Here is a 55482-nt window from a genome sequence, read left to right on the forward strand (position 1 = left end):
CCGCACGTCGAAGTACACGTCGCCCGAGCCGTCGGGCGCCGGGTATGCATGGCCGCGCTCGATGAGCGTCGCGATGAGCTCCTGCATCTGCGGCACGGATGCCGTGGCCCGCGGTTCATACGTCGGGGGCAGGATGCCGATCGCCGAGTACGCCCGCGTGAACTCCTGCTCCATGCGGTAGGCCAGCGCCCACCAGGGCTCAGCATCCGTCGCGTTCGCGAGCACCTTGTCGTCGATGTCGGTGACGTTGCGCACGAACGTCACCCGCTCGTACCGATACGCGAGCCACCGTCGCAGCAGGTCGAAGCTCAGCGCCGCGCGCACGTGCCCGATGTGGGGGCCGGACTGCACGGTGGGTCCGCACACGTACATCGTGATGTTCTCGGGGTCGAGAGGCACGAAGTCGCGCAGCCGCTGTTCGCGGGTGTCATAGAGGCGGAGGGTCACCGGTCAAGCCTACCCGGCGCGGGATTCCGGAGTCGGGGCCGGGCTCAGCGGATCGCTCAGTCGACCGCGAAGACCTGACCGGTCTGCACGCCGAGCACGCTCTTCGCGAAGGCCTGCCCGACGCGATACGAGGAGACGGGCACGAACCCGGGGAACGAGGAGTGGTACGCGGGGGCATCCTCGAGCACCGAGGGGCTCACGGCGTTGATGCGGATGCCACGGGGCAGCTCGGTCGCGGCCGCGAGCGTGAACGACTCGATCGCGCCGTTCACGAGCGAGGCTGCGGCTCCGGTCGCGATCGGCTCACGCGCGAGCACACCCGAGGTCAGCGTGAACGAGCCCCCGTCACGCACGAACGGCGTTCCCAGGCGCACGATGTCGACCTGCGAGAGCACCTTGCTGCGGAACGCGGCGTCGTAGTCCTCCCGGGTGAGCTCGCCGAGCGGGCGGAACGCCACGCTCCCGAGCGCGACGACCACGGCATCCACCTCTCCGATCGTGGCGAACAGACGGGCGACGGATGCAGGGTCGGTGGCGTCGACCGCGGGGTCCCCGCTGCGGGAGGCGGCGATGACCTCGTGCCCCTGCAGCGCCTCGACCGCGGCACGACCGACGGTTCCGTTCGCTCCGATGACGACTGCTCTCATGACTGCTCCCTCTCTGCGGTGGCCTGCGTGGAGACACCGTGCCCCGCGCCGGGGGGCAGGCCGGTATCGAAGACGATGGCGACCGCGGTCACCGCGATGCCTTCGGCACGACCGGGGAACCCCAGGCCGTCGGTCGTCGTGGCCGCCACCGAGACGGGTGCGCCCCCCAGTGCGGCCGACAGCACTCCCTCGGCCTCGATGCGCCGAGCACTGAACCGCGGCCTGTTGCCCTGGAACTGCACCGAGACGTTGCCGATCCGGAAACCGCGCTCGACGAGCATCTCCCGTGTGCGGGCGAGGAAGACCTCGGCGTGCGCTCCCGCGTATTCGGGATGCGCCGTGCCGAAGTGCTCGCCGATATCGCCGAGTCCGGCGGCGCCGAGCAGCGCATCGACCATCGCGTGCGCGACCGCGTCGCCGTCGGAGTGCCCGGACAACGGCTGCTCTCCGGGCCACTCGAGACCCGCGAGCCAGAGGTTGCCGGTGCCGCCGAACGCATGCACGTCGGTGCCGACGCCGACGCGGGGGGCCGCGGTCAGCGCCCACGTGTCGGGACGGGAGGAGGGCGCGAGCAGCTGTCGCGCGCGATCGAGGTCGTCGGGGGTCGTGATCTTGAAACCCCGGGCCGACCCGTCGATGCGCTGCACCGGGTGCCCGGCCGCCGCGAACAGTGCCGCGTCATCCGTGTACTCGACACCGTCGCGAGCCGCCTGCGCGTACGCGGCCTCCAGCAGCGCACGGGGGAACCCCTGGGGCGTCTGTGCCGCCGCGAGCGCCGAGCGGTCGACCGGGCCGACCACGGTGTGGCCGTCGACATGCTTGAGGGTGTCGACGACCGGAAGCGTCGGCAGGACGCCGGTGCGCTCGTCGACGGCGGCGACGACCGCGTCGATCAGGGAGGGCGGGGTGAGCGCGCGCGCCGCGTCGTGCACGAGCACGGTCGAGACGTCGCCCCACAGCGCTGCGAGGCCCGCCGCGACGGACTCCTGACGGGTGCCCCCGCCGGTTACGACGCGCGCGAGGTCGATGCGATCACCCGCCGCGGCGCGCAGTTCGGTCTCCGCGTCGCCCTCGAACCCCGCGGGTGCGACCACCACGACCTGGGCGGGGGCGGCGGCGAACACGCCGTCGAGCGCATGACGGAGGATCGAGTGCGTGTCGATGCCCACGAACGCCTTGGGCGCCCCGGCATCCAATCGTGTGCCCGATCCGGCGGCGACGACGATGATCGCGGCGGTCGGGACGGGAAGCATGCTCACGCCTTCACGTTACCCGCGCAGACGAAGAAGGCGGATGCCGAAGCACCCGCCTTCTCTCGGAATCCGCTCAGGACGCGAGGACCTCGTCGAGCAGTGCGCCCGCCTTGTCCTCGTCGATCTTCTCGGCGAGCGCCAGCTCGGAGATGAGGATCTGGCGCGCCTTGGCGAGCATCCGCTTCTCCCCCGCGGAGAGCCCGCGGTCCTGGTCGCGGCGCCACAGGTCGCGCACGACCTCGCTCACCTTGATGACGTCACCGGAGGCGAGCTTCTCGAGGTTCGCCTTGTAGCGACGCGACCAGTTGGTCGGCTCCTCGGTGAACGGCGCACGCAGCACCTCGAACACGTGGTCGAGGCCCTCCTTGCCGATCACATCGCGAACGCCCACGAGATCGACGTTCTCAGCGGGGACCTCGATGATGAGGTCACCCTGAGTGACGTTGAGCTTCAGGTATTTCTTCGCCTCGCCCTTGATGATGCGCTCCTTGACCTCGATGATGGTCGCAGCGCCATGGTGCGGATAGACGACGGTCTCGCCAACCTCAAAAAGCATAAAAACGTGTCCTTTCGGCAACCTCAAGGATACCACAGGGGACATACGCTAAGGTTCGCGCCCCGGCGTCCACGGGCGCCCGGCCTCATGCGCATAGAATGGGATGCGGATATCCCGTCGGACCTCAGGAGGACCCGTGAAATCGCGCCTTGTCGCGTCTGCCGCCATCAGCGCCCTCGTTCTGCTCGGCGCGACGGGCTGCACGTTCATCACGCCGCAGTCGACGAAGATCGAGTACTCGGCATCGGACGGCGTGAACGTCTCCGACTCCGACGGACCGCTCGACGTCCGCAACGCGTTCATCGTCGCGAACGAGGACGGCACGGTCGGCAACTTCATCGGCGCGGTCGTCAACCCGACCTCCGAGAAGGCCACCCTCACGATCACCCTCGCCGGCATCGAGCCGTTCACGGTGACGGTGCCCGCCGGCAGGACCATCAGCTTCGGCGCCGACGAGGAGCCGCTGCGCATCGTCGACCTCGACTCCAAGCCGGGCTCCACGGTCGAGATCCATTTCCAGTCGGGCGACGGCGCCGGCACCAAGACGCAGGTGCCCGTGCTCGACGGCACGCTCCCCTACTACAAGGATCTCGTGCCCACCACGGCCGAGAGCACTCCCGAGCCGATGCCGACCGACACGGCGGCTCCCGCTCCCGAGAACTGATCCGACTCGTCCTCACAGACGCGAAGAGGCCGGCACCCCTGTGGTGCCGGCCTCTTCCGTCGTTCCGGGCTCAGCCTTCGAAGCGGTATCCGAGTCCGCGCACCGTGACGAGCATGACGGGTTCGCTCGGGTTCTCCTCGATGCGCGATCGGATGCGCTTGATGTGCACGTCGAGCGTCTTGGTGTCGCCGAAGTAGTCGCTGCCCCACACCCGGTCGATCAGCTGCCCGCGGGTCAGCACGCGCCCCGAGTTGCGCATGAGCACCTCGAGCAGCTCGAACTCCTTGAGCGGCATGTTGATCTGCTGACCCGCGACCGAGACTGTGTGGCGGTCGATGTCGAGGCTCACGCGGCCGCCGTCGAGCACCCGCTCGTCGAGCTCGCTCTCGGCCTGCACCACGCGCCTCAGGACGGCGCGCATGCGGGCGAGGAGTTCGCGCGACGAGTACGGCTTGGTGATGTAGTCGTCGGCGCCGAGCTCCAGCCCCACCACGATGTCGACCTCCGAGTCCTTCGCGGTCAGCATGATGATGGGCACCGCCGAGGTCGAGCGGATCTGTCGGCAGACCTCGGTACCCGGCATCCCGGGAAGCATGAGGTCGAGCAGCACCACGTCGGCACCGCGCTCGCGGAACGCCGTCAGGGCGCCGGGGCCGTCTTCGGCGATCTCCACCTCGTAACCCTCGCGTCGCAGGAGGTACGCCAGCGGGTCGGCGAGATCGGGTTCGTCTTCGACGAGAAGGATGCGGGTCATGCGTTCTCTCCGTTTCGGACGCGGGCCGCGGCCTTGGCGGCCTTGCGCTCGCGCTTCTTCTTGCTCTTCTTGTCCTTGCCGAGGTGCGCGGGCTCCTCGATCCGGGGAAGTCTGATCGTGAACGTCGACCCGCGGCCCGGCCGTGACCACAGCAGCACCTCGCCGCCGTGCCGCTGCGTGGCGTGCTTGACGATCGACAGGCCGAGTCCGGTGCCGCCGGTGCGGCGGGACCGTGCTTCGTCGGCCCGGTAGAACCGTTCGAAGATGCGCTCGCGGTCGGCCTCGGAGATGCCGATCCCCTGGTCGGAGACCGCGATCTCGACGATCTCGCCGTCGGCCTTCACACCGACGCCGACGCGCGACCCCTTGGGCGAGTACACGATCGCGTTCGCGATGAGGTTGCCGAACGCCTCGATGAGGATCTGCGAGTCGCCGTGCACCCAGACCCCGCGGTCGCCGCCGCGCGCGATCTCGACTCCTGCGGAGCCCGCCTGCACGGCGTGCGCCTCGATCGCCGAGGCGATGACCTCGTCGATCGAAACCGCCCGCGCAGAGGAGAGCGCGTCGTCGGTCTGCAGACGCGACAGGCTCATGATGCGCCCCGTCAGCTGCCCCAGTCGCACGGCCTCCGCCGAGATGCGGGTCGCGAAGTGCCGCACCTGCTGGGCGTCGTCGGCCGCCGACTCGATGGCCTCGGCGAGAAGCGTGATCGCCCCCACCGGCGTCTTGAGCTCGTGGCTGGTGTTCGCCACGAAGTCGCGGCGCATCTGGTCGAGCCGCTCCTGCTCGGTGACGTCGCGGATGACGAGGAGCGACATGCGAGGACTGATCGTGCTGGCGCGTGCCGAGACGAGGCGCGGATCGAGGCTGAGACCCCCACGTGTGATGCGCAGCGACTCGGTCACCGAGGCAGCGTCGGTGCGGAGGCTCCGTACGAGCTGCCGCAGTTCGGGGTTCTCCAGCGGGGCCCCCGTCACGATGTCGAAGCGCGCCGCCGCCTTGGACACGGCCAGGACGAGTCCGGACGGATCGACCACGCACGCGGCGTCGTCCATGCTCGAGAGCACGGCGGTCACGCCGTCGGGCACCGCGAGGGACGTCTCGTCGGCGATCCTGGCCCTCGTGCGGTACGCCCATGCCACCACGAGCGACAGCCCCACGCCGATCGCGACGCCGACGAACAGCGCGAACAGCGCGATCTGCGGCAGGGTCATGTCACCAGCGTAGAGTGCGTTCACCGACCGCACGGCGGGTTCGCCCGACAGCGCCCCCAGTGGAGAAGTACTATTCACGTGCTGGGCACCGTTCGTTAACCTTCGGGGTCGAGAATCGCTCTCGGACCTGCGCGGGAGCGAGGTCCTCTCTCGTGCGGGACGACCCAGCCGTCTCGCGCCGGCACCCCGCCGAGACCCGAATGAAAGGTTGCGCCCTCATGCGCGAAGTCTTCCACCAGTCCCTCGAGGATCTGCAGGCACGCCTCGTGGAGATCGCCGACCTCGTCACGGTCTCGATCGACAAGGCCACGCGGGCGTTCGCGACCAGCGACGTCGCCCTGGCCGAAGAGGTCATCGCCGACGACGCCAAGATCGACGAGCTGGCCGTGGCCCTCGACGAGCAGGCCATCGAGATCCTCGCCCGTCAGCAGCCCGTCGCCCGCGACCTGCGCATCGTCGTGTTCGCGCTGCGCGTCAGCGCGTCGCTCGAGCGCATGGGCGACATGTCCGAGCACATCGCCCAGCTCGCGCGTCTCCGCTTCCCCGAGCGCGCCATCCCGAAGGGCCTCAAGGGCACCTTCGTGAAGATGGGCGAGCTGGACGTCGAGATCGCCCGCACGCTCACCGAGCTGCTGCGCACCCAGGACATGAAGTTCGCCGACGAGATCCGCAACGCGGACGACGACGTCGACGAGCTGCACGCCAGCGTCTTCGAGAAGGTGCTCAGCGACAACTGGAAGGGCGAGACGACCGCGACGGTCGACGCGACCCTCGCGAGCCGCTACCACGAGCGCTTCGCCGACCACGCGGTCGCCGTCGCGAAGAAGGTCGTCTACCTGGCGACCGGCGACTGGCAGGCCGGCGAGGACGACATCGCCCTCGCCGCCGAGCAGCAGACCCTCGGGCACGCCTGACCTCTGCATCCCGGTACGACGAAGGGGCGGATGCCGACCGGCATCCGCCCCTTCGTCGTCTGCGTTACTTCTTGCCCTGGGCGGCGACGGCTGCGGCGCCTGCCGCCGCGGCCTCGGGGTCGAGGTACCGACCGGGTCCGGTCGGCACGTTGTTCTCGTCGAGCTCGTACACGAGCGGGATGCCGGTGGGGATGTTGAGCTCGGCGATGGCCTCGTCGCTGATGCCCTCGAGGTGCTTCACGAGACCGCGCAGCGAGTTGCCGTGCGCCGTGACGAGCACGGTCTTGCCGGCCTCGAGGTCGGGCACGATCGCGCTCTCCCAGTACGGCAGCAGCCGGTCGATCACGAGCTTGAGCGACTCCGTGCGCGGCACCTCGCCGTCGATGCCCGCGTACCGCGGGTCGTTCACCTGGCTGAACTCGCTCTCGTCGTCGAGCACGGGCGGCGGCACGTCGAACGAGCGACGCCACAGCTGGAACTGCTCGGGACCGAACTCCTCGAGCGTCTGGGCCTTGTCCTTGCCCTGCAGGGCGCCGTAGTGGCGCTCGTTGAGACGCCACGAGCGGGTCACCGGGATCCACAGGCGATCCGCCGCGTCGAGCGCGATGTTCGCGGTCTGGATCGCGCGGCTCAGCAGCGAGGTGTGCAGCACATCGGGGAGGATGCCGGTCTCGGCGAGCAGCTCGCCGCCCCGCTTCGCCTCGGCCTTGCCCTGCTCGTTCAGGCGGACGTCCACCCAGCCGGTGAAGAGGTTCAGTTCGTTCCACTCGCTCCGGCCGTGACGGAGCAGGATCAGGGTGCGCTTCGCAGTCATGCCGTCAGTTTATCGGCGGACCGTCTCGGGAGGCACTCGGTGACGGCCGGTGACTGGGAGGATGGGTGCATGGCGTCTTCTCCCCTCGGCAGGCCCACCCGCGGCACCACGGGGACCAACCGCCTGCGCCGCAACGACCGCTGGATCGCGGCCTCGCGGGCGTTTCTGCGCGCCGAGGACGCCCTCGTGATCGACCTGGGCTTCGGCGCGAGCGGCGTCACCGCGTTCGAGCTGGCGACCCGCCTGCGGCGCGTGCGCGACGACGCCGAGGTGCGCGGCCTCGAGATCGATCCGACCAGGGTCGCGACGGCCGATGCGCAGCTCGCCGAGGTGCAGGCGGGGCGCACGCCGTTCGCGTCCGACCTCCCGGTCTCCTTCGCACGCGGCGGGTTCGAGGTGCCGCTCCCTGCCGGACGCCGCCCCGCCGTCATCCGTGCCATGAACGTGCTGCGGCAGTACGACGAGCGCGACGTCCCCGACGCGTGGCGCACCATGGCCGCGCGCCTGGCCCCCGGGGGCCTGCTCGTGGAGGGTACCTGCGACGAGATCGGACGGATCGCGAGCTGGGTCGACGTGGATGCCGCGGGCGAGCCCGTGCGCTTCACGATCTCGCTGCGGCTGGCCGACCTCGAGCATCCCGGCATCGTGGCCGAGCGGCTGCCGAAGGCGCTCATCCATCGGAACGTCCCCGGCGAGCGCGTGCACGCCCTGCTCGCGGATCTCGACCGGGAGTGGGAGCGAGCGGCGGCCCTGTCGACGTTCGGCGCGACGCAGCGGTTCCTCGCGGCGGTGACCGCGCTGCGGGCTCAGGGGTGGCCGGTCGAGGGCGGCCGCACGCGATGGCGCCTGGGTGAGCTCACGCTGCCGTGGGCCGCGGTGGCGCCGCTGCCCGGCCGGTGAGGACGGAACGCGCTCAGTCCGCGTGACGCGGATCCGGGGCGCTGGGGCGGCGCGACAGGCGCGTCAGACGAGGGATGTCGGCCACCGATCCGGCATCCGCGGGCACGATGACCTGCTGAGCCGCGGCGATGTCCCCGCCGTCGGCACGCACGATCAGGTCGCCCACGGGTGCGCGCCGCGACAGGATCGCGAGGGCAATGGGCCCGTCTTCGTGATGCCGCGCCACCGAGGTGACATGACCCACCTCGTCGTCGCCCGCGAACACCGGGTCGCCGGGCGACGGGAGCACCGCGTCGCTGCCGTCGAGGTGCAGGGCGGCGAGCCGACGCGGAGGGTGCCCGAGGTTGTGCACCTTCGCGACGGTCTCCTGCCCGCGGTAGCAGCCCTTGTTCAGGTGCACGGCCGTGCGCAGCCAGTCGGATTCGTGCGGCAGCGAACGCTCGTCGACCTCGGCCGACCAGCGCGGGCGCCAGGCGGCGACGCGCAGCGCCTCAGCGGCCAGGAGGCCGGCGAGGTCATCGGCGGAGAGGGATGCCGCGAGGTCATCGGCTGTCTCGCGCGGGACGATCGCCACCCGCCAGGCGAGATCGGCGCCGGGATGCGCGGTGATCTCGGCGTACTGATGCCCGCCCGCGCTGACGCGCTGCCACGGATCGGTCCATACGAGGGGCGTGCCGGCGGGACGCGCCGCCGCGTCGGTCGCCCGCGCGGCTGCGGAGCCCGCGTCCACGAATCCGAGCAGCGTCAGGTCGACGCGCAGCTCGACCGTGGCCTGCGTGCGGAACTTCATGCGCTGCAGCCAGGTGGCGAGCCCCTCGGCGTCAGCCGCATCCGCGATCAGCCAGGTGGAGGCTCCGTCGTCGACGACACCTGCCGCGTGCTCGACGCGACCCTGAGGATCGAGCACGAGCAGCTCCGTGCTCTCACCCGGTGCGAGGCGTCCGAGGGCCTGGGAGGTGATGGAGTCGAGCCAGCCGAGGCGCTCGGGTCCGGCGACCTCGATCACGGCGCGGTCGTCGAGCGGCACCAGCGCCTCGCCCGCGGCCAGTCGCCGCTGCTCGCGGAAGACGTCGCCGAAGTGGTCGACACCGCTCTCGCCCGTCACGGCTCCGACGACGTCGCGGAAGCCGGCCATGTCAGATCTTCGCCAGCCGCGCCGAGGCGTGCGAGCGCAGCGGGGTGCCCAGGGCCGCGATGTCCCACGCCCACAGGAGGTGGTTGTCGACCAGACCGTACATGCGCGTGGCGGAGCCGTACTCCTTCGCGCCGGCGGCGCGCACCACGGCATCCGTGGCGATGTCGATGCGGGGGCCGTTGATCTCGCCGAGGTACAGCTCCAGCATCCCGTCGGCGTGCGCGATCGACACCTCGAGGGGGAAGCCGCCGGATGCCGCGCGCAACTGCTCGACGTCGTCGACGCCACGCGCTGCGGCCTCGGCGAGCGCGGGGAGCAGGCCGGGACCGGCATCCGCATCCGTCGCGGGTCGGCTCAACCGCCAGAAGCCGGTCTCGGCGACCAGTGGAGACGAGGTCGCACCCTCGTCACGCGTGAACGTCGCGGTCGCGGAGTAGTTCAGGAACGGCCCGCCGTCATGGCTGAAGCTCACCCGGTGCGTGAACTCGCCCTGCAGACGCTCGTCGCCGACCGGGTAGTCGATCACGCCGGTTCCCTCCCAGACGCCGATCAGCCAGGAGAGCGGCGCGAGATCGGCCGGGAGATCCGTGGGGAGCTCGAGCACGATCGACTCAGCGCTGGCCGCGGAACAGGTTGCGCAGCACGACGACCGAGACGAAGACGATCGCGAGGCTCGCCAGGCCCAGCAGGCCGATGAAGAAGAGTTCGAGCGCCATGAGGTCCATGACCTCCACATTACCCTCCACGCGCGCGGCTGTCGCGCGATCAGGCCACGAGGGCTGCCAGGCCGAAGCCGACCGAGATGACGCCCATCACCAGGAGCGCGCCGAGAGCGCCGCCGCCGACGCGGAGGATGAACCCCTGGGTGCGCCCGTACCAGAGCTGTACGGCGAACGACAGCAGGATGATCGCCCCGAAGGCCACGAGCAGCCACGGGACACGCCACTCCTCGGGCACGAAGACGCCGACGGCGATGGACGCGACGAACGCGACGGCCCACACCGCGAGCACGCCCACGAACGCGTTGCGCGGCGCGAGTGCTGGTTCGGTCATGAGTCCATTGTCACCCATCGGCGCGATCGGCACCTCCCGAGGCCCGGTATCATGGCCCCACGGCGTCCCCCGCCGTCCGGAAGGAGTGCGCGTGGCCCAGGTGCTGGTGTTGACCAATGCTCCGATCGCGGATCAGGTCCTCCCCGCTCTCGAACTCCTCAGCCACCGCGTCCGGCAGATCCCGGCCGAGCCGGCGCAGCTCGTCAGCGCTCCCGACTACGACATCGTGATCGTCGACGGCCGTCAGGACCTCGTCGGCGCGAAGTCGCTGTGCCGACTGCTGCGCGCCGCCGGCCAGGAGGCGCCGCTGCTCCTCGTCGTCACGGAGGGCGGGATGAGCGCGCTGTCCGGCGACTGGGGCATCGACGACGTGCTGCTCGCCACGGCGGGCCCCGCCGAGACCGACGCCCGCGTGCGCCTCGCGATCGCGCGGCGCGATGAGGTGGCCGAGCCGACCCGGGTGCAGGCGTCCGGCGTGACGATCGACGAGCAGTCCTATTCCGCCAAGCTGCACGGGCGCCCGCTCGACCTCACCTACAAGGAGTTCCAGCTCCTGCACTTCCTCGCGACGCATCCCTCGCGGGTGTTCACCCGCGAGCAGCTGCTCAGCGAGGTCTGGGGCTACGACTACTTCGGCGGCACCCGCACGGTCGACGTGCACGTGCGTCGCCTGCGCGCGAAGCTCGGCGACCAGGAGCAGATCATCGGCACCGTGCGCAACGTCGGCTACCGGTTCAACGTGTACGACGACGAGACGGTCCCGGCACCGGCCACCTGACCGCGGTCTCGTTCACACGCACGTCACCTCACGGTGCTTAGATGTACCCCATGATCGATCCCGCTCTCGCCGACGCAGGTCTCGGCGATGCCGAAGACGACGACTTCGACGCCATCGAGGCCCCCGACTCGTTGCTGCCCGACCACCGGTACATCGACCGCGAGCTGAGCTGGCTCGCGTTCAACCAGCGCGTGCTCGAGCTCGCCGAGGATCCGTCGCTGCCCGAACTCGAGCGGGCGAACTTCCTGGCGATCTTCGCGAGCAACCTCGACGAGTTCTTCATGGTCCGCGTCGCGGGGCTCAAGCGCCGCATCGTGACCGGACTCGCCGTTCCCACGAACATCGGGCGCTCGCCCGTCGACGCGCTCGCCGACATCTCCCGCGAGGCGCACGAGCTGCAGCTGCGGCACGCCGACGCCTGGACCACGCTCGTGCGCCCGGCCCTCGCCGACGCCGGCATCGAGATCACCGACTGGTCCGACCTCACCGACGACGAGCGCGCCGGGCTCACCGAGTACTTCCAGGCGCAGGTGTTCCCCGTGCTGATGCCGCTCGCGGTCGACCCGGCCCACCCGTTCCCGTACATCTCCGGCCTCTCGCTCAACCTCGCGATCCGCATCCGCAACGCCCGCACCGGTCGCCAGGAGTTCGCGCGACTCAAGGTGCCGCCGATGCTCCCCCGCTTCGTCGAGGTGCCGGGTGCCGGCGAGATCAAGCGCTTCCTGAGCCTCGAGGAACTGATCGCGAACCACCTCGGCGACCTGTTCCCCGGTATGGAGGTGCTCGACCACCACGCCTTCCGTCTCACGCGCAACGAGGATGTCGTGATCGAGGAGGACGAGAGCGAGAACCTCATCCAGGCCCTCGAGGCCGAGCTGCGGCTGCGGAGGTTCGGCCCGCCCATCCGTCTGGAGATCACCGACGACATGGACGAGGTCACGATGGATCTCCTGGTGCGCGAGCTCGACATCACCGATCAGGAGGTCTACCGCCTCCCCGGGCCGCTCGACCTGCGAGGGCTGTTCGGCCTGTCGCGCATCGACCGTCCCGACCTGCGCTACCCGCCGCATCTGCCGACCACGCCCGTGGCGTTCCAGCCGGGCGGCAACGAGACCCGCGCCGACATCTTCAAGGCGATCCGCAAGGCCGACGTCCTCGTGCACCACCCCTACGAGTCGTTCACGACGAGCGTGGTGGCCTTCCTCGAGCAGGCCGCGCGGGATCCGCACGTGCTCGCCATCAAGCAGACGCTGTACCGTACCTCGGGCGACAGCCCCATCGTGCAGGCGCTGATCGACGCGGCCGAGGCGGGCAAGCAGGTGCTGGCCCTCGTCGAGGTCAAGGCCCGCTTCGACGAGGCCAACAACATCGTGTGGGCGCGCAAGCTCGAGAAGGCCGGGGTGCACGTCGTCTACGGTCTCGTCGGACTCAAGACGCACTGCAAGCTCGCGCTCGTGATCCGCGAGGAGGAGGGCGTGCTGCGCCACTACTCGCACATCGGCACGGGAAACTACAACCCGAAGACGAGTCGCATCTACGAGGACTTCGGCCTGTTCACGGCCGACCCGCAGGTCGGCAAGGACCTCACGCGCCTGTTCAACGAGCTGAGCGGCTACGCGATCGAGAAGAAGTTCAAGCGTCTGCTCGTCGCGCCGCTGCACCTGCGCAAGGGGCTGGTGCGCCAGATCGACCACGAGCGCCGCAACGCCGAGGCCGGCAAGCCCGCCAGCATCCGCATCAAGGTGAACTCGATGGTCGACGAGGAGATCATCGATGCGCTGTACCGCGCGAGCGCCGCCGGTGTGACGGTCGACGTCTGGGTGCGCGGCATCTGCAGCCTGCGCACCGACCTCGAGGGCATCAGCGAGAACATCACGGTGCGCAGCATCCTCGGCCGGTACCTCGAGCACTCTCGGATCTTCGCGTTCCACAACGACGGCGACCCGCAGATCTACATCGGCAGCGCCGACATGATGCACCGCAACCTCGACCGCCGCGTCGAGGCGCTCGTGCGGGTGACCGATCCGAACCACATGAAGGAGCTGACCGCGTTCTTCGACCTCGCCATGGACCCGGGGACCACCTCGTGGCACCTCGGCGAGGAGGGCGTGTGGACGCGCCACGCCGAGGATGCCGAGGGCAACCCCCTGGTCGACCTGCAGGATAAGACCATGGGGTTGATCCAGCGGCGGCGCCGCGCGCGGGCGGTGCGATGACCGCTCGCCAGACGCAGACGGCGGGACCCACCCGCGCGAAGTGGACGGACAAGGCCGTGTACGCGGCCGGTGCGGTCGTCTGGCGGATCGTCGACGACAAGCTGCGCATCCTGCTGATCCACCGCACCAAGTACCGCGACATCACGCTGCCCAAGGGCAAGGTCGATCCGGGCGAGATGCTCGCCGAGACCGCGGTGCGCGAGGTGCACGAGGAGACCGGCATCCGCGTCTCGCTCGGGGTGCCGGTGGGCGTGAGCCGCTACCACCTGCCCTCGAACAAGCAGAAGGTGGTGCACTACTGGGCCGCCGAGGCGACCGACGACGCCATCCGCGAATCCACGTTCGTGCCGAACCGCGAGATCGCGGCCCTCGAGTGGGTGAGCGTCAAGAAGGCACGGGCACGTCTCAGCTACCCGGTCGACCTCGAGATCCTCGACTTCTTCGCGAAGCTCGTCGACGACGGCGTGCTGCGCACCTTCCCCGTCGTCGCGCTGCGGCACGCCAAGGCGCTCCCCCGCTCGGAGTGGGACGGTGCGGATGCCGCACGCCCCCTGACCGGACGAGGACGCCGCCAGGCCGAGTCGATCGTCGGCCCCCTGCGGGCCTTCGGCGTGCGCAAGATCGTCACGAGTGACGCGGTGCGCTGCGTGCAGACCGTGAAGCCGCTCGCGAAGGCCCTCGACCGCAAGCCCGTCAAGACCGAGCGCATCAGCCAGGATGCGTGGGAGGACGGCGTCTCCGACCTCCGCACGGTGGTCGGGCGCCGGGTGCGTTCCGGAACGCCCGCGGTCGTCTGCAGCCACGGACCGGTGCTGCCCGGCATCCTCTCCGAGATCGCACTCGCGACGGGCACCATGCACGGCTCGTACATCGGCAGCGCGGCCGACCTCGAGCCCGGCGCCTTCTCGGTCGTGCACCTGTCGGCATCGAACCCGGGGTCGGGGATCATCGCGATCGAGACCCACGTCCCCCAGGTCTGAGGGTCCCGTCGATCCCGCTCCTCCAGCGGGATCGGTCCTCCTGTGTGCCCGCACGCGCACCCGAGAGAGTCGCCGGTCGTTCACCTTCCGTTCACCTGCGCGGTCGAGTCTCGTTAACCGCCGCACCTAGCGTCACTGTGTGCCCTGCACCGGGCCCCACCCATCCATGATCGAAGGATCCACAGTGAAGATCTCCCGAATCGCACGTATCGGCGCCATCGGCGCCGTCGCCGCTCTCGCTCTCGCCGGCTGTGCCGCGAACGAAGGCGGCAGCGGGTCGTCCGACGCCCCCGCCGACTCCACCCTGTCCGGCAGCCTCGACGCGACCGGCGCCTCGTCGCAGGAGGCCGCCCAGCAGTCCTGGGTCGCCGCCTTCCAGACCGCCAACCCCGACGTCACCGTGAACTACACGGCGACCGGCTCGGGCACCGGGCGCGAGAACTTCATCGCCGGCTCCTCGAACTTCATCGGCTCCGACCGCGCGTTCAACGCCGACGAGCTCGCCGCGGGCGGCTTCGGCTCCTGCGCCTCCGACGAGATCGTCGAGATCCCCGTCTACATCTCCCCGGTCGCCGTCGCCTTCAACCTCGAGGGCATCGACGAGCTCAACCTCGACGGCGCGACGCTCGCCGGCATCTTCTCGGGCACCATCACCAAGTGGAACGACCCGGCGATCGCCGACCAGAACGAGGGCGTCGACCTGCCCGACCAGGCCATCGTGCCGGTGCACCGCGCCGACGCCTCGGGCACGCAGGAGACCTTCACCAAGTACCTGAGCGCCGTCGCCCCCGACGTCTGGACCTACGAGGCCAGCGACGAGTGGCCGCTCTCGACCGGTGAGGCCGGCGACGGCACCTCGGGTGTCGTCGACGCGATCTCCAACGGCTCGGGCTACATCGGCTTCGCCGACGCCTCGCGCACGGCCGACCTGGGTCAGGTCGCGGTCGAGGTCGAGGGCGAGTACGTCGCGTACTCCGCCGAGGCCGCCGCCGCGCTCGTCGAGGCCTCGCCGCTCGAGGAGGGTCGCTCCGACCACGACCTCGCGTTCGCCGTCGACCCGGCCGCCGCGCCCGCCGGTTCGTACCCGATCGCGCTCGTCTCCTACCTCATCGGCTGCGTCGAGTACGACGACGCCGAGACCGCCGGCCTCGTGAAGGCGTACTTCGAGTACGTCGCCTCGGCCGAGGGCCAGGATGCCGCAGCCGAGGCCGCGGGCAGCGCCCCGATCTCGGACAGCCTGCGCGACCAGATCAACACCGCGATCGACGCGATCGTCACCGAGTGATCGGACGCTCAGCGATCCGCTGAGCTCCGGTCCCGGCGCCCCCGGGTGTCGGTCGACAGGACCTCGACCGACACCCGGGGGCACCCGCATGAGAACACCCGACACCCGCTCAGAGCACACCGTGGAGCCGCTCAGATGACCACCACCCAGACGGGACCCGATACCCGTTCCCCCCGGTCGCGCACCTCGCTGCGCCGACGGGGCGACCTCGTCTTCTCCGGTACCGCGCTCGGCGCCGGCATCGTCATCCTCATCACCCTCGCCGCCGTCGCGATCTTCCTCATCGTGCAGGCGATCCCGGCTCTCTCGCCGGACACCTCCGGCAACCACATCCTCCAGGGGCAGTCGTTCCTCTCCTGGGTGTGGCCCTTCGTCTTCGGCACGCTGTGGTCGAGCCTGATCGCCCTGGTCATCGCGGCCCCGATCGCGATCGGCATCGCCCTCTTCATCTCGCACTACGCCCCGCGCCGCCTCGCCGGTGTGCTGGGCTACGTGATCGACCTCCTCGCCGCCGTCCCCTCGGTCGTGTTCGGCCTGTGGGGCGCGCTCACGTTCGCCCCGATGCTCGTGCCCTTCTACAAGTGGTTGAACGAGAACCTCGGCTGGATCCCGATCTTCAGCGGTACGCCCTCCGGCACCGGCAAGACGATCCTCACGGCATCCCTCGTGCTCGCGGTCATGATCCTCCCGATCATGACCGCCATCTGCCGCGAGGTGTTCCTGCAGACGCCGAAGCTGCACGAGGAGGCCGCGCTCGCCCTCGGCGCGACCCGCTGGGAGATGGTCCGCATGGCGGTCCTGCCCTTCGCCCGCAGCGGCATGGTGTCGGGCGCCATGCTCGGCCTCGGTCGTGCGCTCGGCGAGACGATGGCCGTGACGCTCGTGCTCTCCCCTCTCGGGATCATCACGTTCAACCTGATCAACCCGGAGAACCCGACCACGATCCCGGCGATCATCGCCCTGCGCTTCCCCGAGGCTCACGACGAGGGCGTCAACACGCTCATCGCCGCGGGTCTGATCCTGTTCATCGTGACCTTCGTCGTCAACTTCATCGCCCGCTGGATCGTCTCGCGCCGCGCCGAGTTCTCGGGAGCCAACTGACATGACCGCCACACTGACCCCCACCCCGGTCGCCGCGACCACGCACACGACCTCCGCCGGCCATCTTCCCAAGTGGGGCCCGTGGGCACTGCTCCTCGTGGCCTTCGCGGTGTCCGCCTCGATCTTCGCGTTCATGAACGCGGGGGGCGACCCGGCCGACTTCAACATCGCTCTCACGCTCGTCGTGGGTCTGCTGTTCTACATGGCGCTGATCTTCGTGATCTCCTCCGTGGTCGAGAGCCGCCGCCACGCGGTCGACCGCCTCATGACCGCCCTGGTCTCGGGCGCCTTCGTCGTGGCGCTCCTGCCCCTCGTCTCGCTGCTCTACACCGTGGTCGTGAACGGCCTCATGCGGTTCGACGGCGAGTTCTTCAGCTTCTCGATGCGCAACATCGTCGGCGAGGGCGGCGGCGCCGTGCACGCCATCTGGGGCACGCTGCTCATCACCCTCGGCGCGACGATCATCTCGGTGCCGATCGGCCTCATGACCTCGATCTACCTGGTCGAGTACGGCGAGGGCCGCAAGCTCGCCCGGGGCATCACCTTCCTGGTGGACGTCATGACCGGCATCCCGTCGATCGTGGCCGGTCTGTTCATCTACTCGGTGTTCGCCCTGATCGTCGGCCCGGGAACGAGGATGGGCATCATGGGCTCACTCGCCCTGTCGGTGCTCATGATCCCGGTCGTGGTGCGCGGCTCCGAGGAGCTGTTGCGCATCGTGCCGAACGAGCTCCGCGAGGCCGCGTACGCGCTCGGCGTGCCGAAGTGGCTCACGATCCTCAAGGTCGTGCTGCCGACGGCGATCGCCGGCATCACGACGTCGATCATGCTCGCGATCTCCCGCGTGATCGGCGAGACGGCCCCGCTGCTGCTCACGGTCGGCATCGTGCAGGGCATGAACACCAACATGTTCAGCGGGCAGATGGCGACATTGCCGGTGTTCTCGTACATGCAAGCGAAGTATCCCGGCATCCCGGTGGACGCGTACCTCGAGCGCGCCTGGGCCGCCGCCCTCACCCTCATCGTCATCGTGATGGTGCTGAACCTCCTGGCGAGGATCATCGCCAAGGTGTTCGCCCCCAAGACTGCCGGCCGCTGAGCCGTTCACACCCGACTGAACAAGAAGGATCACTCGTGTCCAAGAGCATCGAAGTCAACGACCTCAACGTCTACTACGGCGACTTCCTCGCCGTCGAGGGCGTCAGCATCGACATCAAGCCCAACACCGTCACCGCGTTCATCGGGCCGTCGGGATGCGGCAAGTCGACGTTCCTCCGCACCCTGAACCGCATGCACGAGGTCATCCCCGGCGCCCGCGTCGAGGGCGAGGTGCTGATCGACGGCAAGAACCTCTACGGCCCCAGCGTCGACCCCGTGCTCGTGCGTCGCCAGGTCGGCATGGTCTTCCAGCGTCCGAACCCGTTCCCCACGATGTCGATCAAGGAGAACGTGCTCGCGGGTGTGAAGCTGAACAACACGCGCATGTCGAAGAGCGACCAGGACGCCCTGGTCGAGAAGTCGCTGAGCGGCGCGAACCTCTGGAACGAGGTCAAGGACCGTCTCGACAAGCCGGGCTCGGGCCTCTCCGGCGGTCAGCAGCAGCGTCTGTGCATCGCCCGCGCGATCGCCGTGTCCCCCGACGTGATCCTCATGGACGAGCCCTGCTCGGCCCTCGACCCGATCTCGACCTTCGCGATCGAGGAGCTCATCGCCGAGATCAAGTCGCAGTACACGGTCGTGATCGTGACGCACAACATGCAGCAGGCGAGCCGTGTCTCCGACAAGACCGCGTTCTTCAACATCTCCGGCACCGGCAAGCCGGGCAACCTGATCGAGTACGACGACACGTCGACGATCTTCACGACCCCGTCCGTGCAGGCGACCGAGGACTACGTCTCGGGCCGCTTCGGGTAAGCATCCGCGCCGGTCGGGATTCCCCGGGAACCCCGACCTCGCACCTCTCGGCCGGCGTGTCCACTGTGGACACGCCGGCCGCGGCGTTCGCGGCCTGCGATACCTCCGGGCTCCGCGTGACGCGGCGCCCGGGTCAGTCCCTCGGAGACAGGAGGTACTCGTTCAGTTCGCGCGTGAGAGCGTGGTCGACCGGGATCTCGACGCCGTCCACGGCCGTGATCGGCGCCGCGAGCCGCACGCTCGACACGAGCCAGGCCGCATCGACGGACGTCAGCTCGGATGCCGGGATCCGGGCGTACTCGGCGGCGAAGCCCCGCGCGGCGAGATGCTCGTACACGCTCAACTGCGTCGTGCCATGCAGGATGCCGCCGTTCGGCGCCGGGGTCAGGAAGCGGTCCCCGACACGGATGATGAGGGATGCCGTCGGCGCCTCGAGCACGAATCCGTCGCGCGACAGGAAGACGGCGTCGTCGGCCCCGCGGCGGTGCGCCTCGCGCAGCGCGGCCATGTTGACGGCGTACGACAGGGTCTTGGCCCCGAGGAGCAGCCAGGGCGCGTTCTGCGCGACGTCGAGGTCGTAGCCGCGGTCGAGCGTGACGACCCGCACGCCGCTCTCGCGTGCGTGGGTGAAGTCGGCCGCGGGCGCCACCGTGACCCACGCGGTCGGCGTCGGCCCGTGCTCGACGCCGCGGCTGAGGATGAGCTTGATCACGTACTCGCCGTCGCCGCAGCCCGCAGCGGCCGTGTCGATCGCATGATGCCACTGCGTCTGATTGGGCGCCGGCAGATCGCAGAGTCGCGCCGAGTGGGCGAGACGCTCGAGGTGCGGCACGACCTCCTGCGCGTGCCGGTCGACCACGCCGATCGACTCGAACACGCCGTCGCCGCGTTGCGTGCTCAGTTCCCCCACGCTGAGCGCCGGGGCGGCGGCATCCACCGTCGTGAACGTGTCGACGAAGTCGGCGCGGTCGCTGTCGGCGTCGGCGGGGTCGATCATGAGGGCGAATCGCTGGGCCATGCCCCGAGCCTACGCCGCGGGGAATACCCGCCGCCGCATCGCGTTACACTGGAACAGGCCGGGCCGCATAACCCCGGGCTCCATTTTTCGCCGCTGCGAGCGGCCTTCCGCCGAGAGGCGTTCTTGCGGCCCGGTCTTCTCCTGTCCGGACGCGGCCACGCGGTTCAGGCCAGTGCTCCCGTGCGCCACAGGACGGCGGCGGCAGAGAGGTCCTGCGCGTAGCTGCTGAGCCGCAGAGCCCGGGTCGTGAGCTCGCTCGCCCGCGCGGGCTCCGTCGCCTCATAGTCGTCGGCCGTGTGCGTGGCACCCGACGCCTGCACCCGGCAGAACGCCGCCGCCCGGTCGAGAGCGACCGCGAAGTCTCCCCGGAACGCCCCGCGCAGGATCGTGTCGATCAGCACCACGAGCTCGTCGGGGTTCGCCGGCACGGGAGCGCCGGCGATCACGACATCCGCCGACGGCAGCTCGACACGCCCGCGCTCGTACAGCAGCGCCGCGGTCTGCGGGTCCGCGTGGATCGCGAGCTGCAGCAGATACAGCCGCCAGAGCGCGCCGGGCAGCGTCCGCGAGGGCGCCTTCGACCACAGCTCCGCGATCTCGTCGATCCCGTGCTCCGCGGTGAAGGCTACGAGCCGGTCGGCGCTCACGCCGCTCTCGTCGGCGCGCACGCGGGTGAGCAGAGCGGATGCCGTCGCGTGCGCGATCCGCGTCTCCTCGGCCGGATCGTGGGTCCCGACGATGTTGTCGAAGGCACTGGTCGGACGACGCACGGGGCGGGAGAACTGCTCGGGCATCACTCCAGGGTACGCGCGTCCCGCGACCTCAGGCGGTCGGGATGACGACGATCGGCTCGGAGGTCGGCGTGCCGGTGGGCGACCCTCCGGCCTGCTCCACCGTGACGGCGATCGCGTCGCCCTCGTGCATCTCGCCGTCGAGCAGTGCGGTCGCCCCGCCGTCGTGCGCATCGAACACGCCTGCGGAGACCGGTTCGTCGCCACGCACGAACCAGAGCTCGTACGACTCGTCGTCGGGCAGCGTGGCGATGCCGTCGGCCACGAGCACCGCAGTGCCGAGAGACGCCGACCAGTGCGCGGTCGCCGATCCGCCGTCCGCGAGCTGCACGGTCGCCTGCTGGGCGTCGCTCGCGCCCCGGATGTCATCGAGGGCGACGACGCTCGCCGGGCGGTTCATGTAGTCGTTGATCGCGGCCGTGCCGACGCCTACTCCGACGAGGAGCGCGAGGCAGGCGGCGAGTGCGAACAGGATGCGCAGCGGTCGCCGTTCACGGCGGGCGTGAGCGGCAGGGACATGGCGCTCGTCGACGTTCTCCGCAGCGGTCGTCTCCGGCGCCCGGACCGGCTCGACGTGCGAGTCGCCGTTCTGCGGTGTCGACGCGATGCGCTCCATCAGCGCGGCCCGGATCGACGCGGGCGGAGTCACGGGCGTCGCCGCGTATGCGAGGAGGGCTGCCGTCTCGGCATCTGCATCCACGTCGTCCCCCCATCCTGCGTTCGCCGCGAGAGCAGCGTGATAGCGCTGCTGGTCGTCGGGAGACAGCGCTCCGAGCGCCGCTCCTGCCGCGAGTTCTCTGAATTCGCTCTCGTTCATGCTGCCGTCACCCCCAGGGCGATGCGCAGACGGCTCAGGCCGTCTCGCATCCGTGTCTTGATGGTCCCCAACGGCGCTCCCAGGAGCACCGCCACCTCGTTCTGACTGTAACCGCCGTAGTAGGCGAGCACGAGGGCTTCGCGCTGCGCCTCGGGAAGTCCTGCGAGAGCGTTCACGACCTTCTCGCCCTCGATGCCCAGCTCCACCCGCTCCGCGACACTGTCGTGCGCGACGCCGATGTCCCTGTACCCGGCCTTCACATCCCGGTCCGCGCTGGACTGGGATGCTCTGACCCGGTCGACCGCACGGCGGTGCGCGATCGTCATGATCCAGGTTCTTCCCTGCCCCTTGTTCGGAGCGAACTTGGAAGCGGATTGCCAGATCTCCAGGAAGACCTCCTGCAGCACCTCTTCGCTCTGCGAGCGGTTCACGAGGACGCGGAGGATGAGGCCGAACACGCGACTGGACAGCATGTCGTAGAGATCGGCGAACGCCCGCTCATCGCCGTCGCGCACACGGAGGAGCAGGTCGGCGACAGCATCCCGTGCCGTACCGTCCTCGGGTACGTCCATACCGTCGATGACCATCTCTACAAGCATGCCGTATCCACCTCCCTTCTCTACGCAACCGTCACCGGAACGTGAGAGAAAGTGCCGTCCGTCTCAGACTCTTCGCTGCACACGCGTCGAACGGATTGGATCCCGGCGCGGAGAACGTCCTCGAATTTTTTCCCATCCGATCTCCGAGGGGTTCCGAACACCTGTCAACGCCGCGGAGAGGCCGCGGCACAGTTCTGAAGGAGCTCGAGATGTTCAGCACCAAGAAGAAGATCACCGCAGCGATCACCCTCGGTCTGGCAAGCGCGTTCGTGCTCGCCGGATGTTCCATGGGCGGATCGTCCGATGAGCCGATGGAGTCCTCGGCGCCCGAGACGTCGGAGTCGACGGCTCCCGAGACGATGGATCCTGCAGCGGACCTCGTCGGCTCCGGTTGCGCGGCATACGCCGAGGCTGTGCCGGACGGCGCAGGATCGGTCGAGGGCATGTCCAAGGACCCGGTCGCCGTCGCGGCCTCCAACAACCCGCTCCTCACCACGCTGGTGTCGGCGGTGAGCGGCCAGCTCAACCCTGACGTCAACCTCGTCGACACGCTGAACGGCAGCGAGTTCACGGTGTTCGCCCCGGTCGACGACGCGTTCGCGAAGATCGACCCGGCGACCATCGAGTCGCTCAAGACCGACAGCGCGACGCTGACCTCGATCCTCACGTACCACGTGGTCCCCGGCCAGATCGCTCCGTCTGACATCGACGGCACGCACACGACGGTCCAGGGCGCTGACCTGACGGTCACCGGCAGCGGCGACGACATCATGGTCAACGACTCCGCCAAGGTCATCTGCGGTGGCGTCCAGACCGCCAACGCGACCGTGTACCTCATCGACTCGGTGCTGATGCCCCCGATGTGATGACGCTGCGCCGAGTCTGATCTCGGTGCACTCATCCCGCTGCCAGGGGAGGACGGCGGGATGAACCCGGAGGGGCCGTCGACGACGGGAGTTCGTCGGCGGCCCCTTCTTCGCGCCTTCGGACGCCATCGTCCCGATGGGCATCGGGTTAGGATGAGACGGTCGGCCTCGCGGCCGATGAACGGGCCTTTAGCTCAATTGGCAGAGCAGCGGACTTCAACGAAATAGGAGCGCCCCGGGGGAAACGCCGGGGATGACACCACTCAAAGTCGGGGAACCCTTCCTGGAGACAGATGGCGATCCCGAGCCAAGCCGGACACCGTCCGGAAGGTGTAGAGACTGGACGGGTGGCACCTTCGGCGAGAGCCATGGTGAAGGGACAGTCCAGACCACGAACATCCGCAGGGATGGCGGCGAAAGCCGAAGTGGCAGGTTAATCCGCGGGTTGTGGGTTCGATCCCCACAGGGCCCACCAGTACGACTCCTACGTCGGCGCCACTCACTATCCTCGGCGCAGACGAGCGAGGAGCGCCATGTCCGACACGAGCCGAGATGCGCGACGATGCAGCTCGTGCGGCACTGTGAAGACCCGCGCCGATTTCAACCGGAAGAGGTCACGTGCCGACGGGCTGCAGGAGGTCTGCCGCGACTGCAACCGCAAGTCCTCCCGCGACTACTACCGCCGCAATCGTGAGCACCACCTCGCCGTGGTCCGCGCTCGGACGGCCGCGCAGCGCGCCGCTGCCACGGATCTCGTGGCGACCCACCTTCGTGAGCACCCGTGCACGGACTGCGGAAATGACGACCTCAGGGTCCTCGACTTCGACCACCGTCCGGGCGAGGGCAAGCGGGATGCCGTGATGGCGATGGTGCGCAACGGCTTCTCCCGGGCGGTTCTCCTGGCCGAGATCGCGAAGTGCGACGTCCGGTGCCGCAACTGCCACGCGATCGCGACCTACGAGCGGATGGGCACGACCTGGCGTTCTCGGGCGATGGCCGAGCATTCCCCTGATCACACGTTAGGCGCATCCCAGGAGAGCAGGTAGCGGTAGTACAGGCCCCGAGGGATGCGGGCTCCCGGGAGGAACTCGGCGGCGACCGTACGGATGTCGGCGAGCGACTCGTGTGCCGGAGCCGTCGGCACGCCGATGTCCCGCGTCTCACCGTGCGCGAGTGAGCCCAGCCGGACGATCGGCAGCGTGACCGCGGAGAACGTCCAGTCGGCGATGGATCGGTTCGCAGAGAGGCCCACGACCAGCAGTGTTCCGCCGGGACGCAGGAGATCGACCGCTCGTGCGAGGGCCGTACGCGCATCCATGTGGTGGAGCGTCGCGACCATGCAGACCAGGTCGAACGATCGCCGCGGTTCGTCGAGCGACGCGAGATCCACCTGACGGATGCTCGCCCGCGGGGTCTCGGCGACCCGCGCGTGAGCCCGCGCCGCGGCACTCGGATCGGGTTCGATGCCGACGACCTCGAGTCCGGCGTCGGCCAGCCGGCGCACGAGGAGCCCGTCGCCGCATCCGATGTCGAGGGCGCGCCCCCTGGGGTGTCGGGCGGCGTGACGGAGGATCCACGGGTGATACGCCGCATTGTGGTTCCAGTACTCGCTCACCCGAGCAGTCTGTCAGCAGCGCCGTAGCAGCGAGGCCGCGTCGTGGCCACCCCCTTCCCGGCGTCTGCCGTTCGCGAGAGGGTCGAATCGTCTCCGAGAACCGGGACGACTCCCCCACGAAAGGACGCATCATGGCGACTCTGACCGACAGCCGCGTGGCATTCCTCGCGACCGATGGATTCGAGGACAGCGAGCTGACCAGCCCGTGGGAGGCCGTGCAGGCCGAGGGCGCGAGCGCGACGCTGATCGCCCCCGACGGGCAGCAGATCACGGGCAAGAACGGCCACGTGCAGCACGTCGACCTCACGTCCGACTCCGCGAGCGCCGACGAGTTCGATGCTCTCGTGCTCCCTGGCGGCGTCGTGAACGCCGATCACCTGCGGATGGACGGGGCCTCGGTCGCGCTCGCTCGGACGTTCTTCGAACAGCACAAGCCGGTCGCCGTCATCTGCCATGGAGCCTGGATCCTCATCGAGGCCGGCGTCGTCGACGGCCGCCGGCTCACGAGCTACCCGAGCCTGAAGACCGATCTCCGCAATGCCGGCGCGGACTGGGTCGACGAGGAGGTCGTGGTCGACGCGGGCCTCGTCTCGAGCCGCACCCCGGATGACCTCCCCGCGTTCAACGCGAAGCTCGTCGAGGAGATCGCCGAAGGGAAGCACGCCGGGCAGACGGCCTGATCTCCGACCTCCGGCGGTCCGTCGTCATCCGCTCGCACGCGCGCGGTGCCGACGGACCGCCGCTCTGTTGGCGCAGCGCACCGAGCAGAACCTCTGGCGACCGTTGCGAGTGACATCGACGACCACGTTCGTGCACGGCGACGCCGCGCAGCGCGCCAGGCGGTCCATCCCGCGCGTGACGAGATGCAGCGACGTTCCGACCGCGATGATCGCGCGCAGCACGAACGGGAGCGACTGCACGTCGTCGCGGTAGTGCAGATGCCACCCCTCGCCGTCATGGTTCGTGAGACGGGGATACGCCGCGGCCTGCGCCATCTGCGCGTTCAGCAGACGCGCACGCTCGGACGGGTCGGTCTCGTCGACGATCCGCAGCCAGTCGTCGATGACGTCGCGGACGCGTGCGTGGTCGTCGGGTTCGACCGGGAACTTCATCGTCATGCCCATGTCGAGCGTGCGCTGCTCGATGCCGGCTCGATCTGCAGGCCAGTCGTCGGCGAGGGATGCCGCGAGCAGGACCGCGTATTCACCGTAAGGGTTGAGATGCATAAGGCCATTACATCACGCTGAACCCATGACCTCACTGCACACACTCCCGATCCCCCAGCAGACCGCGCGGACGCACGAGCACGCGTGGGTCGCCGAGTCCCGGCATCCGACCAGCGAAGGCGTCGTCGTCTACGTGCGCTGCGGCGACTGCGGAACGCGCCGGGTCGACCTCCAGGAGCGTCCGTCGATGCCGCCCCGCGCACTCAGCACTGACCTCCGTCACTGACGACCCCGGCACCCGCACCGCTCACACGACGACGATCTCACCCGAGTGCGGGAGCGTCAGAGCGCCGTCCGGTCTGCGGAACACCAGCGGCATCCCGCACCCGTCGCGGTCGAGCTCGACCGACACCTGCACGTGCACGTGCGGTTCTGTGCTGTTGCCGGAGTTGCCGCACTCACCCAGCACATCTCCGGTGCGCACCGACGCGCCGATCGACGGATGCACGCTCCCCCGGCGCAGGTGCGCCACGAGCACGAGCGCGCCGTCATCGAGACGGAGGACGACGTGATTGCCCGCAATGGCCGGCGCGCCCCCGCGGACCAGGGATGCCTGACCGAGCGCGTAGGCGAGCAGCGCGATCGGAGACCGCCGGGCGACGTGGTCGGACTCCCCGTCGACCGGTGCCAGAATCGGGCGACCGAAACCCACGAAGCGTTCCGGCGGCTCGGTGCCGAAAACGCTCGCCAGGCCTCGCGGCGCTGTGCGCCCGGCAGCATCCACGGGCACGAAGTCGATCGCGTGCGAGGAGCCGTACAGCGTGGTCCCGTGACTGGGGATGCGGTCCGCCGGGCTGTTCTGCACGAGCCAGCGCCCGGCGAACGGGAACGAGAGCACGTGCGGCCCGGCAGCGGTCATGCGGTCAGCTCGAGCAGTTTCCGCGTGGTCCGCAGGTTACGGGCGGTGCCGGCGACACCGAGAGCCCGATCGAGGACCGCCCTGGTGAGCTTGGTGCTCTGCACGCCACCGTCGCCGTAGTCGATCCACAGGTCGTTCCCCACGAGCGAGATCCGCTCCCCCGGCCGCAGACGCTCGCGCAGCGCGTCCATTGCGCCGGCCCTCGGCGCCGCCTCCAGGAACATCGCGTGCAGCATCTTGTCGGAGGCATCGGCGAACGGCAGCCGCGCGAGCGCCTTCTCGAGCGCATCGTGGGATCTGTGGATGACGGGAGTGTCGACGTCGAACTCCGCGGCGATGATCCCGCGGACGCGAGCGCACACCGCATCCGCATCGGACGGGCGCGCGCAGATCACGTTGCCGCTCGCGATGTATGTCGTGACGTCGTCACCCAACTCGGGGGCGAGCACCTCGCGCAGCCGCGCCATCGGCACCTTTCCGTGACCGCCCACGTTCACTGCGCGCAGCAGCAGGACGCTGCGGCTCACGCGTCGCGGCTCTCCGCCAGGATCGCGCCGGCGTGCGCGAGTTCCGCGAGCGCGGCCTCGCTCGGCGCCGCGGCGACCCCGGCTATGAGATCCGTGAAGACGCGCACCCGCACGCCGTGGGCGATCGCGTCGAGCGCGGACGCGCGCACGCAGTGGTCCGTCGCGAGGCCCACGACATCTGCGCTCAGCACGCCCGCAGCTGTCAGCACCGCTCCCACCGTGTCGTCGCCTGCCGTCCCCTCGAACATCGAGTAGGCGGGCTCTCCCTGGCCTTTGTGCACGTGGTGGGTGATCGCATCGGTGGCGAGCAGCGGATCGTAGTCGGCCCCCTCTGAGCCGGCCACGCAGTGCACGGGCCAGCTGTCGACGAAGTCGGGCGCGTCGGCGAAGTGCCCGCCGTTGTCGCCATCGGGGTCATGCCAGTCGCGCGAGGCGATGATCACCGCGTAGTCGGTCGCGTGCTCGGCGAGGAAAGCCGTCACAGCGGCGGCGACGGCATCACCGCCCTCGACCGCGAGAGCACCGCCCTCGGTGAAGTCGTTCTGGACGTCGACGATCAGAAGCGCTCTGCTCATGCTCCGAGAGTACGCCTGCACCGCCCCCGCGTTCGAGGCGGACCTCTCGGTGGAAACCAGAAGGCCCCGTGATGTTCTTCGCATCACGGGGCCTGGTGGAGCCGCTTGTCAGAATCGAACTGACGACCTTTTCATTACGAGTGAAATGCTCTGCCGACTGAGCTAAAGCGGCGCGATCATCGATATTACCCGTTCCGGGGCCGCTCCGCGAATCGAGCGGATCCGACTAGCAGCGCAAGCCGTCTTCGGGCACCGTGTCGTCGAGGAGGAATGACTCCACCGCGTCGTCGACGCAGGAATTCCCCTTGTTGTAGCCGGTGTGCCCCTCACCTTCGCGGGTCACGAGCACGCCCTCCGAGAGCTGCGCCGCGAGCGACTCCGACCACTCGTACGGGGTCGCCGGATCGTTCGTCGTGCCGACCACGACGATGGGGCCCGCGCCCTCCGCGGTGATCTCGCCACGGGTGCCGGTGGGCGGGTACGGCCACACCGAGCACGAATCAGGGCCGTCCCAGTACGGGGCGATGGTGGGCGCGCCCTCGGCGATCTCCGCGGTGGTCGCCGCCTCGGCCGCCGGGTCGTCCTCGACGGGGTAGTCCATGCAGTTGTAGGCCCGGAACGCCTCCGAGGAGTTGTCGAGGTATTGACCGTTCTCGCGTCCGTTGTAGAAGTCGGCGAGCAGGAACGCGGTCGACGGATCGCCCTGCAGCGCTCCCTCGAACGCCTGCGTCAGGTACGGCCAGCTCTCGGCCGAGTACAGAGCCGCGATGATGCCGGTCATGAGGGAGTCCGCCCCCAGCATCCGCCCGTCGCCGTTCTCGAGCGGTACCGCATCGACGCTCGCGAGCAGTGCGCCGAGATCGGCCATGGCCTCGTCGACGGTGCCGCTGAAGGGGCACTCGCCCGAATCGAGGCAGTCCTGCATGTAGGCGCGAAGCGCCGACTCGAACCCCAGCGCCTGCGTCGCACCGACCTCGAGACCCGACACCGCCGGATCGATCGCGCCGTCGAGCACGAGCCGACCGGCCTTCTCGGGGTACAGGTTCGCGTACGTCGCGCCCAGGAACGTGCCGTACGAGTAGCCGAGGTAGTTCAGCTGCGTGTCGCCCAGCACGGCGCGGATGAGGTCCATGTCGCGTGCGGCGTTGACGGTCGTGATGAACGGGAGGATGCCGCCGCTGTTGGCCTCGCAGGCATCGGCGAACTCCTTGTGCCCCTCGAGCAGCTCCGCCTCCCAGGCGGCGCTGCCGCGCGGTGCCGCCGGAATCGTGTACAGGTAGTCGTCCATCTCCGCCGCGTCGAAACAGGTCACCGCGGTCGACGCCCCGACGCCGCGCGGGTCGAAGCCGATCACGTCGTAGTTCTCGATCAGAGCCGGGCCGACCACACTCGACAGACTGTCGCGGACGAAGTCGACGCCGCTCCCGCCCGGGCCGCCGGGGTTCGTCAGCAGCGAGCCCTGCGCGGTGCCCGTCGCCTGGTGGCGCACGACGGCGAGGGTGATCTCGCCGGCCTCGGGGTTCTCCCAGTCGAGAGGCGCCGTGACGTCGGTGCAGTCGAAGCCCGTCTCGCCGCAGTCGGTCCAGGTGAGCGTCTGACCGTAGAAGGGCAGGAGCTCTGCCGCGACGCCGTCGGTGTCGGGTGCGTTGGTGGCCGAGGGCTTGGGGGCGGCGTCCTGCGGGATCATCGCGTACAGACAGCCGGAGAGCGTCAGCGATGCCACGGCGAGGCCGGCGACGGCGGCGAGGGCGCGTCGCACCCGGGAAGTCGATCGAGTGTTCACGGTGTCCTCCCGCTCGCGACGGTCACGAGCAAGCTCTCGAGGGCGAGCAGCGGAGCGACGTTGCGCTCCAGCGACTGCCGGGTCTCGGCAAGGTGGTCGAGCACGACGAGCGTGCGGGTCTCGGGCCACGAGGACGCGAGACCGGCGAGCTCGTCGTGGAGCTCGCGGTTGATGAGCTCGGAATCGCGGCCGAACTGGAGCATCACCACGTCACGGAACAGCGACTGCAGATCGGTGAGAACGCGGTCGATGCCGTCGCGGAGGCTGCGGGTGGCACGCTTCTTCTGTTCGTCTTCGAGCGCGGAGATCTGCGCGCGGAGCGCGGGCGGCACCGCCTGCCCCTCGGCGATGCCCACCGTGCGGAGCAGCGTCGCCCGCTCGGACGCGTCACGTTCGGCGGTGAGCGCCTTGGCGTCGTCGGTCGCCGCCTGGATGATGCGACCGGCCACCTCGACGGCGTCGTTCACGCCGCGCACCCCCAGCACCGAGCGCAGTGTCTCGTCACGACGTCGGCGGGCGGCGTCGTCGGTCGCGAGGCGCTGCGCCATGCCGATGTGCCGTTGGGCATGCCGCGCGGCCTGCTCGGCGATCACGTCGTCGACTCCGGTGCGCATCGAGATGAGCCGGGCGACGTCGCCCACGTCCGGTTCGCGGAGTCGCAGCGACCGCACCCGCGAGCGGATGGTCGGCAACAGGTCGGCCTCGCTGGGCGCGCAGAGGATCCACACGGTCTGCTCCGGTGGCTCCTCGAGCGCCTTGAGGAGGACGTTCGACGTGCGCTCGACCATTCGATCGGCGTCTTCCACGACGATCACGCGGTACCGTCCCGCCGACGGTGCGAAGTACGAGCGCTCGACCAGCGCGCGGGCCTCTGCGATCGTGATGATGACCTTGTCGGTGCGCAGCGCCGTGACGTCGGGGTGCGTGCCGGCCAACACCTGCCGCATGGTCGCCTCGTCGTCGGGATGATCCGCCACGAGTGCCGCGGCGAACGCGTACGCCAGAGTCGATCGCCCCGACCCGGGCGGACCCGTGATCAGCCACGCGTGCGACAGCGCGGCCGGATCGGCGGCGGCGCCGCGCAGCGTCTCGACCGCCGCGTCCTGCCCCCATACGTCGACCCACGGGAATGGGGCGGTGACGATCGGGGTCATGCACTCAGCCTAATCGGGAGCGCCGACATGCGGGCACACGGAGCATCGACCCTGTGCACGACGAGCGGCGCACGGCGCGGGGAGCACAGCGCTCAGTCGAGGAGCTCTCCGACCCGAGCGCGGATGCGTGCCGCGAGATCGTCGGCCGAAGCGGACGCGTCGAGCACCAGGAAGCGCGCGGGTTCCGCATCCGCCAGCCCGAGGTACGCCGCGCGGACGCGTGCATGGAAGTCGATCTGCTCCGCCTCCAGGCGATCGAACGGCTTGTCGTCCGCGTCGAGGCGCACGCGGGCCTCGCTCGGATCGAGATCGAGCAGCACCGTGAGGTCGGGAAGCGCGCCCTCGGCCGCCCACAACGACAGCTCGCGGATCTCGGTGCCGTCGAGCACCCGACCCGCACCCTGGTAGGCCACGGACGAGTCGAGGTACCGGTCCTGCAGCACGACCTCGCCTCGTTCGAGGGCGGGGCGGACGACGGTCGCGACGTGGTGCGCACGATCCGCCGCGTACAGCAGAGCCTCGGCACGGGGCGCGATGTCGCCGCGATGGTGCAGCACGATGTCACGGATCAGCTGTCCGACCTCCGAGCCGCCGGGCTCCCGGGTGCGGACCACGGTGCGACCGGCATCCTCGAGCCACCCCTCCAGCAGGTTCGCCTGCGTGGTCTTGCCCGAACCGTCACCGCCCTCGAGCGTGATCCACACTCCCCGCTCCGAGGTCACGAACCCGCACTCTTCTTGGCCGCGTTCGCGGCACGCGTCGCCGCCGCCTTCTTGGCTGCGGCCGATCGCGCGGCGGCCTTCTCGGCATCCGTCTGCGTCTTCTTCGCCGGGGCCTTCTTGGCGGCGGGCTTCTTCGCCGGAGCCTTCTTGGCCGGGGCCTTCTTGGCCGGGACCTTCTTGGCCGGGACCTTCTTGGCTGCGGCGCCTCGGGCTCCGCGCTTGGGGGCCGGGCCCTTGGCGCGCTTGTCGGCGAGCATCTGCACCGCGATCTCGAACGTGATGTCCTCGGGCTTCTGGCCCCGCGGGATGGTGACGTTCGTCTCGCCGTCCGTGACGTAGGCGCCGAAGCGCCCATCACGGATGCGGATGGGCTTGCCGCTCACGGGGTCGGCCTCGAACTCGGCCAGCGCGCTGGCGGCGCGCCGCGAGCCCGCCCCGTACTTCGGCTGCGCGTAGATCGCGAGCGCCTGGTCGAGCGTCACGTCGAAGATCTGCGATTCGCTCTCGAGCGACCGCGAGTCCGTGCCCTTCTTGAGGTAGGGACCGTAGCGTCCGTTCTGGGCCGTGATCTCGTCGCCCGACTCGGGATCCGTGCCCACCACGCGCGGGAGGTTGAGCAGCTGCAGCGCCGTGTCGAGGTCGATCGTGTCGACCGACATCGAACGGAACAGCGAACCGGTACGCGGCTTGGGCGCCGCCTCCTTCTTCGCGCCGCGCTTGGGCTTGGGCGCTTCGACGACCTCGCCGGTCGCCTCGTCGACCGCGGCGTCGTCGGCGACCGGTTCGTTCTCCTGCACGTAGGGTCCGAAGCGCCCGTCCTTGACGACCACGACCTTGCCGTTGTCGGGGTTGACGCCCAGGACGCGGTCTCCCGCGACGGGTGCGTCGATGAGCTCCTGCGCCTTGACGGCCGTCAGCTCGTCCGGCGCGAGATCCTCCGGCACGTTCACGATGCGCGGCTTCTCGTCGGGAGCCTCGGGGTTCGCGACCTCGAGGTACGGTCCGTACTTGCCGAAACGCAGCGTCGCCGTGTCGGTGATGCGTGTGGAGTTGAGGGCACGGGCGTCGATCTCGCCGAGGTTGTCGACGACCTGGCGCAGACCCACCTGCGAATCGGAGCCGTAGTAGAAGGAGCGCAGCCACTCGACGCGCTTCTGCTCTCCGCGAGCGATCGCATCGAGGTCGTCTTCGAGGGCAGCGGTGAAGTCGTAGTCGATCAGGTCGGCGAAGTGCTCCTCGAGCAGGCGGACGACGCTGAAGGCGAGCCACGTGGGCACGAGCGCCTGACCGCGCTTGGTGGCGTAGCCACGGTCGATCACGGTGCCGATGATGCTCGCGAACGTCGAGGGACGCCCGATGCCGTGCTCTTCGAGAGCCTTCACGAGCGAGGCCTCCGTGTAGCGCGGCTTGGGTGTCGTGCGGTGGCCCTTCGCCTCGGCATCCGTGATCCCGAGTTCGTCACCGACCGCGACGGCAGGGAGCGACTGATCGTCGGATGTGTCCTGCGAGTTGCGCTTCTCGTCGCGGCCCTCCTCGTACGCCTCGAGGAAGCCCTTGAAGGTGTAGACGGTGCCGGATGCCGTGAACTCGGCGTTCTGCCCGGCGGCGTCGACCGCGATCGTGACCGTCGTGGTCTCGTACTTCGCATCGGCCATCTGGCTCGCGACGGTGCGCTTCCAGATCAGGTCGTAGAGACGGTGCTCCTCGCGATCGAGCTCCGACGACACCGACGAGGGCGTGCGGAAGTTCTCACCGGAGGGACGGATCGCCTCGTGCGCCTCCTGGGCGTTCTTGCTCTTCGACTTGTAGACGCGGGGCTTGAGGGGAACCGCACCGTCGCCGTACAGCGACACGGCCTGGCTCCGCGCCGCCTGCACCGCCTGGGTGCTCAGCGCCGTGGAGTCGGTTCGCATATAGGTGATGTACCCCTTCTCGTAGAGGCGCTGGGCGACGCTCATCGCCTGCTTCGCACTCATCGAGAGCTTGCGCCCGGCCTCCTGCTGCATGGTGGAGGTCGTGAAGGGCGCGTACGGGCTGCGGGTTCCTGGCTTGGCCTCGACCTTGGTGACCGTTCCGGCTCCGGCGGCGTCGACCGCCGCCGCGAGGGACGCGGCCTTCTTCTCGTCGAGCACGACGACGGCCTTCTTGAGCGTGCCGAGGTCGTCGAAGTCGGTGCCGCGGGCGAGCTGGCCTCCGTCGACGCGGACGAGGCGCACCTTGAACCCGGACGTCGACGAGGCGAGCGCCTCGACGTCCCAGTACTCGGCCGACACGAACGCCATGCGCTCGCGCTCCCGATCGACGATCATGCGGGTCGCCGCGGACTGCACACGACCGGCGGACAGGCCGGTCTTCACCTTGTACCAGAGGACCGGCGACACGTCCCAGCCGTAGAGGCGGTCGAGGATGCGGCGGGTCTCCTGCGCGTCGACGAGATCGATGTCGAGCTCGCGCGTCTTCCCGACCGCGGCCTGGATCGCATCCTTGGTGATCTCGTGGAACACCATGCGCTTGACCGGGATCTTCGGCTTGAGCGTCTCGAGGAGGTGCCACGCGATGGCCTCTCCCTCGCGGTCTTCATCAGTCGCGAGGAGGAGTTCGTCGGCGGTCTTGAGGGCGCGCTTGAGCTCGGCGACGGTCTTCGTCTTGCGATCCGAGACGACGTAGTACGGGTCGAAGTCGTTGTCGACGTCGATCGAGTACTTGCCGTACGCCTGCTTGTCGGCCGCGGGGATGTCCTTCTTGTCGGCGAGGTCGCGGATGTGGCCGACCGAGCTGAGCACCTCGTAGCCGTCGCCGAGGTAGCCCTGAATCGACCGCATCTTCGTCGGGGACTCGACGATGACGAGCTTCTTGCCTTGAGCCAAGGGAGCATCCTTTCTTCGAAGCACACCATACACACCGCTGTGATGGGTTGGTCACAGCGGTGGCCCACGTCGCGCGGGACTGCGCTTCGCTTCGCCGTCATCTCTCCTCGGGTGGCCCGGCACGGGCGCGGGAGACGGCGGCGAGTCCAGCGTACGCCGCCTGGACACGCACGGTCGCCACGGCGTCTGCGACGTCGCACTCCACGAGACGGGCGCCGGAGGCCGCCGCGACCCGAGCGGCAAGGCCGCACGGCGTCTCGGCGGTCGGTACCGCGCCGCTCGATGCGTCGGCGGCGGCGAGCGCGGCCGCGTCGGCGGCACCGGCCGCTCGCTGAGCCGTCACGGCCGCTCCGCCGACCGCCGCCAGCCCCAGCGCGAGCGCGGCGGACACCGTCAGCACGCCCGCCGCGAGTGCGGTACCGGCCATCAGAGCGCCCCGCGAACGAGTGACGGTCGCGCGCGTGCGTCGGCGTGCCCGACGCACGCGGCGGACATCATCGCCCGTCCCCCAGCGCACAGCTCGACGCCTCGATCGGGAGCCGGAGCACGGCGAGGGCGACCTCTGCACGTGCCGTCACGCACACGAGGCCGTCGTCCGCGCGACTCGACATCGACGCGCCCGGAACGGCCCTTCCCACCGCGGCGTGCGCGGCACCGGCATCCTCACCGCGCCCGAGCAGGCGCGCGGCGTCGGCGGCGGCATCCTGGAGCGCGACGTGCCGTGCGCCTGCGCCGAGCGCTCCCGCGCCGAGCAGAAGCGCCAGCACGACGGCCGGTAGCGCGAGGGCGAGCTCCGCCGCCGCCGACCCGCGTTCATCGGATGCGGCACGGGCCGGACGCCGGGTAGGTCGAGAGCGCGCCGCGCACATCACGACACCGTGAGGGCGCGACGCACGAGGTCGGTGAGGATGCCCCGCACCTCGTCCGAGCGCATGATGACGACCAGGAGGCCGGCGAACGCGACGGCCGCCATGGTCGTTATCGCATACTCGGCGGTGGCCGCTCCGCTCTCGTCGCCGAACAGGGCGGCGGCACGTCGGGCCGTGAGGTGCGGCAGCGATGGGGTCGTGGTCATGGTGGTCCTTCTCTCTGTCAGGAGCGCGGGATGCGCCCGGGTCGACGCCGTCACAGCGGCAGCGGGGTGGATCCGAGGACGCTCAGCAGCAGTGGTGCGACGCCGAGCAGGAGGAAAGCGGGGAGCGTGCAGACGCCGAGCGGGATCAGCAGCCTGGTCGACAGTGCTGCGGCGCGGAGTCGGCCGGCCACGCGGGCGTCGTGCCGTTCCTGAGCCGCGGTCGCGCGCAGCAGTTCGACTGCGGGAACCCCGGCCGACCGCGAGAGGTCGAGGACGGCGCGCAGGCGCGCCTCGTCGACCGCGCCGTGGTCGTAGTCCCCGGTCGTGGCCGCGTCGGCACTCGTCGTCGCGTCGGCGACGAGACGGAGTGCACGATCGGCCGAGATCCCGCCCGACAGCGCGACCGCCATGAGCTCGGCGCGCAGCCCCGGCGTGCCGGGCTCGGACTGCGCCCGACGCAGGAGCCGTGCCGTCCAGAGGCGCGCCGCGAGAACCAGCAGGAGGCCGAGCACCACGCACACCGCGCCCGCCGGGGTGCCGACGATGACGCCGATCGTGTCGAAGCCGAACGCGAAGCCGAGCAGGAGCCCGGCCAACGGCATCCACAGCAGCATCCGCGCCGTGCCCGCGGGCTCGGCGAGAGCGATACGGACGTCGTCGGACGTCGTCGCGGCGTCTCGCAGCGCTCCGGAGATCGATCGGAGCACGTCGGCGAGCGGCGCGCCGACGACACCCGCGACCTCCCAGGCGGCGGCGACGTCGCGCCATGCTCCCCCCTCGGCCTCGATCGCGCCGACGAGCGGCCTGCCCTGGTCGCAGCGCCGCACGACCTCGGTGGCCACGGGATCGTCGATGTCGGCCAGATGCCGCCAGGCGGCACGCGGCGCCGCGCCGGCCTGCAGCAGCACGGCGAGGGTCTGCACCGTGGCCGCAGCGGTCGCGTCGGGCGGCGGAACCCGTGCCGCCCGCCTCACCATTCCCGCACCTCTTCTATGGACAGGCGGTCTCCGAGCATCGTGAGCGTCCCGGCGCACGCGATGCGACGGCGACCGTCCGGCGTCCGATCGAGGTGCAGCACGATGCCGAAGGCGCTCACCGCCTGCCGAGCCAACGCCGTCGCGTCGAGACCGGCGAGCGCTCCGAGCGCCTCGAGCCGGGCGGGGACATCGTGCAGACCGCTGGCGTGCAGGGTTCCGGCACCGCCGTCGTGTCCGGTGTTCAGCGCGCTGAGGAGCTCGCGCACCTCCTCGCCCCGGCATTCGCCCACCACGAGCCGGTCGGGCCTCATCCGCAGCGACTCGCGCACGAGCCGTGCCAGGCTGATGCCGCCGGCCCCCTCGAGGTTGGGCTGTCTGGCCTCGAGCGCCACGTGATGCGGGTGGCGGGGGCGGAGCTCGGCGACGTCTTCGATCGTGACGATCCGCTCGGCCGCGGGCGCCTGCGTGAGAAGTGCCGACAGCAGCGTCGTCTTGCCCGTGCCGGTGCCGCCCGAGATGAGGATGTTGGCGCGAGCGGCGACGAGGTCGCGCAGTCGCTCGTGCTGCCGCTCGTCGAAGGCCCCTCGTGCGGCGAGAGCGGCGAGGTCGGCCGCTCTCACCCGGGGGATGCGGATCGACAGCGCCGTCCCGGATGCCGCGACCGGCGCGAGCACCGCGTGCACACGCACGCCGGATGCCAGACGGACGTCGACGCAGGGTGCCTGGTCGTCGACATGACGACCGCCGAGCGCGATCAGCGAGACCGCGAGGTCGCGTACCTCCCGCTCGGACGCCCGCCAGCCGTCCACCGGCTCGGCACCTGCTCCCCTGTCGACGAAGAGACCGGCCGTGCCGTTCACGAACACGTCGGTGACCCGTTCGTCGGCGACATGCCGGGCAAGCGGCCCGAAAGCGGGATCGAGGACGAGCTCGCGGTGGGCGTCGACGCCTCCGGACGCACGGGGTTCGATCACGAAGGGTTGGCTCATGCGACGACGCTACGCACGGCCGCCCGCTCCCGACGGCGCCGGTGGAAGCCTTCACCGGATGCTGTGCAGAACTCCGCCGCCACGGCATCCGTGCACAGCGAGACATGAGCAGGGAGACAGGTGCGAACAGCTGCCCATCTACGCCGTCTGAGACGGAGAAGGGCGGCACCTCACGGGGGGAATGAGATGCCGCCCACGGCGACCCTTTCGGGGGAATCGGGCACGCCAAGGCCGGAATGAAGAATTCGGCTGTCGTCGAGTGTACGCAAGGCGACCGTCCTGACAAAACCCGTCTCGGATACCGACTTTCGGCGGTAGGCGAACGTCTGCGGCCCCGACTAGATTCGCCCTCACGCGGTCTCGTCACCCCACGGGATCGCGCCCGCACGACCCTGCCACGCCGCAAAGGAGCGCCTGCCGATGAGCAGCCAGATCGACCATCTCCTCGATGAGACCCGCACATTCCCGCCGTCCGCCGAGTTCGTCGCACAGTCGGTCTCCTCCCCCGAGCTGTACGAGCGTGCGTCCGCCGATCGTCTGGACTTCTGGGCCGAGCAGTCGCGGGAACTCCTCGAATGGCACACGCCCTTCACGCGCACCCTCGACTGGTCGACGCCGCCGTTCGCCAAGTGGTTCGACGACGGCGAGCTCAACGTCGCCTACAACTGCCTCGACCGCCATGTCGACGCGGGCAACGGCGACCGCGTCGCCCTGCACTGGGAGGGTGAGCCCGGGGATGCGCGCAGCATCACGTACGCCGAGCTCACCGAGGAGGTCAAGCGCGTCGCCAATGTGCTCGAGGGTCTCGGCGTCGGACACGGCGACCGCGTCGCGATCTACCTGCCGATGATCCCCGAAGCCGTCGCCTCGATGCTCGCGGTCGCCCGCGTCGGAGCGATCCACTCGGTCGTGTTCGGCGGCTTCAGCGCCGACAGCCTCCGGGCGCGCATCGACGACGCCGGCGCGAAGCTCGTCATCACCGCCGACGGCGGATACCGCAAGGGCAAGGTCTCGGCCCTGAAGCCCGCGGTCGACCAGGCGCTCGCCGACCGCGGCGACGGGGAGCAGCAGACCGTCGAGCACGTGCTCGTCGTCAAGCGCGGCGGCAACGAGGTCGAGTGGGACGAGGAGCGCGACCTGTGGTGGCACGACGTCGTTCCCGCGGCATCCGCGGAGCACACGGCGCAGGCGTTCCCGGCGGAGAACCCGCTGTTCATCCTGTACACGTCCGGCACGACCGGCAAGCCCAAGGGCATCCTGCACACCTCGGGCGGCTACCTCACGCAGGCCGCGTACTCGCACAAGTACGTCTTCGACCTGCATCCCGAGACCGACGTCTACTGGTGCACGGCCGACATCGGCTGGATCACCGGCCACAGCTTCGTCACCTACGGGCCGCTCGCGAACGGCGCCACCCAGGTCATCTACGAGGGCACCCCGGACTCGCCGCACCCCGGTCGCTGGTGGGAGATCATCGAGAAGTACAAGGTCTCGATCTTCTACACGGCACCGACCGCGATCCGCTCGTTCATGAAGATCGGCCGCAGCGTGCCGCAGAAGTTCGACCTGTCGTCGCTGCGACTGCTCGGGTCGGTGGGCGAGCCCATCAACCCCGAGGCGTGGATCTGGTACCGCGACGTGATCGGCGCCGGCACGACACCGATCGTCGACACGTGGTGGCAGACCGAGACGGGAGCCATCATGGTGTCGGCTCTGCCCGGTGTCACGTCGACCAAGCCCGGGTCGGCCCAGGTGCCGCTGCCCGGCATCTCGATCGACGTGGTCGACGAGTCGGGAGCCGACGTCGGCAACGGCAACGGCGGGCTGCTGGTGATCACCGAGCCGTGGCCGAGCATGCTGCGCGGCATCTGGGGCGACCCCGAGCGCTACAAGGAGACCTACTGGGAGAAGTTCGAGAAGCAGGGCTACTACTTCGCGGGCGACGGCGCCCGACTCGACGGCGACGGCGACCTGTGGCTGCTCGGTCGGGTCGACGACGTCATGAACGTGTCGGGGCACCGCCTCTCGACCGCCGAGATCGAGTCTTCTCTCGTCGCTCACGAGGCGACCGCCGAGGCCGCCGTGGTCGGGGCGTCCGACGAGACCACCGGTCAGGCCGTCGTGGCGTTCGTGATCATCAAGGAGAGCTACCTGTCGGCCCACGACCCGGCGGGGCTCGCCCAGCAGTTGCGGCTGTGGGTGGGCGAGCAGATCGGTGCGATCGCCCGTCCGCGCGACGTCTACATCGTCGGAGAGCTGCCCAAGACCCGGTCGGGCAAGATCATGCGCCGCCTCCTGCGCGACGTCGCGGAGGGCCGCGAGGTGGGCGACACCACGACGCTCGCCGACACCGCGGTGATGAGCATCATCTCGGCGCAGGTCAAGTAGCGGGGAAGAGAAACGCCCCCTCCCGAACGGGAGGGGGCGTTTCACATGTGCGCCCTGATCGGGCGACCGCGATCAGGCGAGGATGAACGTGACCTCGACCTCGACCGGGCTGTCGAGCGGAAGCACCGGCACCCCCACGGCGGCGCGGACGTGGCGGCCGGCATCGCCGAAGATCTCGCCGAGCACCACGCTCGCGCCGTTGATCACACCGGGCTGTCCGGTGAACTCGGGAACGGATGCGACGAAGCCGCCGACCCGCAGCACCCCGGCGATGCGGTCGACGCCGCCCGCGGCATCCGCTGCCGCTGCCAGGGCGTTCAGCGCGCACGTGCGGGCATAGGCGTTCGCGTCCTCCGCGGTGACCTCGGCGCCCACCTTGCCGGTCGTCGGCAGCGCACCGCCGGAGAAGGGCAGCTGTCCCGAGGTGTAGACGAGTCCGTCGTGGACGACGGCCGGCACGTATGCGGCCACGGGGGCGGCGACGGCGGGGAGCTCGATGCCGAGCTCGGCGAGACGTGCGGAGATCGTCATGCCGCACCTCCTTCGAACTGGCGCGCGGCCTGCTCGGCGGCGGCGAGTCCGGCGTTACCCGCAGCGTCCCCGCCGACCGGGCGCTTGAAGTAGGCGACGAGCCCACCTTCGGGCCCCTGGACGACCTGCACGAGCTCCCAGCCCTGCTTGCCCCAGTTGTTGAGGATCGCGGCCGTGTTGTGGATCAGCAGCGGCGTGGTGAGGTACTCCCACGTGGTCATGGCTCTCCTGTCTGGCGGCACCCGCGCTCGCGGGTGCGTCAAAGGCGGTATTCAGGGAACTCCCCTACGATCAAGCGTATGCCTACAAAGAATCGCACGGTGAAGGGTGCGCTCGGCGGGGTCCTCGGACTCGTCGGCCTGAGCGCGGTCGCCGGCCTCCTCGTCACGGCCAGCGTCACCCCCGTCCTCGCCATGACGGGTATCGCCGGCTCGCAGGCTCTCACGATCTTCGAGAAGCTCCCCGCCAAGCTTGACGTCACCGCTCCCATGGAGCAGTCGACGATCTACGCGACCAAGTCGGACGGCACCTCGGTGGAGTTGGCCTCGTTCTACGAGCAGAACCGCATCCCGGTGACGTTCGAGCAGATCAACCCCGTCGTGTACGACGCGATCCTCGCGAGCGAGGACAAGGACTTCTACTCGCACGGCGGTGTGAACGTCGGAGCGACCGCGAAGGCGCTCGTCGACAACCTGCGCGGCACCAGCGATCGCGGCGCCTCGACCATCACGCAGCAGTACGTGAAGAACGTGCTGATCCAGGACTGCGAGCAGGATGCCGACCCGGCCTCCGGCACCTACGCCGACGACCTGCAGCAGTGCTGGCTCGACGCGACGAACGCGGTGGGCTCGAAGGGCATCGAGCGCAAACTGCAGGAGATGCGCTACGCGCTGCAGATCGAGAAGGAGTACTCGAAGAACGACATCCTGCTCGGCTATCTGAACATCGCGAACTTCGGCGGCACGGTCTACGGCATCGAGTCGGCTGCGAGCTACTACTTCTCGACGACGGCCGCGAACCTCACGGTCGCCCAGGCGGCGACCATCGCGGGTATGGTGCAGAACCCGAATCAGTACCGCATCGACAAGCCGGGCGGCACAGGCACGAACGCCGACGGCACTCCACGCAACGGTGTCGACGACGGTTACGTCGACACCCTCGACCGCCGCCACTACGTGCTGCAGCGCATGCTCACGCTCGGCAAGATCACACAGGCGCAGTACGACGAGGCCGACGCCTCGCCGATCACCCCTGCGATCAACCCGCCGACGCAGGGCTGCGCCGCGGCCACGACCAGCGCCTACTTCTGCGAGTACGTGAAGTCGGTCGTGCTCAACGACCCGGCCTTCGGAGACACCGAGCAGGAGCGCCGCGACCGGCTTCGTCAGGGTGGTCTCAAGATCTACTCGACCATGAACATCGACATCCAGAGCGCCGGTGCGGTCGCGATGCGCAACACGGTCCCCGCGAACTACGACAACCAGTACTTCGGTGCGGCGGGCGTCTCGCTCGAGGCAACGACCGGTCGGGTGCTCGCGATCACGCAGAACACGAAGTTCAGCGAGACCGTGCAGGGCGATCAGGCGTACTCCTCGCTGGTGTTCGCCTCCGACAAGGCGCACGGAGGATCCAACGGCTTCTCGGTCGGATCGACGTACAAGCTGTTCACGCTGATCGACTGGCTCGAGGAGGGCCGATCGGTCCGCGAGACGCTCAACGGCACCAACCGCGTGTTCCAGAACTTCAAGTGCGGCGACGACAGCATCCGCAACACCACGAAGATCCAGAACTTCGGCAACCAGGGTGGGTACACCGGAACGGTCATGCGCTTCACGGCCGACTCCCTCAACAGCGGTTATCTCGCGATGGCAGAGAAGCTCGACCTCTGCAAGATCAACGCGGTAGCCGACCGCATGGGCGTGACGCTCGCGAACGGCGGCAAGACGACCGACGGCAACGCGGCGCCGTACGACATCCTCGGCCCGAAGTACATCTCGCCGCTCGCGATGGCCGGCGCCTACGCGACGGTCGCCAACAACGGCATCTACTGCACCCCGAAGGCGATCGACCGCGTCGTCGACGCTGAGGGCAACGACCTCCCGATCCCGGAGTCGAAGTGCTCGCAGGTGATCTCACCCGAGGTCGCGAACACTGCGGCGTTCGCGCTCCAGGGAGTCATGAACGGCGGAACGGGTCGCCGGGCCAACACGAACGACGGCACTCCGCTGATCGGCAAGACCGGAACCCACGAGTCGTGGGGAACCATGATGATCGAGTCCAGCACGAAGATCACGACGGCCGTCTGGGTCGGTCGCTGGCAGGGCGAGGCGAGCATCCTCCGGCAGAGCTGGAACGGCACGGCCCTCAACGAGATGCGCTACGGGCTCGCGCGGACGATGCAGCGCACGGCGAACGACATCTACGGCGGTGACGCCTTCCCGCAGCCCGACGCGAACCTCAGCAAGCAGGTGCTCACCGAGGTGCCGAACGTCGTCGGGCAGACGGTCGCCGCGGCCACGCAGATGCTCGAGGACAAGGGCTTCCAGGTCACGGTCGGCGCTGCCGTCGACGGCCCCGCGGGCGACGTCATCATGGCGCAGGATCCCGCCGGTCAGGCCCCGGCGGGCGCGACCGTGACGATCTCGCCGAGCAACGGGCAGGGCGCGACTGTGCCCGACGTCACCGGGCAGCCGAAGACCGCCGCCGGAGCCGCGCTCCTCGCCGCAGGGTTCACGTCGGTCTCCTTCGACAACTCCTGCAACCCTGGCGGGGCGACCGTCGCCGCGACCGATCCTCCGGCGAACACCGCGGCGAATCGCGCGACGCCGATCACCGTCTCGTGCCAGTGACCTCGAGTCGCTCGGCGCACCCGGCCCTCATCGCGCTCGGCGCGGTGGGGGCCGCGGGCGCTGCGGCCGCGGTGTGGGGCTTCGGCATCGAGCGCTACCTCTTCACGGTGCGCGAGGTCACGGCATCCGCCCTGGCACCCGGCTCCGCGCCGATCCGGGTGCTCCACGTGTCGGACGCGCACATGGCGCCGTGGCAGCACCGCAAGCAGGACTGGCTCGCGTCGCTCGCGCAGCTCGACCCCGATCTCGTGGTCAACACGGGCGACAACCTCGGGCATCGCGACGGCCTCGCCGGCATCCGCCGCGCGTTCGAGCCGTTCGCCGGGATCCCCGGAGTGTTCGTGCACGGATCGAATGACGTGAACGGGCCCTCGCCGCGCAACCCGCTGCGCTACTTCACGGGGCCGTCGGCGACGCAGAAGGCGCCGACTCTGCTCGACACGGATGCCATGGACGCGTTCTTCACCGACGAGCTCGGCTGGACCGGCCTCAACAACACCGCGGCGCGGCTGACCGTCGCCGGCGCCACGGTCGACCTGTTCGGTGTGAGCGACGCGCACCGCGACTGGGACCGGCTCGAAGCGCTTCCCGCAGCGATCGACGCCCTCGGCCCTCGGGATGCCGCCACCTCGGTGCTCGGCGTCACGCACGCCCCGTACCAGCGCATCCTCAACGGCTTCGTCGACCTGGGGGCGGATGCGATCTTCGGCGGCCACACGCACGGCGGGCAGGTGTGCCTGCCGGGGTTCGGCGCGCTGGTCGCCAACTGCGACATCCCCCTGCGTCAGGCCAAGGGTCTCAGCTCGTGGTCGACCGACGGACGCACCGTGCCGCTCAACGTGAGCGCGGGCTGCGGGCACTCGATCTACGCCCCCGTGCGCTTCGCATGCCGCCCCGAGGCGACGCTGCTCACCCTCACGGCTCGCGCCTGACCGGCCGATTCGGCGCTGCGGGTTTTTCCTTGTAGACTCGGAGGGTTGCAAAACGGGGTGTGGCGCAGCTTGGTAGCGCGCTTCGTTCGGGACGAAGAGGTCGCAGGTTCAAATCCTGTCACCCCGACCAGTGACATCGGAAGGCCGCCCTCACGGGCGGCCTTCTCTGTACGGGGACACCAGCGGAAGGGGAGCGCGTGAGCCGACTGCTCCCTGCCCCGCGCCGACTGACCCGGGGCATCGCCGCAGGCCTCGCCGTGCCGTTCCTCGCCGGTCTCGCACTGTTGACGCTCACCCCGACCCGGGTGGAGGAGCGGATGCCGGACCTGCTCGACCTGGTGCTGTCGACGGCGCACCGCATCGGCTGGGACTGGCTGGATTTCACCCGCCTCGAGATCCTCGCGAACGTGCTGGTGTTCGTGCCGGTCGGCATCTTCGCATTCGTGCTCATGCCGCGCCGCGTGTGGCTGCTCTCGGTCGTGCTCGGGCCCGCCGTCTCGCTGGGCATCGAGATCGCGCAGCGACTCGCGCTCCCCCACCGTGCGGCGACCGTGAGCGACGTGATCGCGAATTCGAGCGGCGCGGTGATCGGCGTCGTACTGGCGATCGCCTGCACCCTTCTCTTCGCCCCGCGCCGTCCCGCGGCACGTACCCTGGAGACACCATGACCTCGCCTGCACGCGTCGCGTTCCCCGCTCTCGTCGCCTTCGACCTCGACGACACGCTGGCCCCGTCGAAGGGCACGATCAGCCCTCGGATCGCCGACCTCCTGGTGGCGCTGCTGCACGCGGCCGACGTCGCCATCATCTCCGGAGGCAACGAGCAGCAGTTCCGTTCGCAGGTGATCGCCCAGCTCGGCGACGTGGATGCCGCGACGCTGACGCGCCTGCACCTGCTGCCGACCTGCGGCACGCGGTACCTGCGGCACGACGGCCACGATTTCACCCCGGTCTACGCGCACGACCTCGGCGACGACGAGAAGGCCGCGGCGCTGACCGCACTGCGCGAGGAGGCGACGCGTCTGGGACTGTGGGAGCCGGAGCCCTGGGGCGAGATCCTGGAGGATCGCGGTTCGCAGATCACGTTCTCGGCGCTCGGCCAGAGGGCCCCCCGCGACGCCAAGCACGAGTGGGATCCGAGCGGCGCCAAGCGGGCGGCGCTGCGCGATGCCGTCGCGCCGCGCCTTCCGGGCCTCGAGGTGCGTTCGGGCGGCTCCACCTCGATCGACATCACACGTGCGGGCATCGACAAGGCCTTCGGCATGCGACGGCTCGCGGAGCTGACCGGCATCCCCCTCGCATCCATGCTGTTCTACGGCGACCGTCTCGACGAGGGCGGCAACGACTACCCGGTGCTGGCGCTCGGTGTGCCGTCGGTCGCGGTCGACGGCTGGGAGGACACCGCCGAGAAGCTCGACGAGCTGCTCGCCGATCGCTGATCCGCGCGGCGACCGCCGATGTCGGCGGGCAGTCCTATCATGACGCTATGGATCCCGTCGCGATCGTCTTCGTCACCGCCGGCGTCGTCAGCGCCGCGTGCTGGCTGCTGTCGCTGCTGACGCGCGACACCTCGTGGGTCGACCGCGCGTGGTCGATCGTCCCGGTCGTCTACGTCTGGACCTTCGCCGCGGCGGGCATCGCGAGCGGCGTCGATGCAGCGCGGCTCGTGCTCATGGGGGTGCTCGTCACCGCCTGGGGGCTTCGCCTCACCCTCAATTTCGCCCGCAAGGGCGGCTATACCGGCATGGAGGACTACCGGTGGGCGATCCTGCGGGGCAGGATGCGCGGCTGGCAGTTCCAGATCTTCAACCTGCTCTTCATCGTCGCGTACCAGATGACGCTGCTCGTGCTCATCACCCTCCCCGCGAACGTGGCCCTGCAGCACCCCGCTCCGCTGAACGGATGGGACGTCGTTCTCGCCGTGGTCTTCGTCGCGCTGCTCGCGGGCGAGACGATCGCCGACCAGCAGCAGTGGGAGTTCCACCGGCGCAAGAAGGCCGCGGGCGGCGCGCTCGCCCCCGGCTTCGCGACCGGCGGACTGTTCCGCTACAGCAGGCACCCGAACTTCTTCTTCGAGCAGAGCCAGTGGTGGGTGTTCTACGCGATCGGGGCTGTGGCCGCCGTCTCGTCGGGCGCCGGGTTCTGGGGCGGGGTGCTGAACGCCTCGATCGTCGGCGCGTTCCTGCTGAGCATCCTGTTCATCGGCTCCACGATCTTCACGGAGTCGATCACCGCGTCGAAGTACCCCGCCTACGCCGAGTATCAACGCACGACGTCGATGCTCGTGCCGTGGCCGCCGCGGGCCGGTCACGTCGCCGAGTCGACGGCCTGACCAGGCTCAGCGCACGACCGCGTCGGACGCCGCGCGCGCGACCGGCACGAGCCGGGTGAGCTGGGTGACGTGCGCGGGCTCGAGCTCGGCGAGCGAGGAGACGCCGAGCAGGCGCATCGTGCGCTCGATCTCGCTGCGGAGGATCGCGATCGTCCGGTCGACGCCGGCGCGGCCGCCGGCCATCAGCCCGTACAGGTACGCACGTCCGATCAGCGTGAAGTCCGCGCCGAGCGCGACGGACGCGACGATGTCGGCGCCGTTCATGATGCCCGTGTCGATCATGACGGTGAACTCGTCGCCCACGGCTCGGCGCACCTCGGGCAGCAGATGGAACGGGATCGGAGCCCGGTCGAGCTGACGGCCGCCGTGGTTCGACAGCACGATGCCGTCGACTCCGGCGTCACGCAGACGCACGGAGTCCTCCACGTTCTGCACGCCCTTGATGACGATCTTCCCCGGCCAGATGTCACGGATCACGGCCAGGTCGTCGTAGCTGATGGTCGGATCCATCGCTGCATCCAGGAGCTCGCCGACCGTGCCGCCCGTGGAGCTGAGCGACGCGAACTCGAGCTTGGGAGTGGTGAGGAAGTCGTACCACCACCACGGCCGCGGGATCGCGTTGACGATCGTGCCCAGCGTGAGCTGAGGCGGGATGCTGAAGCCGTTGCGCTTGTCGCGCAGGCGCGCGCCGGCGACCGGGGTGTCGACCGTGAACTGCAGCGTGTCGAAGCCCGCGGCGGCGGCCCGTCTGGCGAGTTCGTAGGAGATCTCGCGGTCGCGCATGACGTACAGCTGGAACCAGTTGCGCCCGTGCGGGTTCGCGGCCTTCACACCCTCGATCGACGTCGTGCCGAGCGTCGACAGCGTGAACGGGATGCCGGCGGCCGCTGCGGCCCCGGCACCGGCCACCTCGCCCTCGGTCTGCATCAGGCGCGTGAACCCGGTGGGCGCGATGCCGAACGGCAACGCCGACGGACCGCCGAGGATCTCGACCGCGGTGTCGACGGTCGGCGCTGGGCGGAGGATGCCGGGGTGGAACTCGACATCCTGGAACGCCTGACGCGCACGGGTCAGCGACAGCTCGCCCTCGGCCGCGCCGTCGGTGTAGTCGAACGCGGCCTTGGGTGTGCGTCGCTTGGCGATCGTGCGGAGGTCGTCGATCGTGAGCGCGGCGTCGAGCCGACGCTTGCGGCCGTCGAACTCGGGCTTCTTGAAGCGCATGAGCTCGAGGAGCTCGGCCGGGTTGGGGAACTGACGCTGGACCATCGGTATGCCTCTCAGTCGACGGGCGGGGTGGGACGGGTCAGCCCCGCCGCGGTGTAGTAGCCGGTGATGTGCGCGTGGACGAGGCCCCGCGCGGCGTCTGCATCACCGCGCGAGATCGCGGTGACGATCGCGCGGTGCTCGGCGCGGAGGACGTCGGTCATCGCGCTCCAGTCGGTGATCGCGGTGACGCCCTGCTGCACGTACGACTCGATGGAGGTGCGCAGTCCCGCCATCATCGCTGCGACGACCGAGTTGCCGCCGGCCTCCGCGAGGGCGAGGTGCAGTTGCGCGTCGAGCGCGAGGAACTCGGACGGCGTCAGGGCGTCGGCATCCATCGCGTGGAGCACGCGGAGGGCCGCGTCGAGATCCGGCCGGGGTTGGCGCGCGAGGTCGGCGACGACCGCGTCCTCGAGCAGGAGCCGGGTGCGCACCACGTCGTCGAGCGGAAATCCCTGCGCGGCGACCTGCAGTCTCAGCAGCGTCGACATACCCCCGCTGGGCGTGGCGATCACGATCGCGCCGGACTGCGGCCCCGAGCCCGTCGCGGTGCGGATGAGCCCCATGACCTCGAGAACACGCAGCGCTTCGCGCACGCTGGAGCGGCCGACGCCGAGATCTGCAGCGAGGTCACGCTCGGAGGCGAGGCGGTCCCCCGGACCGAGACGTCCGTCGAGGAGGTCGCGCTCGATGTGTTCGAGCACGAGGCGCCAGGCGCGTGCGGGCTGCCCAGCCGGCATCCGTCCTCCTTCGTCACGTCCACGCTGTGGTCTGACCACAGTAACGCGTGTGGTCAGACCACGCAATCCGGGCGCACCGAAGAGACGCCTCGTCGGAGACGGTGGCAGTGCAGGCGTCAGCCCAGGCGGCCGCCGGATTCCTCGAGATAGCAGGCGCCGCACAGCGACTCATAGGTGGTGAGCTCCGGCGCAGCAGAGCCCGTGGCACCCTCGTCGATCGCGACCTGGTCGCCGTCGAACACGAAGCGCCCGCCGATCACCCGGCCGTTGAACACGGCCTTCCGGCCGCAGCGGCAGATCGTCTTGAGCTCCTCCAGCGAGTGGGCGATCGCGAGCAGTCGCGCGGAGCCGGGGAAGGCGTGCGTGAGGAAGTCGTTGCGGATGCCGTACGCCATGACCGGGATGCCGTCCTCGATCGCGATGCGGAACAGGTCGTCGACCTGCTCGGCCGTGAGGAACTGCGCCTCGTCGATCAGCAGGCACGCGACGTCGAGCGGGCCACTGGGCAGCAGCTCCTCCTCCGCCGAACGCCTGACCCGCTCCCGATGCCCCGCGAACAGTGCGCGGGCATCGTCGTCGGGGCCGATGAGGAAGTCGACCTCGCGCGTCACGCCCAGGCGGCTCGCGATCTCGGAGGCGCCCTTGGTGTCGATCGCGGGCTTCGCGAGCAGCACGTGCTGACCGCGCTCCTCGTAGTTGTAGGCGGCCTGCAGCAGGGCGGTGGACTTGCCCGAGTTCATCGCGCCGTAGCGGAAGTAGAGCTTCGCCACCGGTCCGCTACTCGTCGATGCCGAGGACGGCAGCGGTCGCCGACGTGGATGACGCGGCCAGCGCGGCATCCGTGTTCAGCTTCTCGCCGAAGGTCGGGATGAGCGCACGCAGCTCGCCCTCCCATCCCGGATACTCCGCGGGGAAGCACTTCTTCAGCAGGTCGAGCATGATCGGCACCGCTGTGGAGGCGCCGGGAGAGGCTCCGAGGAGTCCGGCGATCGAGCCGTCGCCGGCCGCGACGACCTCGGTGCCGAACTGCAGGATGCCGCCCTTCTTGGCATCCTTCTTCATGACCTGCGCGCGCTGACCCGCGTTGATGAGGGTCCAGTCCTCGCCCTTCGCGGTGGGCATGAACGTGCGGAGGCTGTCGACCTTCTTCGAGTGGTTCTTGAGCAGCTCGCCGACCAGGTACGTGATGAGGTCGGGGTTCGCGAACGCGACGCGCAGCATGGGCCACAGGTTGTGCGGGCGCACCTGCGTCACGAGGTCGAGCATCGAGCCGTTCTTGAGGAACTTCGGGCTGAACGTCGCGAACGGTCCGAACATGAGCGACGCCTCGCCGTTGACCACACGCGTGTCGAGGTGCGGCACCGACATGGGCGGGGCGCCGACGGACGCCTGCGAGTACACCTTGGCCTTGTGCTGCGAGACGATCGCCTGATTCGAGGTCTTGAGGAACTGCCCGCCGATCGGGAAGACGCCGTACCCCTTGATCTCAGGGATGCCGGAGCGCTGCAGGAGCTTGAGAGCCCAGCCGCCCGCGCCCACGAACACGAAGCGCGCGTTCACCTCGTCGGGCGTGCGGCCGACGGTGTTGCGGAAGCCGACGCGCCAGGTGCCGTCCTTCTGCTTCTTGAGCGACTTCACCTCGGTGTTCGTGCGCAGCGTCACGCCCGAGTCGGTGAGGTGGTCGAACAGCTGGTGCGTGAGCGCGCCGAAGTCGACGTCGGTGCCGGCGGGCACACGGGTCGCGGCGAACGGCTCGCCCTTGCGTCGCTGCTGCATGAGCAGAGGCGCCCACGTGTTGATGACGCGGGAGTCCTCGCTGTACTCGATGCCCGAGAACAGCGGCTGCTTCTTGAGCACCTCGTAGCGGTCCTTGAGGTACGCGACATCCTTCTCGCCGCGCACGAACGTCATGTGCGGGGTCGCGTTGATGAACGTGGACGGCGCATCGAGGACGCCCTTGTCGACCAGCGACGACCAGAACTGGCGACTCTGCTGGAACTGCTCGTTGATCGAGATCGCCTTGGCCGGGTCGAGCGGCCCGCTCCCCTGCTGCGGCATGTAGTTGAGCTCGCACAGCGCCGCGTGGCCCGTGCCCGCGTTGTTCCAGGGGTTCGACGATTCCTGGGCCACGTCGGAGAGTCGCTCGAAGGCGACGATCTTCCAGTCCGGCTGCAGCTCGTGCAGCAGGGTACCCAGGGTGGCGGACATGATGCCACCGCCGATCAGGACGACATCGACTGTTTCTGTCACCAGGACAGTCTAGTTCGCGGGCACGGTGCGACAGACCACGCGGCCCGGTCTCACCAGACCGGTTACGTATCGCGGGGATGCCGTCAGGCTATGGTCACCAGGCGCTCGGCGAGGATCTCGGCGATCTGCACGGCGTTCAGCGCCGCACCCTTGCGCAGGTTGTCGTTGCTGATGAACAGCACGAGTCCCTTGCCCTCCGGCGCGGACTGGTCGGCACGGATGCGGCCGACGAAGCTCGGATCCTTGCCCGCGGCCTGCAACGGCGTGGGGACCTCGTCGAGCACGACGCCCGGAGCCGCGCTCAGCACCTCGCGCGCGCGATCCGGCGTGATGTCCTTCGCGAACTCGACGTTGATCGACAGCGAGTGGCCGGTGAACACCGGGACGCGCACACAGGTGCCGGCGACGCGCAGACCCGGCAGCTCGAGGATCTTGCGGCTCTCGTTGCGGAGCTTCTTCTCCTCGTCGGTCTCGTTCTGGCCGTCGTCGACGAGGTTCCCCGCGAACGGGATGACATCGAACGCGATGGGCGCAACGTACTTCTCGGGCTCCGGGAAGTCGATCGCCGAGCCGTCGTGCACCAGACGCAGAGTGTCGCCCTGGGCGAGCACACCCTCGACCTGACCGAGGAGCTCCTGCGCCCCCGCGAGGCCGGAGCCCGACACGGCCTGGTAGGTCGAGACGATCAGACGCTCGAGGCCCGCCTCGGCGTCGAGCGCCTTGAGCACGGGCATCGCCGCCATGGTCGTGCAGTTCGGGTTCGCGATGATGCCGCGCGGGCGGTCGTCGATCGCGTGCGGGTTGACCTCGCTGACGACCAGCGGCACCTCGGGGTCGTTGCGCCAGGCGCTGGAGTTGTCGACCACGACGGCTCCGGCCTCGGCGAACCGCGGCGCGTAGGCGCGGCTCGCGGTGGCGCCGGCGGAGAACAGCGCGATGTCGATGCCCCCGGCATCCGCGGTCTCGACGTCCTCGACGATCACGGTCGCCCCGCCGAACTCGATCGCGATGCCCGCCGAACGGGCCGATGAGAACAGACGCAGCTCGCGGATCGGGAACGACCGCTCGGCGAGAATCTCGCGCATGACGGTGCCCACCTGGCCGGTGGCGCCCACGATGGCGACGGAGAGTCCTGAGTCGGAGATGCGGGTCATGATGTTCCTTGGCGTCGAGCGGTGCTGCAAGAGAGGCTTCGGGCGCGGCGTCGGGGTGCGGATGCCGCGCCTGGCGCCGATGTCAGGGTTCCGGCGAGTCTATCGCGCCGTCGGGTGCGTCCGGCGCGGCGTCAGCGGCCGGTGCCGGCGTGGACCGTGGCGTCGAACTCGCCGTCCAGGCCGTAGGCCTTGTGCACGGTGCGTGCGGCCTCGGCCAGGTCGCTGTCGCGGAGCACGACCGAGATGCGGATCTCGGACGTCGAGATCATCTCGATGTTGATGCCGCCGGCCGACAGCGCCTCGAACAGGATGGCCGAGACACCGGAGTGCGTGCGCATCCCGGCGCCGACCACCGAGAGCTTGCCGATCTGGTCGTCGTGCACGAGGTTCGTGAAACCGACCTCGGCCTGCTCGGCGGCGAGAGCCTTGAGCGCGCCGGTCGCGTCGGCCTTGGGCACGGTGAACGAGATGTCGGTGCGGCCGGTGGTCGCACCCGACACGTTCTGCACGATCATGTCGACGTTCGCACCCGACTTCGCGACGATCTTGAAGATCTCGGCGGCCTTGCCGGGTACGTCCGGCACCCCGGCGACGGTGATCTTGGCCTGGCTGAAGTCGGTGGCGACTCCGGCGACGATCGGTTCTTCCATGTCTGCTCCCTCGGCTTCGCGGGGGTTCTTCATGCCCTCGCCCAGAACGTAGGTGCCCTCGGCCGACGAGAACGTCGAGCGGGCGTGGATCAGGACGCCGTGACGGCGTGCGTACTCGACGGCGCGGATGTACAGCACCTTCGCGCCGTTCGCGGCGAGCTCGAGCATCTCCTCGCTCGAGATGTGATCGAGCTTCTGCGCCTTCGGGATGATGCGCGGGTCGGAGGTGAAGATGCCGTCGACGTCGCTGTAGATCTCGCACACGTCGGCGGAGAGCGCGGCCGCGAGGGCGACGGCGGTCGTGTCGGAACCGCCGCGGCCGAGGGTCGTGATGTCGCGGGTGTCGCGATTGAACCCCTGGAACCCGGCGACGATGGTGATCGCGCCCTCGTCGAGGGCTTCGCGCAGGCGCACCGGCGTGACGTCGACGATGCGTGCGGCTCCGTGCCGCGAGTCGGTGATCATGCCGGCCTGGCTGCCCGTGAACGAACGCGCCTCGAAGCCCATCGAGTGGATCGCCATGGCCAGCAGCGCCATCGAGATCCGCTCGCCGCTCGAGAGCAGCATGTCGAGCTCGCGCGGTGCGGGGATCGGCGCGACCTCGTTCGCGAGCTCGAGCAGCTCGTCGGTCGTGTCGCCCATGGCGCTCACGGCGACGACCACGTCGTGTCCGGCACGACGTGTGTCGACGATGCGCTTCGCGACGCGCTTGATGCTCTCTGCGTCGGCGACGGACGAGCCGCCGTACTTCTGCACGATGAGGGCCACGTTCACTCCCTGGGGTGTCGGGCGGATCCGCCCACGCTCATTCTACGATCGGCGCATATGCCGACCTGCGCATGTGACGAGGTCAGGGAGCGGGCGGGACCGGGCTCGGGGCGAGCTCGGGCGGAGTGGATGCCGGGGGCCGGAGACGCCCGCCCGTCGCCGCGAACCAGCATCCGGCGATGATGAGCGGGAAGCCGATGAGCAGACCGGGGGTCAGCGGCTCGGACAGCACGATCGCCCCGAGCACGATGGCGACCACCGGGTTCACATAGGTGAACAGCGGAGCGCGCACCGGCCCGACCTCGCGGATCAGCGCGAAGAACGCGAGGAATGCGACGGCCGTGCAGATCACCGCGAGGGCGAGGAGGGCGCCGATCGCGGTGGGTGTCGGGACCTCGTGCTGCGTGAGGAGGCCGATCGGCAGGTACAGGATGCCGATCATGAGGAGCGAGAGCGTGATCGTGCCGAGCGACGGCACGTCGGCGAGCTTGCGCGCGACGATGAACGGGGCGATCGCGTAGAGGACCGCCACCAGCAGGACCTCCCCCGCGGCGAGCAGGCTGACCTGACCGCCGAACAGACCGGGGCCCGCGACGACGATCGCGACGCCGATGAATCCGACGATGAGGCCGATGGCCCTGGCAGGCCGGAGGACTCCCCGGTCGCCGCCGCCGAGGGCGATGAGCGCGGCGAACAGCGGCACGGTGGCGACCAGCAGCCCGGTCATCCCGGAGGGCAGCGTCATCTCGGCGTGACCGAGGAGCACGAAGGGCCCGGCCATCTCGACCAGACCGAACGCGAGCACCCACGGCCAATGCCTGAGCGCGGCGCGCAGCGCCCCGCCCCGGATCGCGAACGGCAGCAGCAGGAGCGCGGCGATGAGAGTGCGCCCGGCGACGATCGCCGGAGGCGAGAACGACTCGACCGCGACGCTGATGAACAGGTAGGGCACGCCCCACAGCAGCGCCATCGCGCCGAACAGCAGCCAGCCACGACGGCTGAAGCCGCCCTGCGCGTTCACAGCACGCGCCGGCCCTCGAAGGCGCGCCCGAGGGTGACCTCGTCGGCGTACTCGAGGTCGCCGCCGACGGGCAACCCGGACGCGAGGCGCGAGACCGTGATCTGCATGGTGGTGAGCAGTCGGCTGAGGTAGCTCGCGGTCGCCTCGCCCTCGAGGTTCGGATTCGTCGCCAGGATGACCTCCTGCACCGTGCCGTCGGCGAGCCGCGTCATGAGCTGGGCGATGCGCAGGTCGTCGGGGCCGATGCCCGCGATCGGGCTGATCGCTCCGCCGAGCACGTGGTACAGACCCCGGAACTCGCGTGTGCGCTCGATGGCGGCGACGTCCTTCGCGTCTTCGACCACGCAGATCAGCGCCGTGTTGCGGCGCGGGTCGCGGCAGATCGCACAGCGTTCCTGCTCGGCGACGTTGCCGCAGATCTCACAGAACCGCACGCGGACGCGGATCTCGGTGAGCAGCTCGGACAGACGCGCGACGTCGAACGTCGGCGTCTGCAGGATGTGGAACGCGATGCGCTGGGCCGACTTGGGCCCGATGCCGGGCAGGCGGCCGAACTCGTCGATGAGTTCCTGGACGATTCCGTCGTACATCAGGAGAACCTCGTGGGGGGCTCGTAGGGCTCTTCGCGCACGAACGTCGCGCCGAGCACCTGGCGGATGACCGCCTCACCGTAGCGCTGCACTCCCCCGGAGGGAGTGCGCTCGGTGACGACGGGGGCGGATGCCGGGGCCTGCCGTGGCGCGGAAGGCGCGGAGCGCTGCGGCGACGCGGCGCCGGACCCGCCGGCGGGCGGACGTGACGCAGGCGCGCCGGACGGGACCGGCTCGTACGCGGGATCGTACGGAGGCTCGTCGTCGTAGGGAGGCGGTTCGTCGTCGTAGGGCGGCGGCGCGTCATCGGCGACCTGAGTCGACGGAGCGGATGCCGCCGGCGCCGGGGCGGCCAGTGCCGGAGCAGCGGGCTCCGACGGGGCGGGCGCCGGGGTCGTCGCCACGGCGGCCGCGTCGGAGGACGCGCTCGCCGTGTCATCCGAGCTCGTGGCCGGTGCCGCGGTGCCGCTCAGGCCGGTGGTCGCCTGCTCGGCGGTCGCCGGCTCAGCGGAAGCCGGCTCGGAGGAAGCCGGGATCGGGGCCACGGCCCACTCGGTCACGCTCGACGCGGAGTCGCTGCGGGTCTGGGCGCGCTGTGGTCCGGCTGACGCAGGCTCCGATGCAGGCGCATCGGGCGCCGGGCGACCGGTCGACGGTGAGGACGACTGACGCGGTGCGCCGCCGGCCGGCATGGGCGCCGGGAGGTACTTGACCTTGACGCCGAGCTCCTGCTCGATCGCCGTGCGCAGGTGATCGGACGGACCGGACCCCGGAGTGGTGCCCTTGAACTTCGCGACGTCGTGCTGACTCGTGAACCCGAGCGTCAGCACCTCGGTGTCGGTGACGAACGCGAGCGGCTGCACCGCGGTCGCGAGCAGCCACGACGCGCGACTGATGTCTTCGAGACGCGTGAGGATCGCCGGCCACGCG

The 55482-nt window shown here is 69.7% G+C and carries 60 protein-coding genes and 2 tRNA genes (2 of these 62 cut by a window edge); 21 read left to right on the forward strand and 41 right to left on the reverse strand.

Going from position 1 to position 55482, the window contains the following annotated elements; all coding sequences use genetic code 11:
* The 4 genes from cysS to ACIPYT_RS00305 form a co-directional block, all read right to left on the reverse strand.
* Window positions 1-447: the 5' end (the start) of a cysteine--tRNA ligase gene (gene cysS, locus ACIPYT_RS00290; RefSeq protein WP_401069230.1), read on the reverse strand. 1032 nt of this gene lie to the left of the window's left edge; 447 of the gene's 1479 nt are visible here — the first part of the coding sequence; it begins with the start codon at window positions 445-447; the stop codon falls past the left edge of the window.
* A 56-nt stretch (window positions 448-503) separates the two neighbouring features.
* Complete coding sequence (locus ACIPYT_RS00295; protein WP_401069233.1) at window positions 504-1094, reverse strand: short chain dehydrogenase; 591 nt, start codon at window positions 1092-1094, stop codon at window positions 504-506.
* Window positions 1091-2347: a 2-C-methyl-D-erythritol 4-phosphate cytidylyltransferase gene (gene ispD, locus ACIPYT_RS00300; RefSeq protein ID WP_401074703.1), complete on the reverse strand. Its 1257-nt coding sequence runs from the start codon at window positions 2345-2347 to the stop codon at window positions 1091-1093. The genes ACIPYT_RS00295 and ispD overlap by 4 nt, the downstream gene beginning before the upstream one ends.
* A gap of 73 nt (window positions 2348-2420) precedes the next feature.
* The gene (locus tag ACIPYT_RS00305; RefSeq protein WP_045255828.1) at window positions 2421-2903 is read right to left on the reverse strand and encodes a CarD family transcriptional regulator; all 483 of its coding nucleotides are present in this window, start codon (window positions 2901-2903) and stop codon (window positions 2421-2423) included.
* 136 nt (window positions 2904-3039) lie between these two features.
* On the opposite strand from ACIPYT_RS00305, the gene ACIPYT_RS00310 reads away from it, so the two are divergent.
* The gene (locus ACIPYT_RS00310; protein ID WP_401069237.1) at window positions 3040-3567 is read left to right on the forward strand and encodes a DNA modification methylase; all 528 of its coding nucleotides are present in this window, start codon (window positions 3040-3042) and stop codon (window positions 3565-3567) included.
* A gap of 70 nt (window positions 3568-3637) precedes the next feature.
* On the opposite strand, the gene ACIPYT_RS00315 is transcribed toward ACIPYT_RS00310, so the two are convergent.
* Both ACIPYT_RS00315 and ACIPYT_RS00320 read right to left on the reverse strand, forming a co-directional pair.
* Window positions 3638-4321 carry a response regulator gene (locus ACIPYT_RS00315; RefSeq protein ID WP_401069240.1) on the reverse strand — a complete coding sequence of 228 codons (684 nt, stop codon included), beginning with the start codon at window positions 4319-4321 and terminating at the stop codon, window positions 3638-3640.
* Window positions 4318-5535: a sensor histidine kinase gene (locus tag ACIPYT_RS00320; RefSeq protein WP_401069243.1), complete on the reverse strand. Its 1218-nt coding sequence runs from the start codon at window positions 5533-5535 to the stop codon at window positions 4318-4320. Before ACIPYT_RS00320 ends, ACIPYT_RS00315 begins: the two co-directional genes overlap by 4 nt.
* Before the next feature lie 218 nt (window positions 5536-5753).
* Between ACIPYT_RS00320 and phoU the strand changes: the two genes are divergently transcribed.
* Window positions 5754-6449: a phosphate signaling complex protein PhoU gene (gene phoU, locus ACIPYT_RS00325; RefSeq protein WP_401069246.1), complete on the forward strand. Its 696-nt coding sequence runs from the start codon at window positions 5754-5756 to the stop codon at window positions 6447-6449.
* Window positions 6450-6513: 64 nt separating this feature from the next.
* Here the strand turns inward: phoU and ACIPYT_RS00330 are convergent, their stop codons facing one another.
* Complete coding sequence (locus ACIPYT_RS00330; RefSeq protein WP_401069249.1) at window positions 6514-7263, reverse strand: phosphoglyceromutase; 750 nt, start codon at window positions 7261-7263, stop codon at window positions 6514-6516.
* A gap of 69 nt (window positions 7264-7332) precedes the next feature.
* Between ACIPYT_RS00330 and ACIPYT_RS00335 the strand changes: the two genes are divergently transcribed.
* Window positions 7333-8163 (forward strand): class I SAM-dependent methyltransferase, encoded by an 831-nt coding sequence (locus tag ACIPYT_RS00335; RefSeq protein ID WP_401069254.1) that lies wholly within the window; start codon window positions 7333-7335, stop codon window positions 8161-8163.
* 13 nt (window positions 8164-8176) lie between these two features.
* Here ACIPYT_RS00335 and ACIPYT_RS00340 read toward each other — a convergent pair whose 3' ends face one another.
* From ACIPYT_RS00340 to ACIPYT_RS00355, 4 genes are read right to left on the reverse strand one after another with little or no spacing between them, the layout of a single operon-like run.
* Complete coding sequence (locus ACIPYT_RS00340) at window positions 8177-9298, reverse strand: YgfZ/GcvT domain-containing protein (protein ID WP_401069256.1); 1122 nt, start codon at window positions 9296-9298, stop codon at window positions 8177-8179.
* Between the two features lies 1 nt (window position 9299).
* The gene (locus ACIPYT_RS00345) at window positions 9300-9902 is read right to left on the reverse strand and encodes an FABP family protein (RefSeq protein WP_401069259.1); all 603 of its coding nucleotides are present in this window, start codon (window positions 9900-9902) and stop codon (window positions 9300-9302) included.
* A gap of 7 nt (window positions 9903-9909) precedes the next feature.
* Window positions 9910-10032: a hypothetical protein gene (locus tag ACIPYT_RS00350; protein WP_401074857.1), complete on the reverse strand. Its 123-nt coding sequence runs from the start codon at window positions 10030-10032 to the stop codon at window positions 9910-9912.
* Between the two features lie 31 nt (window positions 10033-10063).
* Entirely contained in the window at window positions 10064-10351 is a 288-nt protein-coding gene (locus tag ACIPYT_RS00355) for a hypothetical protein (protein WP_401069261.1), read from the reverse strand.
* A 91-nt stretch (window positions 10352-10442) separates the two neighbouring features.
* Between ACIPYT_RS00355 and ACIPYT_RS00360 the strand changes: the two genes are divergently transcribed.
* The 7 genes from ACIPYT_RS00360 to pstB all read left to right on the forward strand — a co-directional run bounded on the left by ACIPYT_RS00360 (window position 10443) and on the right by pstB (window position 18625).
* Complete coding sequence (locus ACIPYT_RS00360; RefSeq protein WP_401069264.1) at window positions 10443-11129, forward strand: winged-helix domain-containing protein; 687 nt, start codon at window positions 10443-10445, stop codon at window positions 11127-11129.
* A gap of 50 nt (window positions 11130-11179) precedes the next feature.
* Window positions 11180-13345, forward strand: coding sequence for an RNA degradosome polyphosphate kinase (locus ACIPYT_RS00365; protein WP_401069267.1), 2166 nt, complete (start codon window positions 11180-11182; stop codon window positions 13343-13345).
* Entirely contained in the window at window positions 13342-14325 is a 984-nt protein-coding gene (locus tag ACIPYT_RS00370) for an NUDIX domain-containing protein (RefSeq protein WP_401069270.1), read from the forward strand. The genes ACIPYT_RS00365 and ACIPYT_RS00370 overlap by 4 nt, the downstream gene beginning before the upstream one ends.
* 184 nt (window positions 14326-14509) lie before the next feature.
* On the forward strand, window positions 14510-15610 hold the full coding sequence (pstS, locus tag ACIPYT_RS00375; RefSeq protein WP_401069273.1) for a phosphate ABC transporter substrate-binding protein PstS: 1101 nt from the start codon (window positions 14510-14512) through the stop codon (window positions 15608-15610).
* Between the two features lie 135 nt (window positions 15611-15745).
* Window positions 15746-16711 (forward strand): phosphate ABC transporter permease subunit PstC, encoded by a 966-nt coding sequence (gene pstC / locus ACIPYT_RS00380; protein ID WP_401069275.1) that lies wholly within the window; start codon window positions 15746-15748, stop codon window positions 16709-16711.
* A 1-nt stretch (window position 16712) separates the two neighbouring features.
* Window positions 16713-17810, forward strand: a complete 1098-nt coding sequence (gene pstA, locus ACIPYT_RS00385; RefSeq protein ID WP_401069278.1) for a phosphate ABC transporter permease PstA — start codon at window positions 16713-16715, stop codon at window positions 17808-17810.
* A gap of 35 nt (window positions 17811-17845) precedes the next feature.
* On the forward strand, window positions 17846-18625 hold the full coding sequence (pstB, locus tag ACIPYT_RS00390; RefSeq protein ID WP_401069281.1) for a phosphate ABC transporter ATP-binding protein PstB: 780 nt from the start codon (window positions 17846-17848) through the stop codon (window positions 18623-18625).
* A 133-nt stretch (window positions 18626-18758) separates the two neighbouring features.
* Here pstB and ACIPYT_RS00395 read toward each other — a convergent pair whose 3' ends face one another.
* The 4 genes from ACIPYT_RS00395 to sigK all read right to left on the reverse strand — a co-directional run bounded on the left by ACIPYT_RS00395 (window position 18759) and on the right by sigK (window position 21850).
* A complete protein-coding gene (locus ACIPYT_RS00395) occupies window positions 18759-19643 on the reverse strand; it encodes an aminodeoxychorismate lyase (protein ID WP_401069284.1) in 885 nt (294 codons plus the stop codon).
* A 164-nt stretch (window positions 19644-19807) separates the two neighbouring features.
* Window positions 19808-20437: a DNA-directed RNA polymerase subunit beta gene (locus tag ACIPYT_RS00400; RefSeq protein ID WP_401069286.1), complete on the reverse strand. Its 630-nt coding sequence runs from the start codon at window positions 20435-20437 to the stop codon at window positions 19808-19810.
* A gap of 28 nt (window positions 20438-20465) precedes the next feature.
* On the reverse strand, window positions 20466-21251 hold the full coding sequence (locus ACIPYT_RS00405) for an anti-sigma factor domain-containing protein (protein WP_401069289.1): 786 nt from the start codon (window positions 21249-21251) through the stop codon (window positions 20466-20468).
* Window positions 21248-21850, reverse strand: coding sequence for an ECF RNA polymerase sigma factor SigK (gene sigK / locus ACIPYT_RS00410; protein ID WP_401069292.1), 603 nt, complete (start codon window positions 21848-21850; stop codon window positions 21248-21250). Before sigK ends, ACIPYT_RS00405 begins: the two co-directional genes overlap by 4 nt.
* 209 nt (window positions 21851-22059) lie before the next feature.
* Between sigK and ACIPYT_RS00415 the strand changes: the two genes are divergently transcribed.
* On the forward strand, window positions 22060-22716 hold the full coding sequence (locus ACIPYT_RS00415) for a fasciclin domain-containing protein (RefSeq protein WP_401069295.1): 657 nt from the start codon (window positions 22060-22062) through the stop codon (window positions 22714-22716).
* A 533-nt stretch (window positions 22717-23249) separates the two neighbouring features.
* Window positions 23250-23762: a hypothetical protein gene (locus ACIPYT_RS00420; RefSeq protein WP_401069298.1), complete on the forward strand. Its 513-nt coding sequence runs from the start codon at window positions 23250-23252 to the stop codon at window positions 23760-23762.
* Here the strand turns inward: ACIPYT_RS00420 and ACIPYT_RS00425 are convergent.
* Window positions 23729-24331, reverse strand: coding sequence for a class I SAM-dependent methyltransferase (locus ACIPYT_RS00425; protein ID WP_401069301.1), 603 nt, complete (start codon window positions 24329-24331; stop codon window positions 23729-23731). The two genes, ACIPYT_RS00420 and ACIPYT_RS00425, sit on opposite strands and share 34 nt — an antisense overlap.
* A gap of 131 nt (window positions 24332-24462) precedes the next feature.
* Here ACIPYT_RS00425 and ACIPYT_RS00430 point away from each other — a divergent pair, with 131 nt between their 5' ends.
* Complete coding sequence (locus ACIPYT_RS00430) at window positions 24463-25011, forward strand: type 1 glutamine amidotransferase domain-containing protein (protein WP_401069303.1); 549 nt, start codon at window positions 24463-24465, stop codon at window positions 25009-25011.
* Between the two features lie 24 nt (window positions 25012-25035).
* Here the strand turns inward: ACIPYT_RS00430 and ACIPYT_RS00435 are convergent, their stop codons facing one another.
* Window positions 25036-25557 carry a CGNR zinc finger domain-containing protein gene (locus tag ACIPYT_RS00435; protein WP_401069305.1) on the reverse strand — a complete coding sequence of 174 codons (522 nt, stop codon included), beginning with the start codon at window positions 25555-25557 and terminating at the stop codon, window positions 25036-25038.
* A 25-nt stretch (window positions 25558-25582) separates the two neighbouring features.
* On the opposite strand from ACIPYT_RS00435, the gene ACIPYT_RS00440 reads away from it, so the two are divergent.
* Window positions 25583-25783 carry a hypothetical protein gene (locus ACIPYT_RS00440; RefSeq protein ID WP_401069308.1) on the forward strand — a complete coding sequence of 67 codons (201 nt, stop codon included), beginning with the start codon at window positions 25583-25585 and terminating at the stop codon, window positions 25781-25783.
* A 21-nt stretch (window positions 25784-25804) separates the two neighbouring features.
* Here the strand turns inward: ACIPYT_RS00440 and ACIPYT_RS00445 are convergent, their stop codons facing one another.
* The 13 genes from ACIPYT_RS00445 to ACIPYT_RS00505 form a co-directional block, all read right to left on the reverse strand.
* The gene (locus ACIPYT_RS00445; RefSeq protein ID WP_401069311.1) at window positions 25805-26416 is read right to left on the reverse strand and encodes a M23 family metallopeptidase; all 612 of its coding nucleotides are present in this window, start codon (window positions 26414-26416) and stop codon (window positions 25805-25807) included.
* Window positions 26413-26943: a DUF1697 domain-containing protein gene (locus tag ACIPYT_RS00450; protein ID WP_401069313.1), complete on the reverse strand. Its 531-nt coding sequence runs from the start codon at window positions 26941-26943 to the stop codon at window positions 26413-26415. The genes ACIPYT_RS00445 and ACIPYT_RS00450 overlap by 4 nt, the downstream gene beginning before the upstream one ends.
* Window positions 26940-27518: an isochorismatase family protein gene (locus ACIPYT_RS00455; protein ID WP_401069316.1), complete on the reverse strand. Its 579-nt coding sequence runs from the start codon at window positions 27516-27518 to the stop codon at window positions 26940-26942. The genes ACIPYT_RS00450 and ACIPYT_RS00455 overlap by 4 nt, the downstream gene beginning before the upstream one ends.
* Window positions 27519-27614: 96 nt before the next feature.
* Window positions 27615-27690, reverse strand: a tRNA-Thr gene (locus ACIPYT_RS00460).
* Between the two features lie 54 nt (window positions 27691-27744).
* Window positions 27745-29277 (reverse strand): alpha/beta hydrolase, encoded by a 1533-nt coding sequence (locus ACIPYT_RS00465; protein ID WP_401069319.1) that lies wholly within the window; start codon window positions 29275-29277, stop codon window positions 27745-27747.
* 20 nt (window positions 29278-29297) lie between these two features.
* On the reverse strand, window positions 29298-30455 hold the full coding sequence (locus tag ACIPYT_RS00470; RefSeq protein WP_401069322.1) for a DNA polymerase III subunit delta': 1158 nt from the start codon (window positions 30453-30455) through the stop codon (window positions 29298-29300).
* 92 nt (window positions 30456-30547) lie between these two features.
* The gene (gene tmk / locus ACIPYT_RS00475) at window positions 30548-31177 is read right to left on the reverse strand and encodes a dTMP kinase (protein WP_401069324.1); all 630 of its coding nucleotides are present in this window, start codon (window positions 31175-31177) and stop codon (window positions 30548-30550) included.
* Window positions 31174-34044, reverse strand: coding sequence for a type I DNA topoisomerase (topA, locus tag ACIPYT_RS00480; protein ID WP_401069327.1), 2871 nt, complete (start codon window positions 34042-34044; stop codon window positions 31174-31176). The genes tmk and topA overlap by 4 nt, the downstream gene beginning before the upstream one ends.
* A 97-nt stretch (window positions 34045-34141) precedes the next feature.
* The gene (locus tag ACIPYT_RS00485; protein WP_401069330.1) at window positions 34142-34471 is read right to left on the reverse strand and encodes an Rv3654c family TadE-like protein; all 330 of its coding nucleotides are present in this window, start codon (window positions 34469-34471) and stop codon (window positions 34142-34144) included.
* Between the two features lie 67 nt (window positions 34472-34538).
* Window positions 34539-34913: a TadE family type IV pilus minor pilin gene (locus tag ACIPYT_RS00490; RefSeq protein WP_401069332.1), complete on the reverse strand. Its 375-nt coding sequence runs from the start codon at window positions 34911-34913 to the stop codon at window positions 34539-34541.
* A complete protein-coding gene (locus tag ACIPYT_RS00495) occupies window positions 34913-35119 on the reverse strand; it encodes a DUF4244 domain-containing protein (protein ID WP_401069334.1) in 207 nt (68 codons plus the stop codon). The genes ACIPYT_RS00490 and ACIPYT_RS00495 overlap by 1 nt, the downstream gene beginning before the upstream one ends.
* 50 nt (window positions 35120-35169) lie before the next feature.
* Window positions 35170-36096: a type II secretion system F family protein gene (locus ACIPYT_RS00500; protein ID WP_401069337.1), complete on the reverse strand. Its 927-nt coding sequence runs from the start codon at window positions 36094-36096 to the stop codon at window positions 35170-35172.
* Complete coding sequence (locus ACIPYT_RS00505; RefSeq protein ID WP_401069340.1) at window positions 36090-37085, reverse strand: TadA family conjugal transfer-associated ATPase; 996 nt, start codon at window positions 37083-37085, stop codon at window positions 36090-36092. Before ACIPYT_RS00505 ends, ACIPYT_RS00500 begins: the two co-directional genes overlap by 7 nt.
* 420 nt (window positions 37086-37505) lie before the next feature.
* On the opposite strand from ACIPYT_RS00505, the gene acs reads away from it, so the two are divergent.
* Entirely contained in the window at window positions 37506-39473 is a 1968-nt protein-coding gene (gene acs, locus ACIPYT_RS00510; RefSeq protein WP_401069343.1) for an acetate--CoA ligase, read from the forward strand.
* Between the two features lie 72 nt (window positions 39474-39545).
* On the opposite strand, the gene ACIPYT_RS00515 is transcribed toward acs, so the two are convergent.
* A complete protein-coding gene (locus ACIPYT_RS00515; RefSeq protein WP_401069346.1) occupies window positions 39546-40004 on the reverse strand; it encodes a RidA family protein in 459 nt (152 codons plus the stop codon).
* On the reverse strand, window positions 40001-40225 hold the full coding sequence (locus ACIPYT_RS00520) for a hypothetical protein (protein ID WP_400818513.1): 225 nt from the start codon (window positions 40223-40225) through the stop codon (window positions 40001-40003). The genes ACIPYT_RS00515 and ACIPYT_RS00520 overlap by 4 nt, the downstream gene beginning before the upstream one ends.
* A gap of 78 nt (window positions 40226-40303) precedes the next feature.
* Between ACIPYT_RS00520 and ACIPYT_RS00525 the strand changes: the two genes are divergently transcribed.
* From ACIPYT_RS00525 to ACIPYT_RS00550, 6 genes are all read left to right on the forward strand, one after another.
* Window positions 40304-42853: a transglycosylase domain-containing protein gene (locus ACIPYT_RS00525; protein WP_401069349.1), complete on the forward strand. Its 2550-nt coding sequence runs from the start codon at window positions 40304-40306 to the stop codon at window positions 42851-42853.
* Complete coding sequence (locus tag ACIPYT_RS00530; protein WP_401069352.1) at window positions 42850-43785, forward strand: metallophosphoesterase; 936 nt, start codon at window positions 42850-42852, stop codon at window positions 43783-43785. The genes ACIPYT_RS00525 and ACIPYT_RS00530 overlap by 4 nt, the downstream gene beginning before the upstream one ends.
* Before the next feature lie 53 nt (window positions 43786-43838).
* Window positions 43839-43915: transfer RNA gene (locus ACIPYT_RS00535), tRNA-Pro, on the forward strand.
* Window positions 43916-43982: 67 nt separating this feature from the next.
* Window positions 43983-44453, forward strand: coding sequence for a VanZ family protein (locus ACIPYT_RS00540; RefSeq protein WP_401069355.1), 471 nt, complete (start codon window positions 43983-43985; stop codon window positions 44451-44453).
* Entirely contained in the window at window positions 44450-45223 is a 774-nt protein-coding gene (locus ACIPYT_RS00545) for an HAD-IIB family hydrolase (protein ID WP_401069358.1), read from the forward strand. The genes ACIPYT_RS00540 and ACIPYT_RS00545 overlap by 4 nt, the downstream gene beginning before the upstream one ends.
* A 47-nt stretch (window positions 45224-45270) precedes the next feature.
* Window positions 45271-46116 carry a DUF1295 domain-containing protein gene (locus tag ACIPYT_RS00550; RefSeq protein ID WP_401069360.1) on the forward strand — a complete coding sequence of 282 codons (846 nt, stop codon included), beginning with the start codon at window positions 45271-45273 and terminating at the stop codon, window positions 46114-46116.
* A 6-nt stretch (window positions 46117-46122) separates the two neighbouring features.
* On the opposite strand, the gene ACIPYT_RS00555 is transcribed toward ACIPYT_RS00550, so the two are convergent.
* From ACIPYT_RS00555 to ACIPYT_RS00595, 9 genes are all read right to left on the reverse strand, one after another.
* Window positions 46123-47382: an alpha-hydroxy-acid oxidizing protein gene (locus ACIPYT_RS00555; RefSeq protein WP_401069363.1), complete on the reverse strand. Its 1260-nt coding sequence runs from the start codon at window positions 47380-47382 to the stop codon at window positions 46123-46125.
* An 11-nt stretch (window positions 47383-47393) separates the two neighbouring features.
* The gene (locus tag ACIPYT_RS00560; protein ID WP_401069365.1) at window positions 47394-48119 is read right to left on the reverse strand and encodes a FadR/GntR family transcriptional regulator; all 726 of its coding nucleotides are present in this window, start codon (window positions 48117-48119) and stop codon (window positions 47394-47396) included.
* A gap of 116 nt (window positions 48120-48235) precedes the next feature.
* Window positions 48236-48889 carry a thymidine kinase gene (locus tag ACIPYT_RS00565; RefSeq protein ID WP_401069368.1) on the reverse strand — a complete coding sequence of 218 codons (654 nt, stop codon included), beginning with the start codon at window positions 48887-48889 and terminating at the stop codon, window positions 48236-48238.
* A gap of 7 nt (window positions 48890-48896) precedes the next feature.
* Complete coding sequence (mqo, locus tag ACIPYT_RS00570; protein ID WP_401074706.1) at window positions 48897-50327, reverse strand: malate dehydrogenase (quinone); 1431 nt, start codon at window positions 50325-50327, stop codon at window positions 48897-48899.
* A gap of 125 nt (window positions 50328-50452) precedes the next feature.
* On the reverse strand, window positions 50453-51523 hold the full coding sequence (locus ACIPYT_RS00575) for an aspartate-semialdehyde dehydrogenase (RefSeq protein ID WP_401069370.1): 1071 nt from the start codon (window positions 51521-51523) through the stop codon (window positions 50453-50455).
* A gap of 131 nt (window positions 51524-51654) precedes the next feature.
* A complete protein-coding gene (locus tag ACIPYT_RS00580; protein WP_401069373.1) occupies window positions 51655-52941 on the reverse strand; it encodes an aspartate kinase in 1287 nt (428 codons plus the stop codon).
* An 82-nt stretch (window positions 52942-53023) separates the two neighbouring features.
* Window positions 53024-53962, reverse strand: a complete 939-nt coding sequence (locus ACIPYT_RS00585) for a DMT family transporter (RefSeq protein WP_401069376.1) — start codon at window positions 53960-53962, stop codon at window positions 53024-53026.
* A complete protein-coding gene (gene recR / locus ACIPYT_RS00590; protein ID WP_050722587.1) occupies window positions 53959-54552 on the reverse strand; it encodes a recombination mediator RecR in 594 nt (197 codons plus the stop codon). Before recR ends, ACIPYT_RS00585 begins: the two co-directional genes overlap by 4 nt.
* Window positions 54552-55482, reverse strand: partial view of a DNA polymerase III subunit gamma and tau gene (locus tag ACIPYT_RS00595; protein ID WP_401069378.1) — the 3' end only. It continues 1427 nt past the right edge of the window; the window shows 931 of its 2358 coding nt (coding positions 1428-2358); its start codon lies off the right edge, out of view; it ends in the stop codon at window positions 54552-54554. The genes recR and ACIPYT_RS00595 overlap by 1 nt, the downstream gene beginning before the upstream one ends.

It is taken from the genome of Microbacterium sp. NPDC089695 (genome assembly GCF_044749085.1).
Lineage (GTDB): Bacteria > Actinomycetota > Actinomycetes > Actinomycetales > Microbacteriaceae > Microbacterium.

Coding starts and splice junctions, on each gene's coding strand:
- recR (WP_050722587.1), bottom strand. CDS start 54,552: ATGTACGACGGAATCGTCCAGGAACTCATCGACGAGTTCGGCCGCCTG.
- ACIPYT_RS00470 (WP_401069322.1), bottom strand. CDS start 30,455: ATGACCCCGATCGTCACCGCCCCATTCCCGTGGGTCGACGTATGGGGG.
- ACIPYT_RS00505 (WP_401069340.1), bottom strand. CDS start 37,085: ATGAGCCAACCCTTCGTGATCGAACCCCGTGCGTCCGGAGGCGTCGAC.
- ACIPYT_RS00555 (WP_401069363.1), bottom strand. CDS start 47,382: ATGGTCCAGCGTCAGTTCCCCAACCCGGCCGAGCTCCTCGAGCTCATG.
- ACIPYT_RS00365 (WP_401069267.1), top strand. CDS start 11,180: ATGATCGATCCCGCTCTCGCCGACGCAGGTCTCGGCGATGCCGAAGAC.
- ACIPYT_RS00395 (WP_401069284.1), bottom strand. CDS start 19,643: ATGGCCCAGCGATTCGCCCTCATGATCGACCCCGCCGACGCCGACAGC.
- ACIPYT_RS00320 (WP_401069243.1), bottom strand. CDS start 5,535: ATGACCCTGCCGCAGATCGCGCTGTTCGCGCTGTTCGTCGGCGTCGCG.
- ACIPYT_RS00430 (WP_401069303.1), top strand. CDS start 24,463: ATGGCGACTCTGACCGACAGCCGCGTGGCATTCCTCGCGACCGATGGA.
- ACIPYT_RS00485 (WP_401069330.1), bottom strand. CDS start 34,471: ATGGCCGGTACCGCACTCGCGGCGGGCGTGCTGACGGTGTCCGCCGCG.
- ACIPYT_RS00515 (WP_401069346.1), bottom strand. CDS start 40,004: ATGACGATCTCCGCACGTCTCGCCGAGCTCGGCATCGAGCTCCCCGCC.
- ACIPYT_RS00560 (WP_401069365.1), bottom strand. CDS start 48,119: ATGCCGGCTGGGCAGCCCGCACGCGCCTGGCGCCTCGTGCTCGAACAC.
- pstC (WP_401069275.1), top strand. CDS start 15,746: ATGACCACCACCCAGACGGGACCCGATACCCGTTCCCCCCGGTCGCGC.
- ACIPYT_RS00295 (WP_401069233.1), bottom strand. CDS start 1,094: ATGAGAGCAGTCGTCATCGGAGCGAACGGAACCGTCGGTCGTGCCGCG.
- ACIPYT_RS00400 (WP_401069286.1), bottom strand. CDS start 20,437: ATGCCCGAGCAGTTCTCCCGCCCCGTGCGTCGTCCGACCAGTGCCTTC.
- ACIPYT_RS00370 (WP_401069270.1), top strand. CDS start 13,342: ATGACCGCTCGCCAGACGCAGACGGCGGGACCCACCCGCGCGAAGTGG.
- ACIPYT_RS00545 (WP_401069358.1), top strand. CDS start 44,450: ATGACCTCGCCTGCACGCGTCGCGTTCCCCGCTCTCGTCGCCTTCGAC.
- mqo (WP_401074706.1), bottom strand. CDS start 50,327: ATGTCCGCCACCCTGGGTACCCTGCTGCACGAGCTGCAGCCGGACTGG.
- ACIPYT_RS00520 (WP_400818513.1), bottom strand. CDS start 40,225: ATGACCACGTGGGAGTACCTCACCACGCCGCTGCTGATCCACAACACG.
- phoU (WP_401069246.1), top strand. CDS start 5,754: ATGCGCGAAGTCTTCCACCAGTCCCTCGAGGATCTGCAGGCACGCCTC.
- ACIPYT_RS00440 (WP_401069308.1), top strand. CDS start 25,583: ATGACCTCACTGCACACACTCCCGATCCCCCAGCAGACCGCGCGGACG.
- ACIPYT_RS00355 (WP_401069261.1), bottom strand. CDS start 10,351: ATGACCGAACCAGCACTCGCGCCGCGCAACGCGTTCGTGGGCGTGCTC.
- ACIPYT_RS00435 (WP_401069305.1), bottom strand. CDS start 25,557: ATGCATCTCAACCCTTACGGTGAATACGCGGTCCTGCTCGCGGCATCC.
- ACIPYT_RS00335 (WP_401069254.1), top strand. CDS start 7,333: ATGGCGTCTTCTCCCCTCGGCAGGCCCACCCGCGGCACCACGGGGACC.
- ACIPYT_RS00340 (WP_401069256.1), bottom strand. CDS start 9,298: ATGGCCGGCTTCCGCGACGTCGTCGGAGCCGTGACGGGCGAGAGCGGT.
- ACIPYT_RS00445 (WP_401069311.1), bottom strand. CDS start 26,416: ATGACCGCTGCCGGGCCGCACGTGCTCTCGTTCCCGTTCGCCGGGCGC.
- ACIPYT_RS00455 (WP_401069316.1), bottom strand. CDS start 27,518: ATGAGCAGAGCGCTTCTGATCGTCGACGTCCAGAACGACTTCACCGAG.
- ACIPYT_RS00550 (WP_401069360.1), top strand. CDS start 45,271: ATGGATCCCGTCGCGATCGTCTTCGTCACCGCCGGCGTCGTCAGCGCC.
- ACIPYT_RS00315 (WP_401069240.1), bottom strand. CDS start 4,321: ATGACCCGCATCCTTCTCGTCGAAGACGAACCCGATCTCGCCGACCCG.
- pstA (WP_401069278.1), top strand. CDS start 16,713: ATGACCGCCACACTGACCCCCACCCCGGTCGCCGCGACCACGCACACG.
- ACIPYT_RS00490 (WP_401069332.1), bottom strand. CDS start 34,913: ATGTGCGCGGCGCGCTCTCGACCTACCCGGCGTCCGGCCCGTGCCGCA.
- sigK (WP_401069292.1), bottom strand. CDS start 21,850: ATGCTTGTAGAGATGGTCATCGACGGTATGGACGTACCCGAGGACGGT.
- acs (WP_401069343.1), top strand. CDS start 37,506: ATGAGCAGCCAGATCGACCATCTCCTCGATGAGACCCGCACATTCCCG.
- ACIPYT_RS00305 (WP_045255828.1), bottom strand. CDS start 2,903: ATGCTTTTTGAGGTTGGCGAGACCGTCGTCTATCCGCACCATGGCGCT.
- ACIPYT_RS00405 (WP_401069289.1), bottom strand. CDS start 21,251: ATGAACGAGAGCGAATTCAGAGAACTCGCGGCAGGAGCGGCGCTCGGA.
- ACIPYT_RS00420 (WP_401069298.1), top strand. CDS start 23,250: ATGTCCGACACGAGCCGAGATGCGCGACGATGCAGCTCGTGCGGCACT.
- ACIPYT_RS00525 (WP_401069349.1), top strand. CDS start 40,304: ATGCCTACAAAGAATCGCACGGTGAAGGGTGCGCTCGGCGGGGTCCTC.
- ACIPYT_RS00495 (WP_401069334.1), bottom strand. CDS start 35,119: ATGACCACGACCCCATCGCTGCCGCACCTCACGGCCCGACGTGCCGCC.
- ACIPYT_RS00575 (WP_401069370.1), bottom strand. CDS start 51,523: ATGACCCGCATCTCCGACTCAGGACTCTCCGTCGCCATCGTGGGCGCC.
- ACIPYT_RS00500 (WP_401069337.1), bottom strand. CDS start 36,096: ATGGTGAGGCGGGCGGCACGGGTTCCGCCGCCCGACGCGACCGCTGCG.
- ACIPYT_RS00415 (WP_401069295.1), top strand. CDS start 22,060: ATGTTCAGCACCAAGAAGAAGATCACCGCAGCGATCACCCTCGGTCTG.
- ispD (WP_401074703.1), bottom strand. CDS start 2,347: ATGCTTCCCGTCCCGACCGCCGCGATCATCGTCGTCGCCGCCGGATCG.
- ACIPYT_RS00330 (WP_401069249.1), bottom strand. CDS start 7,263: ATGACTGCGAAGCGCACCCTGATCCTGCTCCGTCACGGCCGGAGCGAG.